At 70.8% G+C, this 56,975-nt stretch carries 50 protein-coding genes and 2 pseudogenes; 29 read left to right on the forward strand and 23 right to left on the reverse strand.

Translation table 11 applies throughout. The features are described from left to right. Positions 1–204: 204 nt before the first annotated feature. Complete coding sequence (locus J4557_RS51355) at positions 205–333, reverse strand: hypothetical protein (RefSeq protein ID WP_279576410.1); 129 nt, start codon at positions 331–333, stop codon at positions 205–207. A gap of 170 nt (positions 334–503) precedes the next feature. On the opposite strand from J4557_RS51355, the pseudogene J4557_RS52010 reads away from it, so the two are divergent. Next, positions 504–779, forward strand: a pseudogene (locus tag J4557_RS52010) (tyrosine-type recombinase/integrase); the annotation flags it as partial. A gap of 54 nt (positions 780–833) precedes the next feature. Here J4557_RS52010 and J4557_RS52015 read toward each other — a convergent pair. Genes J4557_RS52015 through J4557_RS43865 form a run of 3 tightly spaced genes read right to left on the reverse strand, consistent with a single transcriptional unit; the run spans position 834 to position 2,219 of the window. Beyond that, positions 834–1,388, reverse strand: coding sequence for a hypothetical protein (locus J4557_RS52015; protein WP_307800551.1), 555 nt, complete (start codon positions 1,386–1,388; stop codon positions 834–836). Between the two features lie 54 nt (positions 1,389–1,442). After that, entirely contained in the window at positions 1,443–1,664 is a 222-nt protein-coding gene (locus J4557_RS52020) for a hypothetical protein (RefSeq protein WP_307800552.1), read from the reverse strand. Between the two features lie 18 nt (positions 1,665–1,682). After that, entirely contained in the window at positions 1,683–2,219 is a 537-nt protein-coding gene (locus tag J4557_RS43865) for a hypothetical protein (RefSeq protein WP_208272941.1), read from the reverse strand. Between the two features lie 396 nt (positions 2,220–2,615). Between J4557_RS43865 and J4557_RS43870 the strand changes: the two genes are divergently transcribed. Continuing rightward, entirely contained in the window at positions 2,616–2,834 is a 219-nt protein-coding gene (locus J4557_RS43870) for a DUF397 domain-containing protein (RefSeq protein WP_208272943.1), read from the forward strand. 184 nt (positions 2,835–3,018) lie between these two features. Here J4557_RS43870 and J4557_RS43875 read toward each other — a convergent pair whose 3' ends face one another. Beyond that, positions 3,019–3,483 (reverse strand): MarR family winged helix-turn-helix transcriptional regulator, encoded by a 465-nt coding sequence (locus J4557_RS43875; protein ID WP_243777321.1) that lies wholly within the window; start codon positions 3,481–3,483, stop codon positions 3,019–3,021. Between the two features lie 102 nt (positions 3,484–3,585). On the opposite strand from J4557_RS43875, the gene J4557_RS43880 reads away from it, so the two are divergent. After that, entirely contained in the window at positions 3,586–4,533 is a 948-nt protein-coding gene (locus tag J4557_RS43880; protein ID WP_208272945.1) for a quinone oxidoreductase family protein, read from the forward strand. A gap of 322 nt (positions 4,534–4,855) precedes the next feature. Here J4557_RS43880 and J4557_RS43890 read toward each other — a convergent pair whose 3' ends face one another. From J4557_RS43890 to J4557_RS43905, 4 genes are all read right to left on the reverse strand, one after another. Continuing rightward, a complete protein-coding gene (locus J4557_RS43890; RefSeq protein ID WP_208272947.1) occupies positions 4,856–7,684 on the reverse strand; it encodes a helix-turn-helix transcriptional regulator in 2,829 nt (942 codons plus the stop codon). A 108-nt stretch (positions 7,685–7,792) separates the two neighbouring features. Further along, complete coding sequence (locus tag J4557_RS43895; RefSeq protein ID WP_208272948.1) at positions 7,793–9,178, reverse strand: dihydrolipoyl dehydrogenase family protein; 1,386 nt, start codon at positions 9,176–9,178, stop codon at positions 7,793–7,795. Positions 9,179–9,220: 42 nt separating this feature from the next. After that, positions 9,221–10,189, reverse strand: coding sequence for an alpha/beta hydrolase (locus tag J4557_RS43900; protein ID WP_208272951.1), 969 nt, complete (start codon positions 10,187–10,189; stop codon positions 9,221–9,223). A 48-nt stretch (positions 10,190–10,237) separates the two neighbouring features. Next, positions 10,238–10,966: an alpha/beta fold hydrolase gene (locus tag J4557_RS43905; protein ID WP_243777322.1), complete on the reverse strand. Its 729-nt coding sequence runs from the start codon at positions 10,964–10,966 to the stop codon at positions 10,238–10,240. Between the two features lie 314 nt (positions 10,967–11,280). Between J4557_RS43905 and J4557_RS43910 the strand changes: the two genes are divergently transcribed. After that, on the forward strand, positions 11,281–12,267 hold the full coding sequence (locus J4557_RS43910; protein ID WP_208272953.1) for a zinc-dependent alcohol dehydrogenase family protein: 987 nt from the start codon (positions 11,281–11,283) through the stop codon (positions 12,265–12,267). A gap of 60 nt (positions 12,268–12,327) precedes the next feature. Here the strand turns inward: J4557_RS43910 and J4557_RS43915 are convergent, their stop codons facing one another. After that, positions 12,328–12,765 carry a nuclear transport factor 2 family protein gene (locus tag J4557_RS43915; RefSeq protein ID WP_208272955.1) on the reverse strand — a complete coding sequence of 146 codons (438 nt, stop codon included), beginning with the start codon at positions 12,763–12,765 and terminating at the stop codon, positions 12,328–12,330. Positions 12,766–13,198: 433 nt separating this feature from the next. Continuing rightward, positions 13,199–13,882 (reverse strand): LysR family substrate-binding domain-containing protein, encoded by a 684-nt coding sequence (locus J4557_RS43920; protein WP_307800553.1) that lies wholly within the window; start codon positions 13,880–13,882, stop codon positions 13,199–13,201. A gap of 55 nt (positions 13,883–13,937) precedes the next feature. On the opposite strand from J4557_RS43920, the gene J4557_RS43925 reads away from it, so the two are divergent. Then, entirely contained in the window at positions 13,938–14,321 is a 384-nt protein-coding gene (locus J4557_RS43925; RefSeq protein ID WP_208272957.1) for a DUF5997 family protein, read from the forward strand. 261 nt (positions 14,322–14,582) lie between these two features. Here the strand turns inward: J4557_RS43925 and J4557_RS43930 are convergent, their stop codons facing one another. Together J4557_RS43930 and J4557_RS43935 are read right to left on the reverse strand one after the other, a co-directional pair. Continuing rightward, positions 14,583–15,158, reverse strand: a complete 576-nt coding sequence (locus tag J4557_RS43930) for a nuclear transport factor 2 family protein (RefSeq protein ID WP_307800554.1) — start codon at positions 15,156–15,158, stop codon at positions 14,583–14,585. A 296-nt stretch (positions 15,159–15,454) separates the two neighbouring features. Further along, positions 15,455–15,901 carry a hypothetical protein gene (locus J4557_RS43935; protein ID WP_208272959.1) on the reverse strand — a complete coding sequence of 149 codons (447 nt, stop codon included), beginning with the start codon at positions 15,899–15,901 and terminating at the stop codon, positions 15,455–15,457. Between the two features lie 324 nt (positions 15,902–16,225). Between J4557_RS43935 and J4557_RS43940 the strand changes: the two genes are divergently transcribed. Next, positions 16,226–16,468 (forward strand): hypothetical protein, encoded by a 243-nt coding sequence (locus J4557_RS43940; RefSeq protein WP_208272961.1) that lies wholly within the window; start codon positions 16,226–16,228, stop codon positions 16,466–16,468. Positions 16,469–16,856: 388 nt separating this feature from the next. Here J4557_RS43940 and J4557_RS43945 read toward each other — a convergent pair whose 3' ends face one another. Then, positions 16,857–17,426 carry a TetR/AcrR family transcriptional regulator gene (locus J4557_RS43945; protein WP_208272963.1) on the reverse strand — a complete coding sequence of 190 codons (570 nt, stop codon included), beginning with the start codon at positions 17,424–17,426 and terminating at the stop codon, positions 16,857–16,859. Positions 17,427–17,531: 105 nt separating this feature from the next. Here J4557_RS43945 and J4557_RS43950 point away from each other — a divergent pair, with 105 nt between their 5' ends. Next, the gene (locus J4557_RS43950; protein ID WP_208272965.1) at positions 17,532–18,146 is read left to right on the forward strand and encodes a dihydrofolate reductase family protein; all 615 of its coding nucleotides are present in this window, start codon (positions 17,532–17,534) and stop codon (positions 18,144–18,146) included. Positions 18,147–18,839: 693 nt separating this feature from the next. After that, positions 18,840–19,856 carry a serine/threonine-protein kinase gene (locus J4557_RS43955; protein ID WP_208272967.1) on the forward strand — a complete coding sequence of 339 codons (1,017 nt, stop codon included), beginning with the start codon at positions 18,840–18,842 and terminating at the stop codon, positions 19,854–19,856. A gap of 183 nt (positions 19,857–20,039) precedes the next feature. Here J4557_RS43955 and J4557_RS43960 read toward each other — a convergent pair whose 3' ends face one another. Then, the gene (locus J4557_RS43960; RefSeq protein WP_208272969.1) at positions 20,040–20,768 is read right to left on the reverse strand and encodes a hypothetical protein; all 729 of its coding nucleotides are present in this window, start codon (positions 20,766–20,768) and stop codon (positions 20,040–20,042) included. A 169-nt stretch (positions 20,769–20,937) separates the two neighbouring features. Between J4557_RS43960 and J4557_RS50420 the strand changes: the two genes are divergently transcribed. Both J4557_RS50420 and J4557_RS43970 read left to right on the forward strand, forming a co-directional pair. Next, the gene (locus J4557_RS50420; protein WP_208272971.1) at positions 20,938–22,119 is read left to right on the forward strand and encodes a sensor histidine kinase; all 1,182 of its coding nucleotides are present in this window, start codon (positions 20,938–20,940) and stop codon (positions 22,117–22,119) included. An 8-nt stretch (positions 22,120–22,127) separates the two neighbouring features. Then, positions 22,128–22,787, forward strand: a pseudogene (locus J4557_RS43970) (response regulator). Between the two features lie 135 nt (positions 22,788–22,922). On the opposite strand, the gene J4557_RS43975 reads toward J4557_RS43970, so the two are convergent. Further along, a complete protein-coding gene (locus J4557_RS43975) occupies positions 22,923–23,636 on the reverse strand; it encodes an endonuclease/exonuclease/phosphatase family protein (RefSeq protein ID WP_307800555.1) in 714 nt (237 codons plus the stop codon). A gap of 274 nt (positions 23,637–23,910) precedes the next feature. After that, positions 23,911–24,390 (reverse strand): MarR family winged helix-turn-helix transcriptional regulator, encoded by a 480-nt coding sequence (locus J4557_RS43980; protein WP_208272973.1) that lies wholly within the window; start codon positions 24,388–24,390, stop codon positions 23,911–23,913. Positions 24,391–24,472: 82 nt separating this feature from the next. Between J4557_RS43980 and J4557_RS43985 the strand changes: the two genes are divergently transcribed. The 4 genes from J4557_RS43985 (at position 24,473) to J4557_RS51360 (ending at position 31,003) form a co-directional block, all read left to right on the forward strand. Continuing rightward, positions 24,473–25,360, forward strand: coding sequence for an alpha/beta fold hydrolase (locus J4557_RS43985; RefSeq protein ID WP_208272975.1), 888 nt, complete (start codon positions 24,473–24,475; stop codon positions 25,358–25,360). Between the two features lie 298 nt (positions 25,361–25,658). Continuing rightward, positions 25,659–28,556 (forward strand): helix-turn-helix transcriptional regulator, encoded by a 2,898-nt coding sequence (locus J4557_RS43990; protein ID WP_208272977.1) that lies wholly within the window; start codon positions 25,659–25,661, stop codon positions 28,554–28,556. 135 nt (positions 28,557–28,691) lie between these two features. Then, the gene (locus J4557_RS43995; protein WP_208272979.1) at positions 28,692–28,901 is read left to right on the forward strand and encodes a hypothetical protein; all 210 of its coding nucleotides are present in this window, start codon (positions 28,692–28,694) and stop codon (positions 28,899–28,901) included. A 164-nt stretch (positions 28,902–29,065) separates the two neighbouring features. Further along, positions 29,066–31,003: an Ig-like domain repeat protein gene (locus J4557_RS51360; protein ID WP_279576412.1), complete on the forward strand. Its 1,938-nt coding sequence runs from the start codon at positions 29,066–29,068 to the stop codon at positions 31,001–31,003. Between the two features lie 170 nt (positions 31,004–31,173). Here the strand turns inward: J4557_RS51360 and J4557_RS44005 are convergent, their stop codons facing one another. Next, positions 31,174–32,091: an NADP-dependent oxidoreductase gene (locus J4557_RS44005; protein WP_208272981.1), complete on the reverse strand. Its 918-nt coding sequence runs from the start codon at positions 32,089–32,091 to the stop codon at positions 31,174–31,176. 1,423 nt (positions 32,092–33,514) lie between these two features. Between J4557_RS44005 and J4557_RS44010 the strand changes: the two genes are divergently transcribed. From J4557_RS44010 to J4557_RS44020, 3 genes are all read left to right on the forward strand, one after another. Then, positions 33,515–34,444, forward strand: coding sequence for an alpha/beta fold hydrolase (locus tag J4557_RS44010; RefSeq protein ID WP_208272983.1), 930 nt, complete (start codon positions 33,515–33,517; stop codon positions 34,442–34,444). A 63-nt stretch (positions 34,445–34,507) separates the two neighbouring features. Continuing rightward, positions 34,508–41,917, forward strand: coding sequence for an SDR family NAD(P)-dependent oxidoreductase (locus J4557_RS44015; protein WP_307800556.1), 7,410 nt, complete (start codon positions 34,508–34,510; stop codon positions 41,915–41,917). A gap of 127 nt (positions 41,918–42,044) precedes the next feature. Next, on the forward strand, positions 42,045–43,349 hold the full coding sequence (locus J4557_RS44020) for a glycosyltransferase (RefSeq protein ID WP_208272991.1): 1,305 nt from the start codon (positions 42,045–42,047) through the stop codon (positions 43,347–43,349). A 285-nt stretch (positions 43,350–43,634) separates the two neighbouring features. Here the strand turns inward: J4557_RS44020 and J4557_RS44025 are convergent, their stop codons facing one another. From J4557_RS44025 to J4557_RS44035, 3 genes are all read right to left on the reverse strand, one after another. After that, a complete protein-coding gene (locus J4557_RS44025; protein ID WP_208272992.1) occupies positions 43,635–44,414 on the reverse strand; it encodes a polysaccharide deacetylase family protein in 780 nt (259 codons plus the stop codon). Continuing rightward, on the reverse strand, positions 44,411–45,565 hold the full coding sequence (locus J4557_RS44030; RefSeq protein WP_208272993.1) for an MGDG synthase family glycosyltransferase: 1,155 nt from the start codon (positions 45,563–45,565) through the stop codon (positions 44,411–44,413). Before J4557_RS44030 ends, J4557_RS44025 begins: the two co-directional genes overlap by 4 nt. Before the next feature lie 108 nt (positions 45,566–45,673). Continuing rightward, positions 45,674–46,087 carry a hypothetical protein gene (locus J4557_RS44035; RefSeq protein WP_208272994.1) on the reverse strand — a complete coding sequence of 138 codons (414 nt, stop codon included), beginning with the start codon at positions 46,085–46,087 and terminating at the stop codon, positions 45,674–45,676. 952 nt (positions 46,088–47,039) lie between these two features. Here J4557_RS44035 and J4557_RS44040 point away from each other — a divergent pair. From J4557_RS44040 to J4557_RS52380, 3 genes are read left to right on the forward strand one after another with little or no spacing between them, the layout of a single operon-like run. Then, on the forward strand, positions 47,040–49,238 hold the full coding sequence (locus tag J4557_RS44040; protein ID WP_208272995.1) for a phosphocholine-specific phospholipase C: 2,199 nt from the start codon (positions 47,040–47,042) through the stop codon (positions 49,236–49,238). Between the two features lie 22 nt (positions 49,239–49,260). Further along, on the forward strand, positions 49,261–49,416 hold the full coding sequence (locus tag J4557_RS44045; RefSeq protein ID WP_208272996.1) for a hypothetical protein: 156 nt from the start codon (positions 49,261–49,263) through the stop codon (positions 49,414–49,416). Next, on the forward strand, positions 49,407–49,817 hold the full coding sequence (locus tag J4557_RS52380; protein ID WP_208272997.1) for an NUDIX domain-containing protein: 411 nt from the start codon (positions 49,407–49,409) through the stop codon (positions 49,815–49,817). Before J4557_RS44045 ends, J4557_RS52380 begins: the two co-directional genes overlap by 10 nt. 105 nt (positions 49,818–49,922) lie before the next feature. Here J4557_RS52380 and J4557_RS44055 read toward each other — a convergent pair whose 3' ends face one another. Continuing rightward, complete coding sequence (locus J4557_RS44055) at positions 49,923–50,288, reverse strand: DsrE family protein (protein WP_208272999.1); 366 nt, start codon at positions 50,286–50,288, stop codon at positions 49,923–49,925. Between the two features lie 103 nt (positions 50,289–50,391). Between J4557_RS44055 and J4557_RS44060 the strand changes: the two genes are divergently transcribed. The 9 genes from J4557_RS44060 to J4557_RS51365 all read left to right on the forward strand — a co-directional run bounded on the left by J4557_RS44060 (position 50,392) and on the right by J4557_RS51365 (position 56,554). After that, positions 50,392–51,084: a winged helix-turn-helix transcriptional regulator gene (locus J4557_RS44060; RefSeq protein ID WP_208273001.1), complete on the forward strand. Its 693-nt coding sequence runs from the start codon at positions 50,392–50,394 to the stop codon at positions 51,082–51,084. 1,155 nt (positions 51,085–52,239) lie between these two features. Next, a complete protein-coding gene (locus J4557_RS44065; RefSeq protein ID WP_243777331.1) occupies positions 52,240–52,869 on the forward strand; it encodes a ScbR family autoregulator-binding transcription factor in 630 nt (209 codons plus the stop codon). Between the two features lie 71 nt (positions 52,870–52,940). After that, positions 52,941–53,369: a nuclear transport factor 2 family protein gene (locus J4557_RS44070; RefSeq protein WP_208273003.1), complete on the forward strand. Its 429-nt coding sequence runs from the start codon at positions 52,941–52,943 to the stop codon at positions 53,367–53,369. 852 nt (positions 53,370–54,221) lie between these two features. Next, a complete protein-coding gene (locus tag J4557_RS44075) occupies positions 54,222–54,401 on the forward strand; it encodes a hypothetical protein (protein ID WP_208273004.1) in 180 nt (59 codons plus the stop codon). A gap of 353 nt (positions 54,402–54,754) precedes the next feature. Continuing rightward, positions 54,755–54,997: a hypothetical protein gene (locus J4557_RS44080; protein WP_208273005.1), complete on the forward strand. Its 243-nt coding sequence runs from the start codon at positions 54,755–54,757 to the stop codon at positions 54,995–54,997. Between the two features lie 61 nt (positions 54,998–55,058). Next, positions 55,059–55,361: a hypothetical protein gene (locus J4557_RS44085; RefSeq protein WP_208273006.1), complete on the forward strand. Its 303-nt coding sequence runs from the start codon at positions 55,059–55,061 to the stop codon at positions 55,359–55,361. Positions 55,362–55,366: 5 nt separating this feature from the next. Further along, positions 55,367–55,657 (forward strand): integrase core domain-containing protein, encoded by a 291-nt coding sequence (locus tag J4557_RS44090; RefSeq protein ID WP_208273007.1) that lies wholly within the window; start codon positions 55,367–55,369, stop codon positions 55,655–55,657. A 426-nt stretch (positions 55,658–56,083) separates the two neighbouring features. Beyond that, positions 56,084–56,413, forward strand: a complete 330-nt coding sequence (locus tag J4557_RS52385) for a DUF6355 family natural product biosynthesis protein (protein WP_372442589.1) — start codon at positions 56,084–56,086, stop codon at positions 56,411–56,413. A gap of 15 nt (positions 56,414–56,428) precedes the next feature. After that, positions 56,429–56,554, forward strand: coding sequence for a hypothetical protein (locus J4557_RS51365; RefSeq protein ID WP_279576413.1), 126 nt, complete (start codon positions 56,429–56,431; stop codon positions 56,552–56,554). Positions 56,555–56,681: 127 nt separating this feature from the next. On the opposite strand, the gene J4557_RS44095 is transcribed toward J4557_RS51365, so the two are convergent. Then, positions 56,682–56,972 carry a hypothetical protein gene (locus J4557_RS44095; RefSeq protein ID WP_208273008.1) on the reverse strand — a complete coding sequence of 97 codons (291 nt, stop codon included), beginning with the start codon at positions 56,970–56,972 and terminating at the stop codon, positions 56,682–56,684. Positions 56,973–56,975 lie beyond the last annotated feature (3 nt).

A 56,975-nucleotide genomic window follows, 5' to 3' on the forward strand; every position in this document is an offset into this window, starting at 1 on the left:
GCATGAGGGCCTCCTGCGGTGTCGGCGTAGATGTCGCAATCCACACCGAACCCGGAGGCCCTCCCTCATTCCAAGATCATCCGACCGTGTCCCCGCGTTCACAACCTCCATAGACAGAACACCTAGCCCGCGGCGGACGCCCCACCGTCCGTCAACACCGACGCCACCTCGAATACACCTGACAAGACCCTTCTCAAACACGCACTAAGGGGCGTCCTTCCAGGTCGCCACGGCGGCGATGCGCTCCTCCTTTTCCCCGACCCTGCGGAGATTCCCGGTCTCCCGGATGGTGAAGTACGTGCTGCCGAGGATCTGCCCGGCCCGCAACTGCAACAGGCTGATGGTGGTCTGCGAATCGGACCGTCCCTGCCTGAGCTGCTGCTGACCGCGCCGGACTCGGTCGAGTATGCGCGACAGGTTCGCCATCTACGTGTGGCGGGCGGTGACACCAAGACCGAGAGGTCGCGCCGGACGGTGAAATCCCTGGACGGGCGACGGAGGCTCTGCGTAAGCACCATGCGCGGCAGGCCTCGCAACGGCTCAAAGCGGGGGAGGCGTGGCAGGACGACGGCCTGGTGCTCTCCTCGACAAGCGGCCGACCGCTGGATGTCGCCAACGTGCGGAGGGCGTTCCGGCTCATCACCAAGAAGGCGGGGACGGGGGAGACCTGGTCACCGCGGGAACTGCGTCACTCGTTCGTCTCGGCCACGAGTGACGGCGGGCTGCGCATCGAGGCGATCGCCGATCTGTGCGGGCACTTCTCGCCGGCGGTCAGCGGGGAGGTCTACCGGCAGCCTCCCATCGGCCGGTCCAGGCCTCGGCGACCGGGGCCGCTAAGCCACGCCGCTGGCCCAGTGGCAGTTCGCGCGGTTGTCGCCCCAGTACTCGCAGACCTTGACGAACACGGATTTCCCGTCGGCGAAGTAGTTGGTCGCCCAAGAACGGCATTGGCCGTCGTGGGATGGATCCTGGAAGTAATAGCCGACGACGGCCTCGGGCTCGAACGGATCGTTCCCTTCGAGGTACGCCTCGATTCCCCGGCCGTCGGTCAGGTTGTCGCACACAGTGATCTTCTCGTACGAGGGGTATCCCGCAAGATCCGCATCGAAGAACACCGCGCCGCTGTGCGTTTCCGTGTACAGCCAGCCGACGTTCTCCGGGTCCGCGGCGGCCGCCGGCGATGCCGCTCCGAGAATCAGTCCCGCCGCGGCCGCCGACAGGCACAATGGGCGCGCGAATCGCGATACAGATCGCATGCGGAGATCTCCGATCCGGTCACTTCGGCCACGACCGACGTGACCGGATCGCATGCTATTGAACAAGATCGACATGTGTCCACGGCCGCCAGGCAAGGGCACTGGCCGGAACTGGAAGACCACGGTCACCACGTGGTGAGTTTGCCCGGCCCTGTGGAGCCACACCTTGAAGAGGTGGCCGAGGTCCTACCGGGAAGTCTTTTCGGCGAGCGCCTCGTAGTCCTCGGTGATGCCGTTGCCGTACTTCCTGTCCGCCGTCCACCTTCGGGTCAGGCGCAATCGAGGCCACCGCACCGGCGACGTCCCTGGCCTCACCCGCCGGCGCGCAAGGTTGCCGCGGGTGGACGACTGCGTGCGGGCGCCACCCAGATCGGCCAGTGAATCGGGACGGCGCTCCGCGGCGACCACCTGTGGAATCGTCCGCCCTCAGTCGATCATGAACCAGTTGCCGTGCCGGTACGACAGCGTCACACCGCCGAGGTCGTGTTCGGTGAACCTCGCGGTGGAGACCACGGCACGCGTCGGGATGTGCACGTCTCCGTTGGCCCGCCTCGTCACCCTCGTCTTGTTGATGGTGGCGCTCCGCAGTGCGCTCAACTGCGTGTCGGAGAACATGGTCCGCATGATGGCGAAGGTGGTCTGGCATTTCCCGAAGCCCTCGGCCTCGGCCTTCTTTGCCGCCGGCCCGGCAATGGCGCACACGGTCTTCAGGTCGCCTCGGCTCAGCGCGTGCAGAACGGTCACGTAACGCGCGATCGCGGCCTCGGTGGTCTTGGGCACCGTGGTCGAGGAGGGCAACGGAGCTGACGGGCTGGGCGCCGAGGGTGTGGAACTCGCGACCGGCGGGCCGGCCTTCGGGTCGGACGTGGCGTCGGTCTTCGCCTTGTCCTGGCACGCGGACGCGGCGAGGGAGGCGGCGAGGGCCAGCACGCTGGCGCCGAGACGTATGGCGGGTCTGCTCACGACGATCCTTTGCGGCCGGTTTTCGGGCAGACCAAAGGTAGCCGGATTTCCGTGCCGGTTATCGGGCTTCGGCCGATTCCCCTGACCTCCTCGCTCAGGCCGCTCAGACCGAGCAGCGTTTGGCTCCATCCGCTCGCCGACGGGTCGGCAGCAATCCCATGCACCGGCCTGCTCGGTGCCGGTCTCAGCGGCACCGGTCTCAGCGGGTCGAGCGAGGCGGCGCCAGTGCCTCCCGCCCCATGATGATTCGGGAGCATCACGGGGCGGCCCCCGAAGCACAGCCATCCGATGCACCGCAACGTGCCTCCATTTTAGGTCTTGCCATTAATCCTTTTTGGAGAACGCCGAAATGGTGCATTTGGAATATGGTCAGTTGTCCGGGTTATCGGGTCGTCCATGAGAGACATAGAAGGACCGCTTGATCTCGCCGATGCCGTGTGGCGCAAGGGTCTTCGAAGCAACTCTTCCGGCAACTGTGTTGAGGTCACTTTCCTGCGGTCGCATGTCTGGATAAGGGACAGCCGAGCGCCACTGGGCCCAGTGATGGTTTTGTCTCCCCGCGGTTGGGCGAGGTTCGCCGGCGCAGTGAAGTGCGGCGCACACGATCCGGCCTGAAAAGGCTGGCCGTCTCGTCGTGGAGGACCCGAGCCGGGGGCGCCGCACAGTCAATTGGGGCGCGCGGTGTGTGGGCGGCTTATCCCCGGCCTCGTGCCCGGCAGTGGCCGAGCAGGGACCGGCCCTCGTGACCTCCGACGGTCAGTAGCGACGAGGCTTCATGCACCTCGAAAAGCTGCGTGCTTCAAGTGGCGGGCTTGGTCTCGGGCCGCGGGGTCTGCTCGATCAAGATGGCCGTCGCGCGTTCGAGCAGTTCGCAGAAGGCGGCGTGTTCGGCGGATGTGAACGCGTCGGTGAGCGCACGCTCCAGCACGATCACCTCCTGGTAGGCGCGGTCCAGCAGCTCGCGGCCCATCCCGGTAGGGGTGGCGATCATCACCTTGGCGTGCACCGGGGACGGCTCGCGGGTGATGAGGTTCTTGTTCTGCAGGCCCGTGAGCACGGTGGCCATGGTCTGCTGGGTGACGCCGCACGCACGGGCGAGCTGGGCGCCGGACATGCCGCCTTCACGGGCGAGCGTCAGCAGCACCGTGTACTGCGTCATGGTGAGCCCGTGCCCGCGCAGCACCGCCTCGTGGTGCCCCATCAGTGCCTGCTCGGTGCGCCTGATCCGGGTGCACAGATACTCCTCGACCGGGATCTCCGCCATCACTCCCACCACCTTCGCAGGATGCTGAGTTGACTCAGCATCCTGATACTGATTACGGTCCTTGAGTGTCAGGATACTGAGACGACTCAGGAGATTGTCATCATGCAGGCTGTCGTGCTCGACACCGACGACCAGTTCCACCTCACCGACATCGACGAGCCCACCCCCGGCCCCGGCCAGGTGGCCATCCGGGTCGCCTACGCCGGGATCCAGTACGGCGACGTGCTGGTCCGCAACGGCCACTTCCCCGTGCCACGCCCGTTCGTCCCCGGCTTCGAGGCCGCCGGGCACATCGTCGCGGTCGGCGACGGCATCGACCCGGCCCGCATCGGCACACCGGTCACCGCGCTGACCAGCGCCGGCGCCTACGCCGAAGTCGTCATCGCACCCGCCGTGCTCACCCTTGAGGCCACCGGCCTGGACCCGCGGGTCGCCGCGGGCTTCGGCTGGGTCACCCCCACCGCCTTCGACCTGATCAACACCGTGACCCGCGTCCGGCCCGGTGACAGCGTGCTCATCCACGCCGCCGCAGGCGGCGTCGGCACCCTGGCCGCCCAGTTCGCCAAGGCCGCCGGAGCCGCCACCATCGTCGGCGTCGTCGGCAACCACGACCAGGCCGGCTACGCCGCACCGTTCGGCTACGACCGGGTGCTGGTCCGCGAGCAGTTCCCCGACGCACTCGCCGACGACCACTTCGACGTGATCCTCGACCCCATCGGCGGCCCCACCCGGCACGCCAACCTGGAACGCCTCGCCCCCCACGGCCGGCTGGCCGTCTACGGCAACATCGCCACCTTCGAACCGGTCGAAGTCTCCGCCAACGACCTGCTCATGAACGGCAAGTCCCTCCTGACCTACAACAGCAACCTGCTCAGCGAAACCCACCCCGAACGCCTCGCCGCCAGCGCCCAGCAGGCACTCAAGCTCCTGACCGACGGCCAGGTCCGTATCGACATCACCGCCCAATACGAGCCGGCCGAGCTCGACACCGCCATTCAGCGACTCGCCGATGGCGCGACCCGCGGCAAGAGCATCCTCCAGATCGCCTGACCACGACCCGCAGGCACGCCGGCCTGGAAGGCCGCCTCCCACCGACCCGGAGGCGACCTTCCAGCACAACACCACGCGTCGACGAACGAGCCCCGCCTACTACAAGAGACCGTTGCCTATCGAGCGCGACCAGGCTGGGATCGGTCACATACTCGGCCCAAGGCCAGTTTGGGGATCTGCTCCCTGAAGTAGTCGTCCAGCTCGTTCACCAGCTTTGTGGCCACGGTGTACTTGACGCGGAAGCCTTTCATCGCTGCTTCGGTGCCCAGGGTGATCAGCGGTGTGATTCGCCGGTCCCGCTGTCGCCGACCGGCCGGCACGCTCAGCCCGCCGGTCCGGCGGCGGCGTCGGCGGCGAGCACGGTCGCGAGCTCGGTCCGCGAGGCGATGCCGCGCTTCGCGAAGACCTTGCGCAGGTGATACTCGACCGTGCGCGGGCTCATGAACAGCCTGCCGCCGATCTCGGGATTGGTCAGGCCCGTGCTGGCGAGACGTGCGATCTGCAGCTCTCGCGGGGTCAGGTCGCCGTCGGCCTCGGCGCTTCTCCTGCGCGCGGTCTCGCCCGTCGCCCGCAGCTCCCGTGCGGCGCGCTCGGCGAACGCCTCCATGCCCATCGCGGTGAACATCCCATGCGCGTCGCGCAGGTGGTCGCGCGCTTCGAGCCGGCGCCGCTCGCGGCGAAGCCATTCGCCGTACAGCAGGTGGGCGCGGGCCGTCTCCGAGCGCAGCCGGGTGCGGCCGAGCCGGTCGATCGCCTCGCCGTAGAGGGCCTCCGCCTCGTCGCCGTGGCCGACGAGCGCTCGTGAGCGGGCCGCGATTCCCCGCGCCCAGTCCGTCTCGCTCGCCTCTGCGGTCTCCATCAGCTGCCCGAGTGCCCTTGCGGCGAGTCGCGCGTCTCCGCAACGGACGGCCGCCTCGACCAGTTCGGTCGGCGCCCACTGGGGCGCGACGCCCGGTGCCGGAGGGGCCGCGCCGGCCTGCCGGGCGGCGTCCCGAGCCTTCTCGTACCGCCCCAGACCGTTGTAGAGCACGGCGCTCGTCCACTGAACCACGCTCAGACCCACGCCCTCGCCCCGCGACGTCGCCTCGCTGACGGCCGCCGCCCTCAGCTCCTCGACCTCCGCTTCGCGGCCTCGCCACGCGGCGAGAGCGAGAGCACCGTAGTTCGTGATCTGCATCCCGGTCGCCGCGGTGAGGGTGTCCACCTCCACGCTGAGCGTCGTCGCCTCGGCCAGGTCACCTTCGAAGAGGCGCATCATGATGCGCGAGCTCAGGGCGAGAGGCAGCACCGCGAGGGCGCCGGTCTCCCGTGCCAGACGGACGTGGCGGTCGGTCAGCGACCGGCCCGCCTCGTCGTCCCACCGGGCCATGGCCGTGATGAACGCGAGCCACAGCCAGCGCAGTTCTTCCTCCGCGGAGACGTCCTCGCTCAGGAAGGCGTGCAGCGCCCGCCTCATCGCCGGGGCCGCCGCCGTCGCGTTCTCGGTGAACAGCACGGCCAAGGCGTCCAGGAGGAGATCGGCGGCCCGGCAGGGCGCCGGCGGACGCGGCGCGGCACGGGCCGCCGCGGCGATCTCCAGCAGGCCGCTGCCCTGCGCCAGGCGGCCGGCGAACATCACGGCGGACAGGGCCTGGAGGTAGGTGTCACGCGCCAGCGGCAGGTCCAGCGGCTCCAGTTGCTTGGCGGCATCGAGGAGCAGGGGCGGAGCCAGGCTGCCGTGGTGCGCGGAGAACTCGATCTCAGCGTGCAGCAGGGTCGCCCGGGCGCGCTGCCGCTCGTCGAGCGGCCCCGCCTGGGCCGCGGCCAGCAGCCTTCGGGCGGCTTCGGCCGCGCCGGCCTCCTGCTGGGCGTGGGCGGCGGTCAGGGCGCGCTCGGCGCGGCGCGCGGGATCGGGGGTGAGCGTGACGGCGCGCTGCATGAAGGCCGCCGCCGCGGCCAGGCCGCCGCGCGCCTGCGCATGCCCGGCCGAGCGTTCGAGTTCCGCGGCGATCTCCTCGTCGGGCTCGGCGGTCGTGTGCGCACGATGCCAGGCACGGCGTTCCGGATGGGCGCGGGCGTCGGTAGCGTCCGCCAGCGCCGCGTGCGCGCCCAGCCGTTCCTCCGCCGTCGCGGCCCGGTAGACCGCCGAGCGCACCAGCGGATGCCGGAAGCGGATCAGGGTGCCGAACTGGATCAGATGGTCCGCGGCGGCGGCGGCCCCGGTGCCGTCGGTGATGCCCATCCCGGAGGCCGCCCGCCAGACCAGTGCCGCGTCGCCGAGCGGCTCGGCGGCGGCCAGCAGCAGCAGCCGCCGCGTGGCCGAGGGCAACCGCTCCAGCTGCCGCTGGTAACCGTCCTCGATGCGGTGGGAGAGCGTTCGCGTCCCGGGGAGCCCGAAGCCGCCCGCCAGTTCCGCGGGGGTCGAGCCGAGCGGCAGCTCCAGTAGGGCCAGCGGGTTGCCGCGGGCCTCGGCGATGATCTGGTCGCGCACCCTCTCGTCCAGCGGACCCGGTATCGCCCGCCGCAGCAGCTCCCGCGCGTCACGGTCGCCCAGGCCCCGCAGCTCCATCTCCGGAAGCCCCCACCCGCCGGGGGACTCCACGTCGTGCTCCGCGCCCTCCTCCGCGTCGCGGACCGCGAACACGCAGGCCACCGACTCTGTGCCCAGGCGGCGCGCCACGAACGCCAGGAGCTGCGCGGAAGCCTTGTCCAGCCACTGGACATCGTCGACCACGCACACGAGCGGACGACTCTCCGCCGTCGCGGCGAACAGGCCGAGCACGGCCAGGCCCAGCAGGAAGCGGTCCGGCGGCGGCCCGCTGCGCAGGCCGAACGCCGTGCTCAGCGCATCGCGCTGCGGCTCCGGCAGCCTGCCGAGCAGGTCCAGCATCGGCGCGCACAACTGGTGCACGGCCGCGAAGGCGAGTTCCATCTCCGACTGGACCCCCGCGGCGCGCACCACGCGGCAGCCGTCGGCCCGCCGCTCCAGGTGCTCCAGCAGCGCCGACTTGCCCGTCCCCGGCTCCCCACGGATCATCAGCGACCGGCTCTCCCCGGCGCGCACGGCGTCCACCAGCCGATCGAGCGCCTCGCACTCCGCACGCCGCCCCAGCAGCCCGGACCGCTGCGGCCATGCGGAAGGACGCGGGCCGGTCGGATCGGTCGACGACATCCCACCTCCGTCCGCAGGGGGTCGCTGACGCCACTCTACGGTTACGAACGGTGGTCTGCCCAGGTCGGGGCGGGTGTGCCCGGAATGCGGGTGGAGGCGAGCCCGCCGTCAGTCGTCAGCCGGGCCCGCGAAGAGCATGGCGAGCCCTTCGGACATGGTTGGGTGGGTGATCATCATGTCCCGGAGGGCGGTGCAGGGCAGGCCGGCGAGCATCGCGGTCTGCACGGTGGTGATGACCTCGCCGGTCTCCGGCCCGAGCAGCGTCGCGCCCAGGATGCGGTTCGTGTCCGCGTGGACGACGGCCTTCCACAGCCCCCGCGTCTCCCCGGTCGTGCGCGCGCGGGGAATGGCCGACACGGGCAGGCGGGCGATCTTCACGGGGTGGCCGAGCCGCCGGGCCTCCTCCTCGGTGAGGCCCACGTGGGCGAGGTCCAGGCTGAGGAACGTCGTGCGTGGCACCAGCCGGCCCTTGGAGGACCTGGAGCCGCCCCCCAGGTTCTCCTTGAGGATCCGGTAGTCGTCGAGGGAGGCGTGGGTGAACTGCGGGCTTCCGGCCACGTCGCCCGCCGCCCAGGTGTGCGGCGCGGTCGTGGCCAGGTGCTCGTCGACGTCGACGAACCCGGCGGCGGTGACCGCAACGCCCGCCCGCGGCAGATCGAGCTCCTCCGTGACCGGCTGCCGTCCCACGGCGACCAGCACGTCGTCACCGGCCAGTTCCAGGCCGTCCTCCAGCACCACGGTCACCTCCCCGCCGGCGTCACGGCCGACGCGCGCGACCTCGCGCTCGAGCAGGACGGTGACCCCGTGGCCGGACAGCAGGTCCCGCACCGCCGCCGCGATCTCGGCGTCCTCACGCGGCAGCAGCCGGGAATGCCGGCTCACCACGGTGACCCGGCTGCCGAACGCGGCGAACATGTCGGCGAACTCCAGGCCGATGGGCCCGTCACCCAGCACGATCAGCCGGCCGGGGATCGACTCCAACCGCAGCAGGCTCTCGCTCGTCAGCGCCCCGGCCGCGTCCAGTCCCGGGATGGCGGGGAGGCGCGGCCGCGTGCCGGTGTTGATGACCGTGTCGGCGCCGCGCAGCACCCGCCTGCCGCCGTCGCTCAGCCGGACGTCGACCGTGCGCTCGGCGACGAACCGCGCTTGCCCGATCACCAGGTCCATGCCCGAGTCGAGGAACTGCTTGTGGTTGAGCGCGACCATCCCGTCGACGACATCGCTCTTGTGCGCCCGCAGCAGGTCGACGTCGGCCTCCGCACCGTCCACGATGAGCCCGAGTTCGCGGCCGCGGTCCAGCGTCCTGCGGGCGCGGGCGCTCGCGACGAGGGCCTTGGTCGGGATGCACGCGACATTGATGCACGTGCCCCCGATCATGCCCCGCTCCACCATCGCCACCCGGGCGCCGCTCCGCGCCCGGTCCATGGCGAGCGTCTTGCCGGCCTTGCCGCCGCCCACGACGAGAAGGTCGAAGTCCTCTGTCGGCGGTGCCATCCGTTCCTCCCTCATGGCTCGGTCCGGGCTCCCGCGCCCGTATCAGCCGTCGGAGTCCAGCGCCGCGCGGAGCACCGCGACGGCCTGGGCGACGGCCGCACGGGCGGCATTGGTCCCGCTGAGCGGGTTGAGCATCATGAAGTCGTGGGTGATGCCGTCATAGCGGACCGCGGTCACCGGGACGCCCGCGGCGCGGAGTTTCGCGGCGTACGCCTCGCCCTCGTCGCGCAGCACGTCCGCCTCGTCCACGATCACGAAGGCGGGGGGAAGGCCCGCCAGCTGGTCCGGGCTCGCCCGCAGGGGCGAGACGGTGATGGCCGCGCGGCGCGAGGCGTCGGGCAGGTAGGCGTCCCAGAACCACTCCATGGCCTTCGCCGTGAGGAAGTAGCCGGTCGCGAACCGGGCGTAGGAGCCGGTGTCCATGCGCGCGTCGGTGACCGGGTAGTACAGGGACTGGTGGACGAACCGGACGTCGCCGCGCTCCTTGGCCAGCAGGGTCAGCGCCGCCGCCATGTTCCCGCCCACGGAGTCGCCGGCGACGGCCAGGCGGTCGGGGTCGAGACCGTGCTCACGGCCGTGCCGGACGATCCACTGGGCGGTCGCGTACCCCTGCTCGACGGCGACGGGGTAGCGGGCTTCCGGCGAGCGCGTGTACTCGACGAACACCACGGCGGCCCCCGCCCCCACCGCGAGTTCGCGGACGAGCCGGTCGTGCGTGTCCGCGTTGCCGAGGACCCACCCGCCGCCGTGCATGTACAGCACGGCCGGCAGCGGCCCCGCGGCGTCCCGCGGGCGCACGACGCGCACCTTCACGTCGCCGGCGTCGACAGGGACGGTGATCCATTCCGACTCGGCGGGGAGCTTCTCGATCGGTTCCGCCTGGAGGTCGTCGAGGACCTTGCGGGCCTTCTCCACCCCCAGTTCGTACAGGAAGGGCGGGTGCGCGGTGGCGTCGGAGAGCCGCTGCGAGGCGGGCTCCAGAACGATGCCGGCGGTGGACTGGTCGGTCATGATGGGACCCCTTGCTGGTTCGAAGGACCGGTGGCGCGTCCACCGCGGTCACGGCGTGGAGGCGGCGGCCTCCCGGACGAGGTCGGCGACGGCGGCGGCCTCCGGGATGCCGACGGAGTGCGAGCCCTCGGGCAACTCCACGGTCCGCCGGGATCCCGCCCGCTCCGCCATGAAGCGCTGGGCCGCAGCGGGGATGTTCTTGTCCTTGCCGCCGATCAGGAACCACGACGGGATCGTCTTCCAGGCCGGCTCGCCCGAGGGCTCGGCCAGCGCGGACTCGACGATCGGGCGCTGCGTCACGGCCATCACCGCGGCCTCGCGGGCCGGGGAGTCGGCGGCGAACTGCGCGTGGTAACGGTCCTGCCGGATGTACAGGTCCGTCCCGCCGTCGGGGAGCTTCACGGGTGCGAGCGTCTCCCCGAGGGTGCTTCCCTCGTAGCGGTTCGCGAGGTCGGCGGCGCTCTCCCCCCTGTCGGGGGCGAAGGCGCCGATGTAGACCAGCGCTTTCACGTTGCCGTTCCCGGCGGCCCCGTTGGTGATGACGATGCCGCCGTACGAGTGGCCGACGCAGATGACGTCGCCGTCGATCCCGGCGAGGACGCCGCGCAGGTAGTCGGCGTCGAACGCGACCCCGCGCAGCGGGTTCGCGACGGCGATCACGGGGTGGCCGTCGTCGAGCAGTGCGGCGATGACGCCGTTCCAGCTCGACGACTCGGCGAACGCCCCGTGCACGAGCACGATCGTGGGCTTGGCGGCGGAATCCATCGTGATGCTCATGGTCTGGTCCTCTCGGTTCGACACGGCATGCGGCCAGTCTGTTCTCGGCGTCCCGCCACTCGCATCCGTCGGTCCCCGGCGAGAATGCCCAGTGCCCGACGACCTGCGTCGCCGGGGGTACCCGAAACCCCCGCGCCGTCCAGCGTCCGGTCCCGGCGCGGAGGCAGGTCGCGGAGCGCGCCGATCATCGCCGGGACCGGCGCGTCGCCGGGCACGCCGGCTGATTTCCTGGGCACGCCGCCGGGGACGTCACGGATGCGAGCGGGCGCTCACAGCACCGACACTCGTGGCAACGGGAGAAAGGGAGATATGCCATGCGTGCTGTCGTGCTGGAAGAGTTCGGTGGTCACCTGGATCTGCGCGAGGTGCCCCACCCCGTGCCGGGGACGGGACAGGTGCTGGTCCGGATTCGCGCGAGCGGCGTCAACCCGCTCGACACCAAGATCCGAGCGGGCCGGGCGGATCATGCGCGCAGCCGGCTGCCGGCGGTTCTGGGCCTGGACCTGGCCGGCGTGGTCGTGGAGGCGGGACCGGAGGTGACCGGCTTCCGGCCAGGTGACGAGGTGTACGGGCTGACCGGCGGAGTGGGCGATCTGCAGGGATCGCTGGCGCAGTTCGCCGCCGTCGACGCCCGCCTGCTGGCCCCCAAGCCGGCCTCCTTGGAGATGCGCGAGGCGGCGGCGCTGCCCCTCGCCGTGATCACGGCGTGGGAGGGGCTGGTCGACCGAGCCGAGGTGCGGGCGGGCCAGCGCGTCCTGGTGCACGGCGGCGCCGGCGGGGTGGGCGGTGTCGCGGTCCAACTCGCGGTTTCCCGCGGCGCAGAGGTCTACGCGACCGCGTCGGCCGCCAAGGCGCCCCTCGTCCGGGACCTCGGCGCGACGCCGATCGACTACGCCACGACGTCCGTCGAGGAGTACGTGGCCGAACATACCGGCGGCGCCGGCTTCGACGTGGTGTTCGACACCGTCGGGGGCGCGGTCCTGGACGCCTCGTTCAAGGCCGTGCGCACCTATACCGGGCACGTGGTCAGTGCCCTGGGATGGGGGACGCACAGCCTCGCACCCCTGTCGTTCCGCGGCGCCAGCTACTCGGGCGTGTTCACCCTGCTGCCGATGTTGACAGGAGCCGGACGCGAGCACCACGGCCAGATCCTCCGGGAGGCCGCCGCACTCGCGGACGCCGGCGGACTCCGTCCCCTGCTCGACCCGCAGCGCTTCAGCCTCGAGACGGTGGCCGAAGCACACGCCGCCGTGGAGAACGGCACGGCCTTGGGAAAGGTGGTCATCGACATCGACCACTGAGCGGCACGCAGCCGACCGCCCGGCGCGGCCGGCGGCGACCGCGTGAAGCGATGCCGCGCCCTACGGCGAGGTCAGGGTGGCCATCACGCGATCCGGTTCCCAGTGGGCGCGGAACGAGGTGATCAGGCCGTCGCCATCGACGGTGTAGACGGTCAGGCAGTCGATCGTCATGGTGGTCCCGCCGTCCAGCGTCGCGGTGATGGTGACGACGTTGGCGCAGGCGGGGCCGTTGGCGAACGAGTCGCTCACCCGGAAGTGGAACTTCCGCACCCGGGCGATGTTCTCGTCCCAGAACCGCTCGATCCCGTCCGGCCCCCGGTGCCCCCTGCCCTCGGGATCGAGCATCGAGGGGCCGACGGGGTCCTCGATGACGGCGTCCGGGCCGAACAGTGCGAGCCACTCCTGCTTGCGCCCGCCCGCGGCCGCGCTCATCGCCGCGCGTACCGCCCGGCGCGCGGGGTGGTCGCCATCCGGCGCGTCCCAGGTGACTGCGGTCATGGCAGAAACTGTAACGTGTTCTCATTTCTGGTCAACGGTCTCCACCGACCCGTCAGGCGGCTGTCGGGCCACGCCGTGTCGTCCTGGCGGCGGTGCTCGGTCGGGGACGGTGAAGCGCACCCGTGCGCTGCCGAGTCGGCGCTCCAGCACGTTGTGTTGCGCTGGCACCACGGCCTGATCGCGGGGGAGACCCCGAGCCGGGGCTACCTGCGAGTTGTTGGTGCTCGGCGTCGAGGTGGCCGCCTGCGGGGTCAGCTCCCTGCGTTCCGACGCCGAGGCGCTGCTGGAGCGCCCGCATGTACGTGCTGGCGGTCATCGAGCATCGCATTCGCCGCGCGCCCCGAGTGAGTCGCTCGCCGCGGCGTCAACTGGCGGAGGGCCATCTCATATTGGCGTGGAACGGCGGGGGTGCTGTCGGTGAGCGCGGCTCGCGTCACCTCCGGCGGCGCTTCTGGCGGCGGGGCTTGGAGGGGGAGCGCTGTGGCGGTGGCTTCTTAGCCGCGGGTTGTTGGCGGGGATTGCGGCCACGGGAGCTGTTGGGGGTGCGGCCGCGGACGATGCCGATCAGTTCCTCCATGAGGTCGGTCGTCTCGACTTCGAGCCAGGCCAGGCCGATCTGGGACTGAGGAGCGTCGGTGACGGTTCGGTAGGTGAGGTCTCTGCGGTGGTGGAGGCGGGCCAGGGACTGCGGGAGCAGCAGGACGCCGGCTCCCGACGCCACCAGCTCGATCGCGCCGGCGGTGCTCTCAGGACGGGTGAAGGCAGGTTGCCCGGGGCGGTCGTCCCAGGTCAAGACATCGTCGAGCGGCTCGAACACGTCCTCGTCGGCGAGATCGGCGAGCTCCACCTCCTCCGCTGCGGCCACCGCGTGATCCTTGGGCACCACGACCACGGTCGTCTCCAGGTACAGCGGGATCACATGGAGGGCCTCGCGGTCGACGGGCAGGCGGACGAACGCCGCGTCCACGCCACCGTTCCGCAGCAGGGGGACGACCTCGGTCGCCGGCATCTGCAGCAGGCGAAGCGGCACCTCGCGGACCCGCTCGGCCCACACCCCGGCCCATTTCCCGGGCGTCACCCCCGGCACGTAGGCCAGCCGGAACTCTCCATCGGTCACTCCGCCACCCTAGTCATGTCCAGGCAGTGCCCTCCCGCTGGCTACCCTTGAGGTCATGGGCACGTCCAAAGCAAAGACCTCGCAGACCATGAAGTCCGCGACCGCGGCCAAGAAGCTGGGGATCCTGCTGTCGGCAGCACCCGCCGAGTTCCAGGAAGGTCCTGTCTCCCGGGACGAATTGAACGCCCTCCAGGCCGACCCGCCCTCATGGCTGGCGAACCTGCGCCGTGAGGGCCCCCACCCCCGCCAGGTCGTCGCCGCCAAGCTCCGTGTCTCCGTCTCAGGGCTGGCCCGCGCCGGCATCACGGGCCCCCTCACCACGGCCGAGATCGAGAACCTGAAGGCCGAGCGGCCCGACTGGCTGGAACGCGAGCAAGCCGTCCAAGCCGAGGTCCGCAAGGAGGAACTCCGCCTCAAGCAGCAGCGCGCCAAGGCCTGACTCAGGTGATGCCCCCGGCCGCCTGCGCCGCGGCCCCGCTGCTCGCGATGTAGGTCGCGTGTGTCAGGCGCGCTGCATGGACGTGCTTCTCAGCAAGCGCAGCGCCCCAAGGCCGCGCACACCTCATGCAGGCGGTCGTATTCGGGCGGACGGCCGTGCCAGCACTGGCGCCGTCCGCGACAACCTCAGCCGGTCATTACCTCGTCCACGGCGCGTTGGGGACGGGCGGCGGCACGCATCGAGCCTGACTCTTGGTGCAGATCAGGTTCCCGGCCGCGAGGGCGAGGGCGCCCAGCGGTCTGCCAGCAGCCTGAAGCTGGGCACGTCATCGAGCGATATCGAGTATTCGTAGGTCCGTTCATAGCCGATGCCGCTGATGCGCCACCCGCCGTCCGCGCAGCGCCGATACGTCTCCTCGTAGAAGGCGGATCCGCGGATCAGCACCCGGAACGCCTTGGCGATGACGGTGTCCTCGAGGCACCAGGTGCCCTCGGCCGTGTCGCCGTCGACCCGGATCTCGGGTTGGCCCGCGAAGTGCACCGTGGTGATCTCGGGGCCGAGGTTGTCTCGCATGTAGCCGACGATGGCGTCGCGGCCTTCCAGGCGCAGCGGCTCGCCGACCGCGCGGGTCCCGTAGGCGCCCAGGGCGTCCTCGGTGAGGGTGTCGGCGAACCCGTCCCAGTCCTTCAGGTCCAGGCAGCGCAGGTAGCGGTACTTCACCTGACGGATCTCTTCCAGGGCGTTCAGGTCCATGCGACGTAGCCTGCTCGACACCGCCGCCATTGACAAGAACACGTTCTGATTTCCGAGGCGTCCCTCCCGCTCGGCGTTCGGCACGTCGGCCAGGTAGCCGTCCCGGACTGGATCAGCGTGGCCAGCGGCCGGTCCACGAACACCGGTTCGTACTTCGCCTCGGTGCCCACAGCCCGCCGCCGCGGACGAGCGGCCAGCATCGCTTGGTGCCGCTCCTGCCGCACGGCCCAACCTCCGCCACCAATTCGGCGATCATTGCCGGCGACAGACCGGTGATCCGGCGAGGTCCTTGCAACCACTGCACGAGCCACCGACCGGACCATTCGACCATGATCAACCATCAAAGAACCCGGCCGCCACCACAACCATGCCCGAGGTCGTTAGTACCAGTAGATCCACACGTCACCGTAGGCCTTGGACCGTACGCTCATGTAGGCCTGCATATACCCGGTGTTCTTTGCTTTCCAGGGACTGCACGTCTTGTTCTTCGGCCCCCAGTACTTCTTGCTCCAGATGGTCTTCTGGTAGCCGTGGGCTCCGGTGCGCACGAGATAGATGCTGAAGCCCTTCTTCGTTCCCGAGCCCCAGAAGTTGAAGCAGATCCGCACGTGGGCGTTCTTCACCCGGACGTCGCCCGTCGCCCGGCCCGGCCATTTGGCTCCGCCGTTGAGCCGCCATGGACCGGAGGCCCCTCCCTTCGCCGCTGCGCTCGGGGCGCTCGCGGCCGCCGCAGGCCGTGCGGTCTCGGCGTCCGCGGCCGACAGCGCGGCACCACCGGCGAGAACTGCGGCTACCGCGGACATGACTGTCATCGAGCGTTTCATCATGATCACCTTTGACTCTCGGAGGCTCCTCGCCGAGCGAGCCTGAGTCCGAACAGGGGGATCGTTTCAACTGATCGCGAGAGGCTTTCTGAACGATCCCCTATCCGGCACTCAGTCAACTCCATACGGTCCGATTCTTCGCTGAGAGTCAATCAATGTCATTGACGTGGAGCGCATGAATCATTGACCTCCAGTGCAAGGACGCAGATGTCGATGCAAAGGGAATCGCGGTGGGCGCGTTCTTGTAGATCTCGCCGTCGGCCATGGTGTGCCGGGTAACAGCGTGTCGTACCTGGGCTACCTGCGCACCCGCTGGGGCCTGGCGCTGTGAAGAAGAGCGGCAGACTCAAGGGCCAGCAGCCCAAACTGCCCGAGCCAGTGCGGTGGTCGATCCGCCGCCGCTACGCCGCCGGCGAGGTGTCGCTGGACGACCTGGCCACCGAGTACAGCGTCGGCCGCCCCTACATCCACCGCATCATTCACGGCCCGCCGACCGATCCACGCTGGACTGTCAACCAGCTACGAAGCTGGTCCGTGATCCCTTTCTGGCGTAGTCCGGCCGTCCCTTAGGGAGAGGGCGGGAACAGATCACCAGCCGCCCCGGGGACAGCGGCCCCGGGGCGACCGCGATCGGTGTGCGCGGCTGAACGGCGGAGGGAACAAGCCGGCGCCCGGGACGCTGTCGAGGGCCTGGCAAGGCGGCGAGCGCGGCGGCCAGGCGGGCGAGTTCGGTGCCGTTCAGCGCGCGCCCGTCCACGGCCTGGTGCTCGTTGCCGACGCGGTCACACGCTGGTCTTCGCGGGCATCTTCGTGCTCGTCATGCCGTCGATGGCGCCGCCGCTCACGACGCTCGGGAGGCTGGTTCCGTCCGCGTCTGGCGGCAGCGTTTGTCGATGAGTTCTGGCAACACCCCGAGGTTTGCGGTGGGACGGCGGGCCGCCGTCCGGTGGCCTCGGCCTCAGCGGAGGAGGCGGTTCACCATCTGCTCGATGAGGTCGTCGACCGAGTAGGGCTCCAGGAGGGCGGGGGCGGTGAGGTCGTCCACGATCAGTCCGGACATGGCGAAGTAGAGCAGGGCGACGCCGGTGCGGTCGCCGGGCAGTCCGGCGTTGACGTGGTAGTCGACGACTTCCCGGTTCTCCTCGGTGAGGAAGCCGCTGAGCTCGGCGTTCAGGTCGGCGCGGCGGGTGGCCTCCAGGCGCAGTTCCAGCATGGCGAGGTTGCCGGCGCGGTCGTTGCGCATCCGGGTCAGCAGCTGGCGCATGAGCTCTGCGACCAATTCGTGCGACGGCGCCTGCTTCATGGTCTCGGCAAGCACCTCGGGGTCGGGGGTGAGGCGCTCGCGGGTGCGGCGCATCACCTGGGCCAGCAGTTCGTCCCGGTTGGCGAAGTAGTTGGAGGCGGTGCCGGTGGGCACGCCCGCCTGCTTGTCGATCGCGCGCAGCGTCAGGCCGCGCGAGCCCTCCCTGGCCAGGACGTCGATGGCGGCGTCAAGGAGCGCGGTGCGCCGAGCCGGGTTCTGCCGCATGGAAACCTCCACGGAGCAGCGGTTGACACCACTGCAATTGAAGTACTAAGTTCAAACCACTGCAAGCACAGTACTACGTTTGCCGTCACCAGGAGAGGCATCTTCATGCGAAAGCTCGTGTACTACATCGCCACCACCCTCGACGGCTTCATCGCCGGCCCGGACGGCGCCGACCCCACGGGCCCGGACGGCTTCTGGCCCACCCCCGCCGACTACATCGAGCACCTCGTCGCCAACTACCCCGAGACCCTTCCCGGACCGGCCCGCACGGCGCTGTCGGTCACCGCCGAGGGCACCCACTTCGACACCGTCGTGGAAGGACGCCGCTGCTACGAGATCGGGCTGAAGGCCGGGCTCACCAACGCATATCCGCATCTGCGGCACCTGGTCTTCTCCCGGACCCTCAACGAGAGCCCGGACTCCGCCGTCGAACTCGTCTCCACCGATCCCGTCGCGAAGGTGAGGGAGCTCAAGCGCGAGGACGGCAAGGACATCTGGCTGGTCGGCGGCGGTGAACTCGCCGGCGCTCTGTACGGCGAGATCGACCGGCTCATCCTCAAGGTGGGACCGCTGACCATCGGCACCGGGATCCCCCTGTTCTCCCGCACGGCCGCATTCGACCCGCGGACCTGGGAACTGACCGACCACACCGTGCTCGCCAGCGGTGCCGCGTTCCTCACCTACGACCGGCCCGCCAACCTCAGCGACACCGGCAAGTGAGGTCATAACCGCCGCCAGTTCGTGCAGGCCTCGTGGGTGAGCGCGACGTCGCCGCGCGCCAGGCCGCGCAGATACTCCGGGACGCGGGGGGGCGTCGATTCAGACCAGCCCGCGCAACGGGATCGGCATGGAGATCAGGGCGACCAAGAGCCGGTGGTCGAGCTTGCGGCGTTCGTGGGTCCACCAGTGCTGTTGCCCGGCCAGCCAAGGCGGCGAAGGCGGGGTCGTCCCGCGGGACGGAGGGATGAGTCCGGCCCGCGCAGGTCGACGACCGGACCGCTGTTGCCGGTGGCGGTCTTGCGGGCGACGTTCTCGGGGGTAGGCGATCAGGTCGGCGGGGGATGAGGCCGAAGATGTCGCAGAGCGCGGCCAGCACCGGCAGCGACACTCCTTCGGGTCCCCGTGATGCGGCGGGCGGCGACCTGCCGGCCGTGCCATGCATTGAGCCTGGGGCAGGGCCCCGGCATGCGAGTGGCCTGGCCCCGTGCCCGCGCTGGGCGATCAGCCAGGCCCCCCTGAAAGCGTGGCGGGGGAGGGGAAGCGGTCTGGTGTGACAGAGCGGTCGTTCTGGGCGCTCTATCAAGTGGAGGTGCGCGGACAGGAACGCGTGGTTGGCCCGCTTGGGCAGGGCCGTCGCATGTGGCGCTGAGGTCTGGAGTGATGGGACGACACGGACGCGCGGCAGAGGGCTCGGTGCTGCTGGCCGGCCGGTATGAGTTGATCGAGCCGGTCGGCCGGGGCGGCATGGCCGAGGTGTGGTGCGCCAAGGATGTGTCGCTGGGCCGCCTGGTCGCGGTCAAGTTGCTGGATCGCGTTCCATTCGCCGACCCGCACCAGGACCCGCTCCGCGACGATGTGGCAGGCGCGCCCGGTGAACGGATCTTGAGGGAGGCCTGTTACGCCGCCCGGCTGGTGCACCCCAACGTTGCGCAGATCTATGACGCGGCCGCCGACGGCGACCGCATTTTTCTGATCATGGAACTGGTCCCCGGCCGAAACCTGTCCGCGGTCTTGAAGCGGCAAGGTCCGTTGGCGCCCTCGCAGGTCGCAGACCTGGGTGCACAGGCCGCCCGAGCGCTGGCCGCCGCCCACGCCGCCGGTGTCGTCCACGGGGACGTCAAGCCGGCGAACCTGCTGCTGACCGATGACGGCGTTCTCAAGCTCACCGGTTTCGGCATTGCCCGTCGTCCGGGCCCCGCCGCCTCCGGACAACCAGCGCGGGCGGTGCTGGGCACCGCCGCTTACCTGGCTCCTGAACTCGCTTCGGGACACCCACCGAGTCGGGCCGGCGACCTTTACGCACTGGGATGCGTGCTGTACGAACTGTCCACCGGGCAGCGACCTTTTGAGGCCGACACCGCTACTGCACTGTTCCACCGACACCTGCACGAATCCCCGACCCCGCCCAGCCGGCTGCAACCCTGGATATCAACCGAGTTGGAGCAGGCGATACTGCGCCTGCTGGCCAAGCAGCCCGAGACCCGGCCCATTGATGCCACCCGTGTGGCCGATGCGCTTGAGATCATCGCCCTGTCCAATTCGACGAGTCTGACGGCGAACGAGCCGACTGACAGCACTCAGGGATCGCCCGCCCAAGTTCCCACCCGTGCCCGGCGCGCCCGTCACCGCGCCAAGACACATGCTCGTCCGTCCCTCGCCTCACTTCACCGATGGCTTGGATGGGGCACCGGCCGTGCCTCATCGCCTTGATCCGTGTTCTGTCACAAGGTCGTTGCGCCCGACGCCTTGGTGTGCGAACCCGAGCGAACGCAGGCCGCCCTCGCGTGTCGGCGGCAGGAGGTCGAGGGCGGCTGTGGTGTGAGACGACTGCGGTGTGAGCGACGGGGCGCGGGTATCTCTCGTACGCCGCAACATCCCGCTCCCTGGGGCGGGTCATCCTAGTGATGAGACGAATCCCAGGGCCGTTATCGCCAGGGCGGCGATGCCGAACCGGGCCATCGACCCGCGGGTGGGGCGGGGGCCGTCGCGGAGGGTCGCGAGTCCGAGCGGGATGAGCGCGATGCACAGTGCCGTCGTGCCCGCGATCGACAGGGGCGTGGTGCCTTTCAGGACCCCGAGGGGCAGGAGTGCCATGAGCGCCAGTGCGAGGCAGCGCACGGGGCCGAGTACGCCGGAGCGCCAGGCTCCGATCGCCAGCACGAGCCAGCCGAGCATGATCGCGAATGAGGTGTACTGGAAGATGTGGAACGCCTGGTAGGAGTCGGCGACGGCGGTGGTGGCCGCTCGCCGCCCCTGGGCGTCGACGAGTTGGAAGGCCAGATGGTCCGCTCCGGCGTGGAAGGTGCGGGCGAACAGACCCAGCAGGGTGAGCCCACCGCCGAAGGCCGCCAAGGTCGGATGGGTGGCGCCGATGCGGGTGACCAGGGCGCTGACGGCCGGGCACAGCGCCACGGTTCCGGCGGCGAAGCAACTGTAGGACGCCGTCATCAGCGTCGGGTGCCGGTCGTAGGCGGCCAGCTGGTCGGGGAAGAAGAAGTGGAACCTCGCCCGCAGGAGCACCCCGGCCAGCAGCAAGACGGGCCCGAGCACCAGCGAGGTCCCGGCGAGCCACCGGCCCGGGAACGGGGGAGCGAGGTGCGTCGGGGGTCGTGTTGAAGACATGCCCCACAGGCTGCCCGCGCGGCACGCTTCGGCGGATCGGCCCGGGACCGACATTCCTGGTTCAGCCTGGTGCGGGCACCATTGGGCGCCAGGGTGGCACGATCCTCCCCGAGGATGATCCATTGTGGTCTGATGTGGTGGGGTGACCTGCACCGATAACGTGCGTCCCGTGGACGAAGCCGACTTCTCGGCCCGCCAGGCGCAGCTGCTGCGCCGGGGCCGGCTGCGCGCCCTGGACGTGCCGCTGGCGGTCGTCGTGGTCGCGGTGGACGTGGTCGTCGCCGGGAACATGCTCAAGGACCGGCCGGACTTCACCCTGTCCTTCCCGGCGTCCTGCATGGTCGCGGTCGCGCTGGGCTCGATCGTCGCGGTGCGGCGGCGCCGGCCCCGGCGCGCGTTGGCGGCAGCGGCGGCCGTGTCGTGCGCCGCGGCCGTGACCGGTGTGCTGTGGGATCCGTTCGCGGCGACCGCGCTCGTGCTGTGCACCGTCGCGTCCATCGAGCCGGCGCGGTGGTCGGCCCGCGCGCTGGGCGGGTGCGTGGCCGCCGCGACCGGCGCCGCGGTGATCGCGCAGATGGTCCATCCCCGGTACGGCGTGGTGGCGGCCGCCGGCTGGACGGCCGCGGCCTGGCTGCTGTCAGCCGGCGGCTGGCTGACCGGTCACCTGCTGCGGCGCCGCAGGTGGCACGCGGCCCGCCTGGCCGAGCAGCGGGCGCGCCGGATCCTGGCCGATGAGCGGCTGCGGATCGCCCGCGAGCTGCACGACGTGGTCACGCACGGCATGGGGCTGATCGCCGTCAAGGCGGGGGTCGCCAACCACATCGCCGAGGCGCGCCCCGAGGAGGCCCGCCAGGCGCTGCGGGTCATCGAGACGACCAGCCGCGACGCCCTGGCCGAGATGCGGCGTCTGCTCGACATGCTGCGCCGGGACTCCGCGCCGGGCACCGACCTCACCCAGCCCGGCATCGGCGGACTGCAGGACCTGGCCGAGCACGTCCGGGCCGCCGGAGTCGAGGTCGAACTCACCGTCTCCGGCGAATACGATCTCCCCGAAGCACTCCAGCTCACCGTCTACCGGATCGTCCAGGAGGCTTTCACCAACGCGGTCAAGCACGCCGCGCCCGCCCGCTGCCGGGCCACGGTGGACATCGCGGCCCGCCAGGTGAACATCCAGGTCCTCGACGACGGCGCGAGCCGCCCGGCCTCAAAGCCGGGCACCGGCGGACACGGACTGGTCGGCATGCGCGAACGCGTCGCGATGTACGGAGGAACCTTTACCGCCGGTCCCCGCCCCGAGGGCGGCTTCGCGGTCACCGCCACCCTCCCGTGCCCCCGCGGCGGCGGCCGGTGACCGAGGCGATCCGCGTCCTGGTCGCCGACGACCAGGTCCTGCTGCGCGGCAGCTTCCGCGCCCTCATCGAGACCACCCCCGACCTGACCGTGGTCGGCGAGGCCGCCAACGGCGCCGAAGCCGTCGAACTCGCCCGCACCCTGCGGCCCGACGTCGTCCTGATGGACGTGCGGATGCCCCACCTGGACGGCATCGAAGCCACCCGCCAGATCCACCAGGACACCCGCACCACCCACGTCCGAGTGCTCATGCTCACCATGTTCGACCTGGACGCCCACGTCTTCGCGGCCCTGCGCGCCGGAGCGGCCGGCTTCCTGCTCAAGGACACCCCACCGGGCGACCTCCTCAACGCCGTCCGCGTCGTCGCCGCCGGCGAAGCCCTTCTGGCCCCCACCGTGACGCGCCGCCTCATCGCCGAGTTCGCCCGCCGACCCTAGCCCGAACGCCCGCTCCCGCGCGTCCTGGACGGCGTCACCGACCGGGAACGCCAGGTCCTCACCCTGGTCGCCTCCGGCCTGTCCAACACCGAGATCGCCGACCACCTGCACCTGAGCCTGGCCACCGTGAAGACCTACATCGGCCGCCTGCTCACCAAACTCCACGCCCGCGACCGCGCCCAACTGGTGATCATCGCCTACGAATCCGGCCTCGTCACCCCCGCCCCCTAGGAGAAGCAGGTCGTAAGAAAAGGAATTGGCGGTGGCTGCGGCGGGCTGTGGCCTGATGATGGCGGCGTTAGCGCGACCGCTGCACGCGTCGATCAAGTTCGTGGCGGCGTCCGGCCGCGCGCGTTGCCGCCGAGCTCACAGCGTGATGTTCGCGCGGAGGAGATTGTGGTCCGAGAGGCCGCCGACGTCCTCGACGGCCGCGCTGCTGTTTCTCCCGCCCCGCACGACCACGTGGTCGATCCACTGTGGCTCCGAGCTTGAGGTTCGCGGCCGTGTCGGCAGGGCTTCCGGCGGGAGATCCACGACGTCGTAACCGGGGCCCAGAGCCGACGCCACGGTGGCACGGTCGGTGTTGAAGTCGCCCAGAAGCACCGCCGCCTGTCCCGGTGGAGCGGCGGTCAGCTCGGCCAGGCGTGCCAGCTGGCGCGTGCGTCGCTGATCACCGCTCAGGTGGGTCGCGACGACGAGCGTCCCGGCGGTCTCGACGGACAGCGCTCCCTTGCCCGGATCGTCCTCGAAGGAGTCGGCGGCGACCTTGCGGCTCTGTCCGTCCACCAGAAGCACGAGGTACTCCTCGGGGGCGCGCAGCGGACGGATGGCGTGGCGTGGTGCCGGGACGCGCGGATACCGCAACGTATGGACGGTTCGCTCGGGCAGTGCGAGGCGGATGCTGGCCAGTTGGTCACCGCTGACCTCCTGAAGCGCGATGACCTGCTCGGTCCGCGTCACCAACCGCGCCGTAACGGCGGCGATCCGCTCCGATTCGTCCGGCCAGCGCGCCAGGACATCCTCACTCCAGTTCTCGGCATGGACACGGTGCAGGACGTTCCAGGTAGCCACAGTGATCACGGGGCGTGATGGTAGCCACTTATCGGTCGGCGTGTGGCTCCGCGGCTGGGTCTGCTCGTCACCGAGTCGGTGGGGTCGGACCGGAGGGCCATGAGGGACGTCACCGCCGGCCGGCCCCACGCCGGAGGCGGCAACGGGAACGTCTTCGAGAGCGGCAGCTCCGCCGACCGCGGCCCGCTTTCGGTACCTGCGCGTGGCCGCGAGCCTGCATCCCTTGCGTGCGCGTCCGCAGGGCAACGCCGTTGCCGTCGCGTCCGTCCGTCCGCCACCTGGCTCAGGCCGGCTCTCCCATATCGCGGGCGATCCACGCCGGCGTGTCGAAGCGCACCGGCTGCGCGCCCACGAGCGCCGTGAGGTGTCTTTCGATGCCCTCCAGCTCGGCGGCGCCGATTCGCTGCGCCCACTGCTCGCGGAGCTCCTCGAAGACCGCCTCGCCCTGGCGCAGCACGTCGAACCCGAGTTCGGTCACCTGAAGGCGCTTGCGGCGGGCGTCGCGCGGGTCGGTGTCGCGTTCGACGTACCCGCGCTCCTGCAGGACGGTGATGGTCCTGGCGGCCGACTGCTTGGTGATCGACAGGCGGCGGGCCAGCTCCGAGGCGCTGTCGGCGCCGGCGGCGATGGCCCGTATGGCGAAGTCGTGGACGGGACGCACGTCCTCGTAGCCGCGATCGGCCAGCTCGGCGGTGGCGGCGTCCACGAGCGTGCGGAAGCCCCCGAGCAGCAGGAGCGCGAGATCTGCGCCTGAGCGAGACATGCGAGCAGGATATGACCTCGACAAAAGACAGCCGGACTGACTATATTGGACAGTCAGGCTGTCGAAATGAGGAGAGAGAGACATGGCCACCGCACCAGCGGGACTCGCCGTCCCCGAGATCACCCACCACCGCGCCCACGTCAACGGAACGACCCTGCATTACGCCGCCGCCGGGACGACCGGGTCTCCGGTCCTGCTGGTCCACGGGTTCCCCGAGACGTGGAGGGCCTTCCGCAAGCTCATGCCCCTGCTCGCCGCCGGCCACCGGGTCTTCGCCGTGGACCTGCGCGGCTTCGGTGACTCCGACACCGCGCCGGGTGGCCACGACAGCGAGGCCGCGGCCGAGGACCTGCACCAGCTGATCGCGCACCTCGGCCTCGGCCCCGTCCACCTGACCGGGCAGGACATCAGCGGGGCGACCGTCTTCCGGCTGGCCGTCACCCACCCGGAGGACGTGCTCAGCCTCACCGCCATCGAGACGGGCCTGCCCGGCTTCGGCTGGGAGATGCTGGCCGACGTCGCCCGCAGCGGCGCCTGGCACATCGGGGTCCTCGCCGCGCCCGGCATTCCCGAGATGCTCCTGGCCGGCCGTGAGCGCGAGTTCCTCGGGCAGTACGCGTTCCCCTCCATGACCGCCGCCGCGGGCGCGGTCACCGATGCCGACATCGACGACTTCGCCCGCACCTACGCACGCCCGGACGGCTGGCGCGGCGCGGCCGGCGTCTACCGGTCGCTCCTTCGTGAGGGGCCCGAGCTCAAGGCCCTCGCCGAGTCTCCCGGGCTGAACGTGCCCGTTCTCGCGGTCGGGGCCGGCGGCGGCCCGTTCACGGCCCAGAGCTTGTCGCAGGCCGCGTCAGCGGAGATCAGGTCCGTCCAGCTCGACGGCGTCGGCCACTACGCGGCGATGGAGGCTCCCGAGGAACTGGCGAAGGCCGTCCTCGACTTCGTCGACGACATCGACGCCGCCTAGGCCCCGAGTGCTCACTGGATGGGATGAGGCCGCGGTTCACCGGTTCTGACTGGGTGCTGCTCGCGGCGACTGGTGCGGCCGGACGCGGTGCTGCGTAACGGGGCCCGCGGTCTCCGTCCGCGCCGGGCGGCGGTGTTCCAGGGTTTGGGCGGTCATGCGGACAAGGTCGGCTCGGATGCCGAATGCGGGTCTCTGGCAGGTGTCGCATTGGTCGGAGATACTCGTCCTGCCGGATCTCACCCGGCTGCTGTTGCCCGCTGTATGCGGCTGACACCGAGGGTCTGGGCGGGAGGGAGGCATGGGCGATGACCGGGGACGGCGTGATGGCGTGCGGGTGGACGGACCGTCCGCGGAAGGTGCGTCCGTAGACGGCGCGGCCACGGGCGACCTGCTGGAGCGTGCGGCCGAGCTGGCGGGGTTATCGCAGGCTCTGGCGGCGGCGTGCCGGGGTGCGGGGTCGTTGGTCGTGGTGGAGGGGCCGGCCGGGATCGGCAAGTCGCGACTGCTGTCGGCGGCCGGTGAAGTGGCCGACGGCCTCGGCATGACCGTGTGCAGGGCGCGGGGGATCGAACTGGAGCGCGGCGCCCCGTTCGGCGTCGCGTCGGAGCTGTTCGCCCCGGCGTTGATCGCCGCGTCGGGTGAGGAGCGGAGCCGGCTGCTGGCCGGTCACGCCGCGCTGGCCACTTCGCTGTTCGATCCGGCCGCGCCGGGCCAGGCGGACCCGTCCGCGCTCGTCCGCGGGCTGTACTGGCTGACCGGGAACCTCGCGTCCGGGGCCCGGACCGGCGATGCGGGTGCGAAGGGCCTGCTGATCGAGGTCGACGACGCGCAGTGGGCCGACCAGTCCTCGCTGGGCTTCCTGGCGTTTCTGGCGGCCCGACTCGGCGAGTTGCCGGTCGTTCTGGCGGTGGCGGTGCGCGGCGGGGAAGAGCCGACCGACCGTGCGGTGCTGGACTGGCTGCGGGATCGGCCGGGCCGGGTGCTCAAACCGCGCCCGCTCAGTGCCGGCGCGGTGGACCGGATGGTGGCAGCCGGACTGCCTGGTGCGGAGCCGGAGTTCACCCATGCGTGTGCCGAGGTGAGCGGCGGAAACCCGTTCCTGGCATGGGAACTGGTGCGGGCCTTGGGTGACGACGGGATCCCCCCGGTGGCGGGGTCGGTCTCCCGGGTGCGGCGTCTGGTCCCCGACTCGGTTCTGCACTCGGTCTTGGTGCGTCTGGCCCGCCTGGGCGAGCCGGCCAGGCGGCTGGCCGAGTCCGTCGCGGTGCTGGCCGACGGGACTCCGCTGCGCCGCGCCCGGCTGCTCGCGGGGCTGGACCCGCTCACCGCGGAGGCGGCGGCGGACATGCTGGCCGAGGCCCACATCCTCGGCCCCGGGGAACCGCTGCGCTTCGCGCACCCGCTGATCGCCAACGCCGTCTACGCCGATCTGGCGGCCTACGCCCGGGCCCGCGCGCACCGCCGGGCCGCCGACATCCTCGAAGCGGACGCCGCGCCGGTCGGGGCCGTCGCGGCCCATCTGCTGCTGACCCGCCCCGACGGTGACCGGCGGACCGTGTCGATCCTGCGGAGCGCGGCCGGTCAGGCGATGGGGCGGGGCGATCCGGATGCCGCCGCCCACCTGCTGGCCCGCGCGCTCGAGGAGCCCCCGGAGCCGGCCGGGCGGGCGGCTCTGCTGCTCGACCTCGCCGACGCCGAGATGCAGTGCGGTCAGCCCGCCGCCGCTGAGCACATCGATGAGGCCCTGGCGCTGCTGGGCGAGTCCGCGGACCGTACCCGGGGCCTCACCGCCCTGGGCAGGCTGCGCTTCACGCTCGGCGAGCACCGGGCGGGAGCCGAGGCGATGGACCAGGCCCTGTCCCGGCTCGCCCCCGATGACCCCGCGATGGCACCGCTGCTGGCCGACTACCTGACGCTCACCACGTTCCGGGCGCCACTGCACCCGCTGGCCGAGCAGCGGCTGCGGCCGGTCGTCGCGGCGGCCCGGCAGGGCCGGCCGCCCGAACATCCCGCTCTGCTCGCCCATCTGGTGTTGCGGCTGGCCTTCGCCGCCGAACCCGCGTCACGGCTGCGCCCGCTCGCCGAGCGCGCCACCGCCGCTGATCCGCTGATCGACCCCGCCACGCACGGGATCCTGATGGGGATGGTCGTCCAGGCGCTCTGCTGCGTCGACGAGCTCGACTCTGCCGAAAGGCTCTGTGACGCGGCGCTGGCGGCCGCAGGCCGGTGCGGCTCGCTGCTCGGCTACTCCATGGCCTGCTACAGCCGGGCCATCGGCCGCTACCATCGCGGCGACCTCGTCGACGCCCTCGCCGACCTCGACCAAGCGATGGTCGCCAGCCGCGAGGGGTGGACCGCCGGCGACCCGTGGAACGCAGCGCTGCAGGTCCATGCCCAGCTCGAACGCGGCGACCTCGCCGCTGCCCGCGACGCCCTCGCGCTGACCGCCGCCGAACCGGACTCGATGGACCAGGCCATCACGCTGTCCGCCCGCGCCCGGCTCGCCCTCGCCGACGGCCGGCCGGCCGAGGCCCTGGCCGACGCGCGGGAAGCCGGGCGGGTCCTCTCCTCCGGCTTCGGCATCGACCACCCCGGCTTCGTCCCCTGGCGGCGGGTCGCCGTCCTGGCCGCCGACGCCGCCGGGCGACCGGAGCAGGCTCACGCGCTGGCATCGGAGATGGTCGAGCGCGCACGCTGGACGGGCACGGCGCGAGCGCTCGGCCTGGCCCTGCGCACACAGGCCGCGATCAGCCCGGGCGAGCAACGGCTGCCGCTGCTCGCCGAGGCCGTCGACGTCCTGCGGCAGAGTCCCTCCGCCTTGCAGCGTGCGCACGCCCTGGTGGAACTCGGCGCCGCTCATCGCCGCGCCGGCCGGCGGTCCGCCGCCCAGCCTCCGTTGCGCGAGGGCCTCCAGCTCTCCGACGGCATGGGCGCCGTCCCGCTGGTCCAGCGGGCCCGCCAGGAACTGCTCGCCACCGGCGCCAGGCCGCGGCGCGCGGCCCACACCGGCCCCGACGCGCTCACCCCCACCGAGCGGAGGGTGGCCGAGCTGGCGGCCGAGAACATGACCAACTCCCAGATCGCCCAGGCGCTGTTCGTCACCACGAAGACCATCCAGACCCACCTGGGGCACGCCTACCGGAAACTCGGCATCGACTCGCGCCGCGACCTGCCCGCCGCCCTGGCCCGCCGGTGACCGGCCCGGCCGCCGGGGCGGCACCCCGAGGATCCGGCCCGCCTTCCGCCGCGCCGAATTCTCGGGGTGCCGCCCGCAAAAGATCAGCATGTGCCGACCGGCGCGACCCGGGCCGGGGGAGCGGACCCTCGGTTCATGCCCGGTTCCGCGCACGCCCGCTTGACGATCGAATTCGACCTGTCGGCAGACCCCATCGCCGGAGTCGTCCACGACGGAAGCGCAGGCACGGGCCGGGCCTTCACCGGATGGATGGCGCTGACCGGGCTGATCGAGGACACCCTCGACGCCGCCCGCCGGGACGGCCCGCCCCGTCCCCAGGCGGAGCCCGGCCGCGATCCCCGGTAGCCGGGCGCACTGGCTGCGGCGGCCTGACCAGGGCTGCACAGTGCGGCCGGACCGCACCATGACGGCGGGCGGTCACGCCGCGACCCGCACGCAGATCAGTTGACCGCCGCCGTTGAGTACGTGCCGAACGACGCGTGCCATAAAAGGGAGAAGGACCACTCGCGATGTCTGACACGAACACCACCACCGACCCTGCACTGGCGCGGCACGGACGGAAGAGACGAACCGGGGTGGCGGCGCGGGCCGTCGCCGCCGGCCTGATCGTCATCCCGCTCGCGGCCGTCCGCCCGGCGTCCGCGACGACCCTGAACACGGCCGACTTCGTCTTCGCCGCCGGATACCAGACCTGGACCGTGCCGGACGGGGTGCACAGCGTCACGATGGACGTGATCGGCGGCGCCGGCGCAGACGGGAACAACGCCTCGTCCTGCGGCTCCAGCAGCTCCGGCGCCGCCAGCGAGGTGAAGGCGGACGTCCCGGTCACGCCCGGGCAGACGCTGTCGATGTGGGTCGGTGGTGGCGGGCACCTCAGCGGCCCCGGCGGAACGGGCACACCGGACGGGCTGTTCGCCGGCGGTCACGGTGGCGGCGCCGGCTTCGGGGCGTCCGGTGGCGGCGGTGGCGGCGGAGCGGCCAGCGTCGTATGGACCGGGACCGGACACAACGACGACGACATCCTCGTGGTCGGCGGTGGCGGCGGCGGTGGCGGCGGCAAGGGCGGTATCGACGCCCAGTGCGGCGGCCGCGGCGGCTTCGGCGGCAACCCCGCAGGCGACGGCCTGACCGCACGGGCCAGTCTCGGCGAGGGCGGCGCCGGCGGGTCCGCCGACCAGTTCGATTCGCAGCTCCATCACAGCGGCCTGCCCGGCCGGACCCCACCCGCTCCCGGTGGTGTCGCGGAGATCGGCGGGGGCGGTGGCGGTGGCGGAGCCGGCATCGACCGGTGCTCGCGGGACTCGACCGGAGTCAACGACTGCTACGGCATCGGCGGCGGCGGTGGGAACGGCGGCGACGACGCCGCCGGGAACGGCGGCGGCGGGGGCGCGGGCGGCACGTCCTACCTCACCAGCACGGCCACCAGCCCGTTCTACTCCTTCGCCGGCGAGCACGGCGACAACGGCCAGATCACCCTGACCTGGCGCACGCCGTCCACCACGACCCTCAGCGCGGGAGCCGCGACCGCCGGACAACCGGTCACCCTGCACGCCCTCGTCGACCCGAGCGACGGCGGCGGGACCGTCGCGTTCGCCGGTGACGGATCCGCGATTCCCGGCTGCGGGGCGGTCTCGTTCACCTCCGGCGGAGGCACGACCTGGCAGGCCAACTGCGTCACGTCCGACCTCACCGCCGGGACGCACCAGATCACCGCCACCTATTCCGGCGACGACTCCTACGCGGGCAGCTCCGACCACATCTCCCTGACCGTGGCCGCGCCCGTCACCGCGCCGGGCGCGCCGACCGGCGTCACCGCGGTCGCCGGCAACGCGCAGGCCACGGTGAGCTTCACCGCGCCGGCCGGCGACGGGGGAAGCCCGGTCACCTCCTACAAGGTCACCGCGACCGACCACACCGACGCCGCGCGCGGCGGCCAGACCGCCACCGGCAGCGCAAGCCCGATCGGCGTGACCGGGCTGACCAACGGCGACTCCTACACGTTCACCGTGACCGCCACCAACTCCGCTGGGACCGGACCCGCGTCCGCCCCCTCCAACGCGGTCACCCCGTCCGCGCCGGGCGCACCGTCCGCCGATCTCGCCGTGACCGTCCACGGACCCGCGGCGGCGGGGGACGGCTCGACGTTCACCGAGACCATCACCGTCCACAACGCCGGACCCGGCACCGCGACCGGCATCGCGACCGGGCTCAACGTGCCCTGGGGCGTCACCGTCACCAGCGCACCGGAAGGATCCCGGATCGGCCCGGTGGTGTACTGGTGGGATTCGTCCCTGGCGGCCAACGCGACGGTCACCCACACCCTCACGTTCCGCGTCGACACCTGGCCGCACTACACCGCGGCCATCGGGGTCGCCACCGCGTCATCGAAGGTCGCCGACCCCCACCCGGCCGACAACGTCGCCCTCACCACCGTCAAGCTCGGATGACGCATATCCGGCGGTTCGACGTTCGGGAGTGCCGGTCGGAGAGCCGTCACCGTGACGGCTTTTCCGACCGGCCGCAAGGCCGCATCACCCGTCGGCAGCAGCGGCCACGCCTCGACTGCCTGAACGTTTCTCTCGTCGACTCCTGCCCGCTCCCGTCCGTTCCAGGAGGCTCAGGGGCGCACGCGAATGACGGTCTTGCCCTTGCGCCGCTCGGTCGGGTTGAGCACAGGGACGGCGTCGTCGAGGGTCGCGACGGTGCCGATGTGCGTGCGAAGGCGCCCGTCCCGCACCCGGTCGACGATCTCCACCAGCTGACTCGGAACGGACTCGACGACGAAGTCGACCGCGAGACCGTCGACGGGGCGGGTCCCAACGGGACCGACCACCGACACCAGCGTCCCGCCGGGCCGGATGATGCCCGCCGAGCGCCTCTGGACGTCGCCACCGATGACATCGAAGACCAGGTCGACCCCTCCGACGTCTTCGAGGTCCCCCTCGTCGAGGGCGAGGAACTCGTTCGCGCCGAAGTCGAGCGCCGCCTGGCGGTCCGCCGCCCGCCCGGTACCGATGACGTAAGCGCCGAACTCCCGGGCGAGCTGCGTCACCATCGATCCGACCGCGCCGGCGGCGCCGTGCGCGAGGACGCTCTGCCCCGCCCGAAGGCGACCATGCTGGAACAGGCCCTGCCATGCGGTCAGGCCGGAGATCGGCAGGCTCGCACCCACCGTGAAGTCGACGGCCCCGGGCAGCGGCGCCAGGTTGCGTGCCTCCACGGCCGCGTACTCGGCCAGGGTTCCATCGCGGTGCCAGTCCGTGATCCCGAACACCCGCTGGCCCAGCGAGAGTCCCGTCGTGCCGTAGCCGAGGGAGGCGACCACTCCGGCGAACTCGTGTCCGATGATCGCCTGGGCCCGGTCGTGACCGGAGCGATCGACCCACGTCGAGGGCCACTCCCACTCTGCCGGGACGAAACCCGACGCATGGACTTCAACGACGACGTCGTTGATCGCCGGCGCCGGCTCGGGCCGCTCCGCCAGCTTGATTCCGGCCGCTTCCGCGGCCTGGTCGGTCACGACGATCGCCTTCATTCCTACCTCCGAATACCTCGTGCTCACTGGCTCTATGCGCAGGTCCGTGACTGTGTGTTCCCCACTCCGGTGGAACTCGACGCGTTTTGAGAAGTCCTTGTGGCTGGTAGGCCCGGGTACGGGCGGGCCGGAGCCGACCGCTCGGCGCCCTGGGCCATCTGGGTGACAAAGCGTTACCGTCTCTTCATGGGCGATAGGTTCGACCGGCTTGTCGAGCGGCTCCTGGACGCAATAGAGCGGTGGATCTACCGCAAGGAGATGCACCGACCGCCCAGGTCGCCGAGCGCGGGCTATCCGCGCTATCACGACTCGACCTGTCTTCACGAACATGGCGTGAAGAAGCAGCGGGGGATGGATTCGGGTGTCCCGAACTGGATTTGCCGTGACTGTGGTCGCATTGTCGGACGCGGCGTGCACTGGAGCCCTTGATCCCGATCCGGCTCCCGGCCCTGGCGGCAACCTCAGCGCCTGTGTCCGAGCCCAGGGCGGCAGGATCACCGAGGAGAACCGCTGTCCCTCGCCCGTGACCGGGTCGGGCGCTTGGCGCTGACGCGCGGGGCCTCACCTCGATCGCCCCGCCGAGGTGAGGACCTTGCGCAGCAGGTTCGGGCCGTCGCGTCGGAGGTCTTGTTGGACCAGGTCGGTGGCCCTGGTCGATGCCGGTACGCGCTTGGCCGCGGCGCCGCAGCGGCAGCCCGGAAGGGCCCTGGCGCCTCGCGCGGGGTGAAGCCGCTGCCGCCTCGGCCACCCGCGGGCTGAGCGAGGAGAACTGCCTCCCCGCCGAACACGCCGTCCGCCGCACGCTTGAAGTCGTGAACGCCTACCGAGCCGTTTGTTGAACGCGTGGACCAGGATGCACTACGCTCACTCACCGTAGTTGAACGATTGCACATTGTCCATCTTGGGCTGGATGTGAAGATCCGGAGTGGTGCATGCGGTCCCCCTTCCTGGCCTCCGTGACGATCGGCGCGCGATCGGCGTGACTCTCTTCGCCGGTGCGGGTGCGGGCCATGGCTTCGGCAAGGCGGCCAATGCCCCACGGGCCGTGGCAGGCGACCGCACTCGAGTCTCGGCGCTCTCGTCGGTCAACGCCATAGACGAGCATGTCATCGGTGCCGGAAGTGCGGTGTGCGATGGCTGCGACGCCTGCAACGGCGCACCGGCCGAATTCTGTGGCAGCGCCCATACGGGCGACGAAAGCGGGTCGCTCCCGCCCGGTTCGGGGCCGCTCGGTCCCGGGCTGACGTAGGGCATAAGAGCCTGCGTGCTGTTATGAGTCGATCGCCTTAATTGTCGGCGCGGAGTGCATGGAGTTCGGTCGGCCGAGATACGCGATGTCTCCCTATGCGTCGCTCTCTTGCGGACCAGTGTGCCCCCCCGGGTGGGTGAAAAATGGACACTTGAAGCATCGATGGGACCTTTGATGGACGTTTTCGCTGTTCCCGATGACGAGATTCGAACGTTCGTCGTCGATGGACTCCAATTCAGCTGCCGCATCCTGTGGAATGACGACGCCCCGAAGACGGCTCCCGTGGTGTACACGCACGACGTGTTCGCGCGCATGCATGATCGCGGTCTGTCCATCTCGATGAAGGATGTCGCCACCCTCGTCCAGGTGAGCCTGCCCGGCTCAGGCGACGCGGACGATGTTCCGGCCGACGCACCGCCCGACTTCTTTCTCCGCGCGCTGCTGAAGGTGATGGACGAGGTGCCGCTTTCGCGCGTCAATCTCGTCGGCGGGTCCGCCACGGGTCCGCTGGCGTATCAGTTCGCTCAGCGGTACCCGGAGCGGGTGCGACGGCTGGTACTCGTCGGCGCCGTCGCGTCGGCGGCCGAACTGCGCCGCCTGCATGCGGACACGGCCCCGGCCTGGTTGGAGAAGGAAACGGCTGACATCGGCCAGGCCGAGGTCGATGCGGTCCTGCGGCTGCTGGTGGACCCCACGCCCGGCAGCCCGGTGGCCGGGCGGGACGTGGTGCGAGACCGGCTGACCGCGATGTTCGGCCGGATGACGCGCGACGAGCTCACGCGTCTCGCTCGCCGCTGGCGGGCCCTCGCTGCTCTTCCTGACACGCCCGGCGGTGCTTACGAAGGACCCGTCCTGCTCTTCACCGGCGAGTTCGACGTGCTGACCCCTCCCCGGGCATGTCGCGAGTTCGCGGCCACGTTCAGCGACGCGGCCTTCGCGACGATCCGGCAGGCCGATCACATGGCGCATCTGGAACGCATCGACGAGGTCGCCGACCTCGTGTGCCGGTTCATCACCGACCAGGCACTTGAAGACCTGCCGTACCTGGCCTCGTTCGAGCGCTTTCGTGAATCTCGCGCTGCCGGCGACCTGTCGGCTGTATGACGTCTCCGGCCGACCGCTGTCCGGGGCTTGGCCCAAGAGCCCAAGGTCTCTTCGTAAGGAGTTGTGTTGATCACTGATCTCGCAGGGACGTCGAATTCGTCGGCCCCGGGCGGCCCCGTAGCCGTTATTGGGATCGGATGTCGTTTCCCCGGGGGGATACGGTCGCTCGACGATCTGTGGGAGGCGCTCGTCGGGCAGCGTGATCTGGTCGGCGAGGTCCCAGCGGATCGCTTCGACGCCGCTCAGTGGGTGAGCGAGGGGAGAAAGCATGCGCGGAAGTCGTACTCCGGGGCCGGTGCGTTCCTGGAAGACGTGCACTCGTTCGACGCCGCCTTCTTCGAGATCTCGCCGAAGGAGGCCGCTCAGGTGGACCCCCAGCAAAGGCTGCTGCTCGAATGTGCGGTCGAGGCGTTCGACGATGCCGGGATCGATCCTGCCGTCCTGCGGGGCAGTGACACCGCGGTCATAGCCGGCGCGGCCATGCACGACTACGAGGTTCTGCAGGCGCGCAGGGTGCAGCCCGCGCCCTACTCGATGAGCGGTATAGCGATGTGCAATCTCGCCAACCGCGTCTCCTACTTCTTCGATCTGCACGGGCCTTCGCACACCGTGGACACCGCTTGTTCGTCGTCGCTGCTGGCGGTGCATCAGGCCTGTCAGTTGCTGAACTCGGGCCGCAGTCCGGTGGCGCTGGCCGGCGGCGTGAACGTTCTGGTCTCCCCGTACCCCTACCTGGGCTTCTCGCAGGCGTCCATGTTGTCGCCGACGGGCAGGTGCCGCCCGTTCTCGGCCCGCGCTGACGGGTTCGTGCGTGCGGAGGGCGCCGCGGTGGTGCTGCTCAAGCCGTTGCGAGAGGCGGAGCGTGACGGGGATCGGGTGCTGGGCGTCATCCTGGCGAGCGAGGCCAACGCGGACGGCCGCACCATGGGCTTGACCCTGCCCAGTACCCGGGCGCAGGCCGCGTTGCTGGAACGGGTGTACGCGCGGGCGGGCGTGGCACCCGCGGAAGTGGCGTACGTCGAGGCGCACGGCACCGGCACTCAGGCCGGGGATCCCGTCGAGTGCCGGGCCCTGGGACAGGTGCTGGGGCAGCGGCGGGACGGCGCGCCGCTACCGATCGGGTCGCTCAAGTCCAACATGGGGCATCTGGAGTCCGCCGCGGGAGTGGCGGGGCTGTGCAAGGCGATCACCGTGTTGCGGGAAGGCCGGATCCCGGCGAACCTGCACGCCGATCCCCTCAGCGACGAGATCGACTTCACCGGCCTGGGGCTGGAACCGGTCACCGCGCTGCGGCCGTTGTCCACGGACGACCGTCGCGTCGTCGGCGTCAGCTCCTTCGGCTTCGGCGGCGCCAACGTCCATGTCGTGATGGCCCCGCCGCCCCCGTCCAACGCGGTGACGCAGGACGCGGATCTGAGAGCCGCGGTGAACGTGCGGGCGGAAGCACGGGAGGCCGGAGCGGGACCGGCCGGCGCCGTGCCGAGGCGGCTTCCCGTCCTCGTCTCGGCCCGTACCCGCCAGGCGCTCGACGAGGCGGCGGAGCAGTGGGCCGTGCGGCTGGAGAAGGCGGACGAGGAGGAGTTCTACGACATCTCCTACACCTCGTGCCGCCGCCGCGCCCAGCACGAACGCCGCATGGTGGTGCTGGCCGACGGCCCGAAGGAGGCGGCCGCAGGGCTGCGGTCGTTCACCGAGCGACACACCTTCCCGCGCGCCGCGTCGGCAGAGGCCGTCCGACACGGCCGGGTGGCCTTCGTGTTCGGCGGCAACGCCTCGCAATGGGTCGGCATGGGCGGCGAACTCCTGGCCATCGACCCGCTCTTCGAAGCCGAGGTCCGGGCGGCCGACAAGGTGTTGTCCGGTCTCCTCGGCTGGTCGGTGTGCGAGGAACTGGCCGAGCCCGCCGATCCCGCACGGTGGGCCAGGACCGAGGTGGCCCAGCCGCTGCTCTTCGCGGTGCAGGCGGGACTGGTGGCGGCCCTGGCCGGACGAGGAGTGCGGCCGTCGGCCGTCGCCGGGCACAGCGTGGGCGAGGTGGCCGCCGCCTACTGCGCGGGCGCCCTGGACCTCGCGGCGGCGTGCCGGGTGATCGCCGAGCGCAGCCGGGCGCAGGCGCCCACGGCGGGCATGGGCCGCATGGCGGCGGCGGGGCTGAGCCCGGAACAGGCCGCGCGGTGGATCACGGAGCAGGGACACGGCGACCGCATCTGCATCGCGGGAGTCAACGCCGCTCGGGACGTGACCCTGGCAGGGGACCCGCAGGCACTGGCGGCCTTCGGCGAGACGCTGGAAGACCGTGGCCTGTTCTTCCGCGACCTGGGCCTGGACTACGCCTTCCACAGTCCGGCGATGGACGCGTTGCACGAGCCGCTCCGTTCGTCCTTGCACGGTCTGGCTCCGGCCGCGTGCGTGATCCCTCTGGTGTCCACCGTCACCGGGGACGTGGTCGAGGGCGCGATGCTCGACGCCGACTACTGGTGGCGCAACGTCCGCGAGCCGGTCCGTTTCGCCGATGCCGTCCACACACTGCTCGGCGCGCACGAGTGCGACGTGCTGGTGGAGATAGGTCCGCATCCGGTGCTCGCCCCCTACCTGCGCCGCATCTCCTCGCGCCGACCGGATCCCGTGGCGATCGTGTCGACGATGAGGCGCGACGACAGCGGCGTGGAGGCCCTGGACACCGCGCACGCGCAGATGCTGGCGGCCGGCGCCCGGATCGCCTGGGACGCGATCTTTCCCGGGCCGGGCCGTGCCGTTCCCCTCCCGTCCTATCCCTGGCAGCGCGAACGTCACTGGATCGGCACCCCGGACTGGTGGAGCGAGGCACCGGATGCCCGGCCGACCGGGCACCAGCTGCTGGGCACGCGGCAGGTCGCTCCCACTCCGTCCTGGAGCCAGGAGCTCGACGTCGGCCGGCTGGGATGGCCGGTCGACCACCACATCGGAGAGAACGCCGTGCTGCCGGCCGCGGCCTTCGCGGACATGGGGCTGTCGGCCGGACGCGAGGTGCTCGATGGTCCGGTCGAGATCCTCGGGTTCGGCATCGAACGCGCCCTGGTCCTGCGCCCTGACGATGCGCAGGTCCGCCTCCGCCTGCACACCGCGCTGTCGCAGGACGGCACGATCACCATGGTCAGCAAGGACGGTGACGTCGGCGACTGGGTCGAGCACGCTCGCGGGCGGGTCCGGCGCCTGCTGCGCGCCGCTCCGCCGGCGCTGGAGGTTCCGGCGCCGGAGGCGCTCTGCCCGCAAGCGGCCGAGCGGTTCTACCCGGCCATCGCCCGCACCGGCCTGCGACACGGTCCCGCGTTCCAGAGCGTGACGTCGCTCCAGGCCGCCCCCGGTGCCGTCGTGGCCGCGTACAGTGCCCGGATCGACTACGGCGAAGCCCACGTGGCCCATCCCGCCGTCCTGGACGCGGCGATACAGCTGTACTACGCGCTGTGGCCCGAGCTGGCGCAGGAACGGAAGTTGTACCTGCCGGTTCGCATCGAGAAGATCCGTTGCTGGCGTCCCATGCCCCGCGCCGGGTTCCTGCACGCGCGCGCCATACGGGCCGACGCGCTGGAGACGGTGTGGGACGTGTCGGTCACCGGCCAGGACGGTGAGGTCGCCCTGGAACTCCTCGGCTGCCGGACCCGCCGCTACGACGGTGCCCGTCCCGCCGAGCCCGCCCGGCTGACCGAGGACCTGTGGGCCGCGCCCCTGCCCGGGGTGCTCCCATCGGCGGCCCCGAGCCCGCTGCCCGCTCCCCGTGACGTCCTCGCCGCATGTCCGCCCGAACCGGCGGCGGACCACGGCCAAGCCCGACTGCACGAGCGGCTGCTGGACCTGACCGCGCACTTCACCGCGCAAGCGGTCGCCGGCCTGCTGCCGGGGCAGGACGTGTTCACCCTGGACGACCTGTTCGCGGCCGGGGTCGCCGCGGAGCACACCATGCTGGTGCAGACCCTGATCCGCACGGCCGCCGAACGTGACGTCCTGACCTGCCCTGCTCCTGGACGATGGCGCGTCGCCACCGAGCCACGGGCCGCGGAACTGTTCCGCGAGGCGCTGGACGATCTGACAGGCCAGAGCGCCGCCCTGCACATCTGGGGCGTCAGCGGCCGCAACCTGGCGGCGGTGCTGCGCGGCGAGCAAGACGCAAGGGAACTGCTGTGCGGCATGCCGGATCAACTGGCCGCGCGCTTCTCCGAAAGCTTCCCATTGCTGCGCTCGCAGCGGCGACTGGCCGGACGGCTGCTGCAAACGATGCTCGCCGACTGGCCTTCCGGACGGCCGTTGCGGGTGCTGGAGGTGGGGGCAGGCACCGGTACGGTCACCGCCTCCCTGCTCGCGCATCTGCCGCCTCGGCTCACCCGCTACACCTTCACCGACGTCACCACGGCGTGCTTCCCGCAGGCGCAGGGCCGCTTCGCGGGCTTCGACTTCGTCGACTACCGCACCCTGGATCTGGACGCCGACCCCACCGGGCAGGGCTTCACCCCCGGCTCCTTCGACCTGGTCATCGCCGGTCACACGCTGAGCGCCCGCCGCGACCCGGCGTCCGCCCTGCGCCGGGTGGCCGACCTCCTGAACGACGGCGGGCACCTGCTCGCTCTGGAGTTCCACGCGCCGCTGGTGCCGCCGCTGTTCGAGGTGCTGGGTTCCCGGCCGCTGCTGGGCGGTGAGCAGTGGGAGTCCCTCCTGGACGAGTGCGGCTTCACCGGAACGGTGCAGACGAGTGACCTCGACGACTCCGCACGCGCTGCGCACTCGGTCATCCTCACCGCACGGCGCCCTCGCCACCGGCCGGTGCAACCACCCTCCCTCCCGGACGCCGACGCCTCGGGACGCTGGCTGGTCACCGAACTGGACAACGGCGGCTCCTTGGCGACCGAGCTGAGCCGCCTGGTCGGGGCCGAGGCCGTAACCGCCTACGACGATCCCACCAACTGGGCGAAACACCTGTCCGAGGGCCCGCTCGGAGTCGTCCTCGTGGCAGGCGCCGCCGGCCCGAGCGCCGGACAGGGCGTCGAGCAGACGGTGCGGCACCTCGCGGTGCTGCGTGCACTCGCCACAGCGGCCCGCGACACCACGGGCCTCAACCTCTGGATCGTCACCGAAGGCACACCGAACCTGCCGCTCGCCGCGTCCGGGACCGGTCTCTGGGGCGCCGCGCGGACGCTGGGCAACGAACAGCCCCATCTGAAGGTCCGCCGGATCGCCCTGGAAGGCCCCGACCCGCGTGTCCTGGCCGAACGGCTGGCGCAGGAGCTGGCAGCCGGATCGGACGAGGACGAAGTGCTGCTCACCTGCGAGGGCCGCTTCGTGACACGAGTGCGTCCGCGACCCGAAGCGTCCGACCCGTCCTCAGACCGGCCCTACACGCTGACCCTGCACAGCACCGGTCTGCAACACCGCCTGGCCTGGCGGGAGACGCCGGTGCGCGAGCCGGGCGAGGGCGAGGTCACCGTCCGTGTCGAAGCAGCCGGGCTGAACTACCGCGACGTTCTGGTCGCCACCGGTCTCGTCCCGGCCCCCGATCCGGCCCGGCCGCTGGGGCTGGAATGCGCCGGCGTGGTCACCGCCGTCGGCGCGGGCGTAACCGCCCTGGCCCCCGGTGACCGGGTGGCGATCGTGGCGACCGGGTGCCTCGCCTCGCACGTGACCGTCCGAGCCGACCAGACGATCCCGATCCCCGCTGATCTGGGCTTCGCCGAAGCCGCCACCATGCCGACGGTCTACCTCACCGTCCATCACGGTCTCGGCCACCTGGCCCGGCTAGCTCCAGGGGAGACGCTCCTGGTCCACGGGGCCGCCGGCGGCGTGGGGCTGGCGGCCCTGCAGTACGCACGCCAGATCGGCGCCCGCGTCATCGGCACCGCGGGGACCCCGGCCAAACGCGATCTGCTGCACCTGCTCGGGGTCGAGCACGTACTGGACTCGCGGAGCCTGGACTTCGTCGAACAGGTCAAGGAACTCACCGGCGGACACGGCGTCGACGTCGTGCTGAACTCGCTGGCCGGCGAAGCCCTGATCCGGGGCCTGGAACTGGTCAAGCCGTACGGCAGGTTCGTCGAGCTGGGCAAGCAGGACATCCTCGCCGACCGGTCCCTTCCGCTCGGGGCGTTCGCCGCGAACCTGGCGTTCTTCAGTGTCGACGTTTCCGCCCTCTTCACCGCCCCCACGCACCTGACCACCACGCACCTGGAGGCCATCACCGAGGCGATACGCACCGGCCGGTACCGGCCCCTGCCCCACCGGACCTTCCCCGCGCACCGGATCGAGGAGGCTTTCGACTGCCTGCAGCACTCCCGGCACATCGGCAAGGCCGTGATCACCTTCGATGAACCCGTCCGCCTTCCCCGTCCTGCGACCCCCTCCCTGGACCCCGACGCCACCTACCTGATCGTGGGCGGCCTGGGCGGGTTCGGCGCGGCGACCGCCCGCAACCTGGCCGCCCGCGGAGCCCGCCACGTGACCCTGATCAGCCGCCGCGGCCCGAGCACGGACGAAGCGCGCACCCTGCTGGAAGAGCTGCACGCGCTGGACACGACAGTGCTGGCTCTCGCCGCCGACGCCGCCGACCCGGAAGCCATGCGCGAGGTCTTCGCCCGGATCGACTCCTGTGGCCGCCGCCTGGGCGGGGTCGTGCATGCGGCCATGGTCCTCGACGACGCCCCGCTCACCGACCTGACCGACGAACGAGTCCGGACCGTCCTGACGCCCAAGACGACCGCCGCTCGCCTGCTGGACCAGCTGACCAGGGAGCGCCGACTGGACTTCTTCGTCGTCTACAGCTCGGTGGCGGCGCTGGCCGGGAACATCAGGCAGGCCGCCTACGTCGCCGCCAACCTGGAACTCGAAGCGCTCGTCCGTGACCGCCGCCGCGCCGGGCTGCCCGGCCTCGCCGTGCAGTGGGGCGCCATCAGCGACGCCGGATACGTGCACCGCGCAGGCCGGGCCGATGAGATGCACCGCCTCGGCCTCGGCCACCTGACCGCGCACGACGCCGTCGCCGCACTGAACCAGCTGCTCGGCGACGCCGAAGCCGACGTCGTCGCAGTCGGTCACATCGAGGGGGACCTGCTGCGCCGGGTGCTGCCGCGCCTGGACGCGCCGCGCACCGCCACGATGCTCCCGTCTTCGACACAGCGCGACGACGATGACCGCGTCCGTCTCCGGGACGCCCTGGCGACCGCGACCGCCGAAGAAGCGGCGGCCATCATGCAGGACACACTGACCGGCCTGCTCGCAAGGGTTCTGCAGACCACCCCGGAACACATCGACCGGTCCCGCCGCCTCGACCAACTCGGCGCGGACTCACTGCTGACCGTCGAATTCGCCGCCGCGATCCGGCAGGTCTTCGACTCCGAAGTCTCCGCAATGGAGATCCTCAGTTCGGGCACCCTGCCCGCCATCGCCCACCGCCTCCTCAACCGGCTCGGCTACGACCGCCCGGCGGGCGGCGAGCAAGAGCGGCCGACGTGACCGTGACCAAAAGGTCGTGCGGCAGAGCTCGCGTATCCGCCACCCGACGAAGAGAGCGTCCAAGATGAGTGCGTCGACCGGCCCCGTTCTTTTCTCGTGCATATCGCAGGCGGGTCAACTCAACCCCATGCTCGCGATCGCGACCGAACTGTCCCGGCGTGCCGTACCTGACCTGTGGTTCGCCTCATATGACGACGCGCGCTCCGAGATAGAGGCGGCATCGACGGCGAGTCAGATCAATTTTCTCTCCCTCGACCCGAGAAACCCGACCGGCATCGAGTGGGATCAGGATGACCTGGAGAGGATGCAGGGGAGTGCTCCGCTGAGCACGGACGGGATAATGACGCTTCTGAAGAAGATAATGAGTTCTCCCCAGTGGAGAATCAGTGCATATCGAAATATGTTGGACGTCATCGACCGTATTCGTCCGAGGCTCATGGTCATCGATATTCTGAACCCGTCCTCGATGGACGCGGCGATGACCCGGGGGGTGCCGTTCGTCATAACGGTGCCGTCACTGCCGAGCACTGCTCTCCGGGTGCCCTCGACATACCCTCACCCCATGACCGGTCTGCCCCTGAAAATGAACGTATCCCAGCATATTTCGAATGTCCTCTTCAAGTGCCGGTTGAACGCTGCGATCCTTACGCGCACCTCCGCGATCTCGTTCGTCAGGAAGAGCAGATCCCTGGGCATCAAGAACCCGTCGGCCAATCGCCACGTCTATACCGACTCGGCGAAGATGGTGCTCACCTCCTCGGTCTTCGGCCTGGAGTACGCTTTCCCCGTCTCTTCTCGAGTTCGTCCAATCGGTGCGTTCCTGCCGTCGGAGTCAGAAGACCGCGGGGTCGAAGCCCCTGATCTGTCGCAGTGGCTCGATGACAACACGTCGGTGGTCTACTTGGGATTCGGAACGCTCATGCGCCTGTCGCAGGCTCAGATAGCGGCCCTGCTGGACGCCATTCGACGTCTTGGCCCAGAGCATGGTTTTCTGTGGAAACTGTCGAAGCCGCAACAAGACCTGCTTGCGTCCACGTCCCTGCCCGACAACCTGCGTGTCGAAAGTTGGATCCCCTCGCAGACCGGCGTCCTTGCCCACCCTCATGTACGGGCGTTCGTGACCCATGGCGGCGCCAACGGGTTCCACGAGTCGATCTACCACGGGAAGCCGGTGCTCGTCATGCCGGCCTGGTTGGACTGCCATGCCATCGCCCAGCGCGCCATCGACAGCGGCGTAGGACTGGCCATCGACCGCCCGGCCGCGGTGACCGGCGACGAAGCGGCCACCAAGCTTGCGCGCATCCTCACCGAGGTCTCTTTCCGGGAGCAAGCTGAACACTGGGGACAACGCTTGCGAGAAGCCGGTGGCGTGACCCGTGCCGCGGACCTGATACTCGAACTAGATGCAGAACTCGGCTCCGCGCGTTCATAAACGGCCCGATCGCCTGGAGCGCAAGCCTGCCGGCTCCCCACAATTCGGAGGCGGTGCTCTGCGACGAACAAGATCGTGATCGGCTGCGAAGGCCGCTGCGGCGTCAGTCGCCCTTGGTTCGTGTCGATGGAGCGAACTGCCCGACAAGGCCGCCTCTCACACGGATGAGCACGGATGCCAGCGGGCGGCCACCAGCGACTCGAATTAAAAGCCCGAAACTGTCGAATCAGCCCGTGCCGTCGCGGCGCTCCTCACGTCGGCGTTGGAAGCCGCTCCGTGAGAAGCTCAACGACCACCCCGTCCTGGGGCTGCGCCGGGCGGGGCGGCAGGCGGAGGGCCTTGCCGCGGCGCGTTCTGCCCGTGGTCGCGTAGGGGACCGACCGACAGGCCGCGGTCGCGTATCCCCTCCAGGAGCGGCGGCAGCGCGTCGAGCGTGTTCCTCCACGAGTCGGGTGCTGATGTGCAGTCGGAGTCGTGGAGGAGCACGGTTCCTCCACCGTCGAGGTCGCGCATGAGGGTCGCGAGGATGGAGGCGGGGGTCGCCGCGCGCGTCCAGTCCCGGCCCCAGTTCGTCCAGAGCACGGGCGTGAGATCCAGGCGGCGGGCCGCCCGCAAGGCCGAGGAGCTCAGCACACCGTAGGGGGGCCGGTACCATCGCGGCACCGTCCCGGTGACCTGGACGATCGACTCCATCGCCCGGGCCATGTCGTCGTACGTCGCGGAGGGCCCACGCAGCAGCATGCAGCGGTGCTCCCATCCGTGGACGGCGATCTCGTGTCCGGACTCGGCGAGTTCGCGGCCCAGGTCCGGGGCGTCCTTGAGCATCCGGCCGAGGAGGAAGAAGGTGGCCGTCACCTCGTACTCCCGCAAGGCGGCCAGGAACGCCGGCGTCGAGCGCGGGTCCGGACCGTCGTCGAACGTGAGCGCCACATGGCCGGGCTCGCCGACGCCGGCCAGCCCCGGGAACAGCTGCCGGCGCAGCGGCCCGATCGACGTGATGGCCGGCGCGGCATGCGCGGTGGCGAGGACACCTGCCGCCGTCAGGGCGAGACGCGTCGCGCTCATTGGGACGCCTCCACCATCTCGGAGAGCTCCATGGACGCGGGCCGGCCGGTGGCCGCGGAGTCTCGTCCGGTCGCCAGGGCGGCGACGATCGCCGCCGGGTCGGCGGCTCCGGAGGACCCCATGGCGCGGGGTGCCGTCAGCGCCGCGAACAACGCCTCGGGCAGCTCGTCGGGTCTGCGTGCCCACGGCGCCCACCCGGCCTCCTCCAAAGCGGCGGCGTTGGTCCTGCCGTGTCCCGGAAGGCAGCGGTAGCTGATGACGGGCAGGCCGGACGCCAGCGCCTCGAGGGAACTGAGGCCGCCGGCGTTCTGAACCACGAGGTCACAGGCGCGCATCAACGCCGGCATGTCCTCGACCCAGCCGAGCGTGACGCCGACGCCGGAGCGGGCGAGCGCCTCTCGCAGCGCGGTGTTGCGCCCGCACACGACGACCGGCGTGGCCAGCCGGGACGCGGCCACGTCCCGTACGGTGGCCGCCACGTCCCCGGATCCCCACGCCCCCGCGACCACCAGGGCCAGGCGGTCGTCGTCCGGCAGGCCGAAGTGCAGCCGTGCCAGCCGCCGTTCGAGGACGGACGACGCGGGCCGAAACCCGGGTCGTACGGCGGGCGCGCACACCCGGACGTCGGCCGCGCCGAGCCGTCGCGCCTGCGCCGCCGCCGTCGGGTGCAGCGCCAGGTGGGCGTCGGCCCTCTCGGCGATCCACAGGGGGTGCACGGACATGTCGGTGAGGTAGGTGACGACCGGGACTCGGAGCGCGCCGCGCCGCCGCAGCCGGCCCAACGCCTGGCTCGCGAGGGGGTAGGTCGACACGACGACGTCGGAGCCCGCCGCCGAACGGGCGAGGCGACGGGCGGCCAGCCCGCTCAGGGCACGTACCGCCGCCGCGAGTCTCCGGTGCTGGTCCAGCGCGATGAGCAACCGCTCCCAGCTCTCCGGGGCGGCCCGCAGTTGCAGCGCGTACGTCTGCCGCAGGAGGCGGCCGAGCGAGGCTGGGAGGAGGTCGAGAAAGTCGTGGCGGTCGACGGTGAATCCGGCTTCGCCGAGCCGGCGGGCCAGCTCGCTCGCCGCGCCGTCGTGCCCGGCGCCGACGCTCGCCGACACGATCGTGACGTGCCGTCTCGTGCCGGGGTGGATCAAGGAGGGGGTCACGACCTGGTGCCTTCTATCTCGACGCGATGGAACTCGGCCGTCGCCGGCCGGATGGGGGATCAGTGAAGGGATCGCTCGCCGCCGCGCGTTACACGTCGGCGGCGACCGTCACGAGCGGCGGCCGCGCCGGATGCGCAGGCGTCCGCACGAGGTGCCGCGGTGCTCGACGCCGACGGTGCTGAACCGCCCGTACGCGATGGCCAGCCAGCAGAACCCGCCGACCGCGATCACCTCGGCGCGCTGCTTCCGGCCGGACCATCGGCCGCCGGTGAACAGCACCACCGGGAGGGTCGAATCGGCCGGCAGCCGGCCCCAGGCGATGGCGCACGGGCGTCCGCAGGAGACGCCGCGCCGGGCGCCCCGCAGCATCACCGGCGCCACCGATGACCGCACGACGACGTCGACCAGCGTCTCCGCCTCGTACATCTCCAGCGCGGGCCGCTCCGTAGCGGCCTGACCGAGCCGAATCGCCCACGGGGTGCCGGTCAGGCACTGCTCGACGGGCGCCGCGCTGGTGGCCATGGGGTGATCTCCTCCCGTGCCCGCTCGTCGGGCACGGGATCAGCGTCGTCGTTCCGGGAGCGAAGAACAGTAACGCGGGCATCCGACTTCGGGTGGCACTAGGTTCACCATCGGATCCCGCCTGCCCTTACCGCTTTCGCATCGCCAAGGCCATCCACACCCCGCAACTCTGCGCGGCGAACTGGAACGCTGCCTGTCCGCCGCCGGCTGCACCTGACCTGCCCCCGCGCCGCGGCAGCGGCGCGGCCGGGTCGGCGGGTGCCGCATGGATTTCGTCGCCGCGGCTGCAGTTGCCGACACGGCGGCGAAATCCCGTAGGGAGGCTCTCGGGGTAATGGCGCAGCCGCGCTAGAGGGTCAGCACCCGCACCGGTGCCGCTCACCGGACGCGCAGGCGACACGGAACTCGACTGGGCCGCACCGCAGATCAGGGCGGGTGCGGTCGCCGAGTTCACGCCAGCGGGGGCGCCGCAGGGGTCCGGGGGAACATGGCCTGAGCTGCGGTCGGCGGGCGCTCACTCCTCGAACAGCAGCATTCCCGCAGCGGAGGAGGGAGCGGCGAGCACAGCGCCCAGCGCCCCTCCCAGAAAGGCCGCGACACAGAGATCCGCAGGTGTGGACGTTGCCCTGACGTCGGCACCTGGGGAGGTCACCTAGGGGGCGGGCAGCCCCGGCACGGCCGGTGCCCGACTCATCCCGCGCCGTCCCGCCGATCCTCGACCGAAACCGCTGGGCCGGAGCACGCACTCGGCAAGCGCTTGGCGCACCGTCCAGGGTCGGGAGGGGACCGCGAGGCGCGAGCGCCGGTCTTGGGGCGCGCGGTCCCCGGGAGGTCACGGGAAGGCGGGGAACGCCTCTTCGCCTGTTCGCCCGCCGTCCACTCCGAACGATCTTGGGCTCCTTACCATCGGTCCTGATCACGCCCCCGGCCCTGACGTGGGAGGACCCGCACGATGGACGACATGGAGAACCTCGGTGAGAAGCTGCCCGAGACCGAGCCCGACGGTTCCCTGACCGGCGCGGACCGAGGGATCCCCGCGGGCCTCCCGGCGGAGTTGTTCCGCTCGGGGCTCAGCCGCCGGCGTGTGCTGCAGGCGGCCATGGCCGCCGCCGCCACCGCCGCCGCGGGCGGCGTCGCCGCGGCCCCCGCCGCCGCCGCGCCCAAGCGCGCCGCCGCGGCGCTGCCGGCCGGGTTCACGGGCACGATCGCGGACCTGAAGCACGTGGTGATCCTGATGCAGGAGAACCGCTCCTTCGACCACTACTTCGGGACCCTCCCAGGCGTCCGCGGATTCGGTGACAAGCAGGCGTTGCGGTTCCCGAACGGCCAGAGCGTGTTCTACCAGCCGGCGCCGTCCCGTCCGGAGGGCTACCTGCTCCCGTTCCGCTTCGAGACCGGCAAGTACAACGCGCAGAACGCGGGCGGCCTGCCGCACGGCTGGACCGACGGGCACAAGGCGTGGGCGCAGGGCGGCAACAACGGCTGGACGGGCAGCAAGGGCCTGCAGACGATGGGCTACTTCACGGGCGAGGACATCCCGTGGCAGCACGCCCTGGCGTCGCAGTACACCGTCTGCGACCACAACCACTGCTCGGCCGCCACGAGCACCAGCCCGAACCGCATCTACATGTGGTCGGGGACCATCGACCCCACCGGGGCGAAAGGCGGCCCTGCCACCACCAACAGTGGCGACTACCGCTACGGCTACCTCTGGAAGACCTACCCCGAGGTGCTCCAGCAGGCCGGGGTGAGCTGGCAGATCTACACCAACAACGACGTCTCCAGCAACTGGCTGGGGGACTACGAGGACAACACCGTCCGGTCGTTCAAGGCGTTCGACCCCGCGCAGGCGGGCGGCGACACCTCGCCCGGCGGGCTGCTCGCCCGCGGCAACGTGCTGACGACCCACGCGCAGCCGCAGGGCCCGAATTCCAGTGCGAACGTCGACTACGTCCTCAAGGACTTCATCGCGGCCTGCAAGCCCGGCGCCGACCAGCCCCTGCCGGAGGTCTCCTGGATCGTCTCGCCGTACCTGTGGTCGGAGCACCCGGCCGGCGCGCCCGACTACGGCGCGATCTACACCGACCGCGTCATCCAGGCGCTCGCGGAGAACCCCGAGTTGTGGAAGTCGACGCTGCTGATCCTCACCTTCGACGAGAACGACGGCTACTTCGACCACGTCCAGGCGCCGCTGCCGGAGCCGGGGACCCCCGGCGAGTTCGTGGGCGCCGACCCCATCGGGCCCGGCGCGCGCGTCCCGATGGTCCTGGTGTCGCCGTGGACCCGCGGCGGCTGGGTCTCCTCGGAGGTGTTCGACCACACCTCGCTGATCCAGTTCCTGGAGCACTGGACGACCACCCTCGGCAAGCCGGCGATCTGCGAGAACATCAGCGAGTGGCGGCGCACGGTCTGCGGTGACCTCACCTCGGCGATCGACTTCGGCAGCGTCGACCTCACCCGGCCCGACCTGCCCGACGTCGACGTGCTCGCCGCGGCCGCCGAGGCGGACCGGGCGCTGCCGTCGGTCGCCCAGGCCGTCCCTGCCGCCGGGCAGCAGTCGATGCCGGTCCCGCCCCCGGGAAGCCTGCGCGTCCGGCCGGTCCCCTACCGGCAGCACGCGACGGTCACCGTCGACCGGGCGAGCGGCGTGGTGGAGGCGACGCTCAGCAACGGCGGCTCCCAGGGGGTGAGCATGCAGGTGTTCCCCGACGCCCACCTGGCCTTCGCCGCGACGCCGTTCACGGTCACCAGGCACGCGAAGAGGACCTACACGTGGAACACGTCCGGGACCGGCGGTGAGTACGCGTTCTCGATCTATGGGCCCGACAGGTTCGTCCGGTCGTTCAAGGGCGCCGTCGTCGGTGCCGGTCAGAACGCCGGGGCCGTGCCCCGGGTCGAGGCGAGCCTGGTCGCGAAGCACGGACACGGCAAGAGCTCGCTGCGGCTGAAGCTCGCCAACGAGGGACGCAAGGGGGTGCGCTTCACCCTGACGGCCAACGACTTCAAGGGAGGGACGCGCACCGTGCACGTCGACGGTCACCGCTCCGCCCACGTCGACTGGCCGACGAACGCCGACGGCTACTACGACGTCGTCGTCACCGCGGACACCGCCGACGGCTTCACCTATCGTTACGCCGGCCGGATCAGCTGACCGGCCCGACCGCCGGGCCGACGTGCTCATCGCCTTCGAGATGGACGCCGACGTGCGGCCGGCGAACCCGACCGGCCGCACTGGCAAGGCCGGCCGCAACCTCGGCAGGTGGGGCGAGAACGGAGCCGCCGACGCGGTCGTGGTCGCCGGGACCGGCGCCGGCGGCGCGTGCTGCTGACCCGCTGCCCCGACACCGGGCAGCGGGCGGTCCCCGGTGGGACGGTCGAGCCCGGCGAGACCTCGCCGGGCTCGATGGTCCGCGAACTCCTCGAGGAGACCGGCGCCCAACCTCGGCCGCGTCGACCCGGTGGTCCTGGCGCACCTGCAAGTAGACGACTTGGAGGGCCTGGACCTGGCACTGGCCGCCGACCACGGCGGCGAGCAGCAACCGGCGCACCGGCCGCTGCCGGTCCGGGCGCTGGACCACCTCGCCAGCGCGGAGGCCGAGCCCCCGGCGCCGTCGACGCCCACTCGGGAGCCGTGGATGCCCGAGCCGTTGGGCTGGCGGTGGCGTCGTGCACGTTGCCGTGGCCGGGGTTCGTTCAGGCCGAACCACTCGGAAAAAGTCCTAGCCCCTGATGTCGCTAGAGCCTTCCCCGTCCGGGCCGCAGGTGCGGGACATTGCGCAGATTTCAGGTGGGCCGGGTTCCGCGTGGGAGGACGTGCTTCCTCCGCATCGCCCGGTCAGTAGCTGAAGGTGGTGGCGCCCTCGTCGCCGATCCATTCCCACATCGGGACCGTGCCGCCGAGCTCGGCGCCCGTGATCAGGTCCTTCTCGTCGAGCTTGCGGGAGTTGAAGCAGATCGGGCAGACCAGGAACCGGCCGCCGGCGGCGGTGTAGCGGGCGACCAGGTCCGCGAGCGGCGGGCAGCCGTCGCAGGCGACGCCCGTCGCCACGCCCTCCAGGGCCAGCCGGGCGGCCTCCTTGGTGAGGAACATCAGGGTCGGGCGCCCCTGCTCGGCGGCGCCGACGGCGACCAGGAACGCCACGGTGACGCGCTCCGGGTCCTCCATTCCCGTGATGAGGCTGATGACGGCTTTTCCGGGCATGACCTCGCTCCTTCGATCGTCCTGCCGACGATCCTTCGGGACGGCCGGGGCCCGAACCAGTACATTTTCTGTAGTGCAGAACGCCTGCGGACGGAGGCGGGTCGTGAAGCGTTACGGTCAGTACTGCCCGGTCGCCCGGGCGGCCGAGGTCCTCGCGGAGCGCTGGACGCTGCTCGTCATCCGCGAGCTGCTGTGGGGACAGGACCGGTTCAACGCCATCGCGCGAGGCGTGCCCCGGATGTCCCCGACGCTGCTGGCCACCCGGCTGCGCCAGCTCCAGCGGGCCGGACTCGTCCAGCACCGCACGGTCGACGGCGAGGCCCGCTACCGGCTCACCGCCGCGGGCGAGGAGCTGCGCCCGGTCCTGGAGCTGATGGGCGCATGGGGCGTCCGCTGGATGCAGGACGTCCGGCCGGAGGAGTACGACCCGGCGCTGCTGATGCTCGACATCGGCCGCGGGTCCGACCCGGACCGGATGCCCGAGCGCCCGGCCACGATCCAGCTGCACTTCGCGGACGCCCCGGCCGGACAGGAGTACTGGTGGCTGGTGCTGTCCCGCTCCCAGGGCGCCGACGTCTGCGACACCGACCCCGGCCGTCCGGTGACCGTCTGGCTGGACACCGACGTGCCCACCCTCACCCGGATCTGGATGGGGGACCTGACCTGGTCGGCCGCCCTCGAGACCGAGTCCCTCCGCCTCACCGGCGACCGCCCGTCCTGCCGCGCCCTGCCCGCCTGGCTGCACGTCGGCGCGTTCGCCGCCGTCCCTCGCGCCTCCTCGCCGCTGCCCCGCTGACGCCGACCAGCAACGCCCAAGCGCACAGCAGTCTCGCGGCCAGAATGGGACGGCTCTCAGCGCTTGCCTCGGCCCGATATCCGCCCGGCCTTTCCCGAGTCCTACGGCGACCCCTTACACCGGACCACCTACCGAGGCCCGGGAGGCGCACCGGATGGGATGGGGTGTCCTTGGCGGGCTCCGGGGCCTGGCCGAAGCCAGGAAAGCCGTCCGCGACGCAGCATGGCCGGCTTCTCCTCGCAGCCTTCGAAGGGATCGGCTCGTCCCGCATGGCCGAGGAGGTGCGCCAGGCGCTGCGTTGCTGGGGTTCGAGCGGTGCAGCCAGTCCTAGCGGGCTGCGCGCCTGCGGCGCGGGCAACGCCTCGTGGATGTGCTCGTAGTAGGTCAGCAGGTGGTTGGCCGCGCGGCGGCGCAGGATCAGCGCGGGCGCCATGGACACCTCGGCCGGTGGGCCGGCCGCCTCGGGCGGCTGCCAGGTGGCCGAGTACACCGCCGGGGAGCGCATCGCCTTGGCCGCCCACTGCTGCAGGACCTGCTCCAATTCCTCGCCGAAAACCCAGGGGTGCCCGGCCTCCAGGTCTTGGCGGAGCGCCTCGATGCGCTGGTGTTCCAGCCCGTGCGCGCGGTTGAGGAAGAAACGGTCCTCCAGCTGTGGTGTTGCCTCCGGTGACACGCTCACCCGCAGGCGGGAGGTCTGCGGGTCGAATTCGATCTGGCGGCGCCGGTGAGATGGTGCCGCTGGATCGGGTCACCGTCGGCGGGCTGCCAGCTGAACAGGCCAACTGCCACCACCAGTTCGACGACCTCATCGTTCTGGCTGAGCTGCCGTTGCGCAGCGGCCAGTTCTTCATAGAGTTCGCGGCGTGGGCGAGCGTTGCGCTCCCGCTCGGCCCAGGACCGCCAGTCGGGCAGCCACTTCTGGAACCTTGCGGTGATCCTGAGCCCGCCGGGGCATCGGCGGACGCGTGGCTGTGCAGGGGAACGGGAAGCTGGGGGCGTGCTCGTTGCGCCGGGCCGGTCTCCTGCTCCGGCGTTGTCCGCAGCCGTGGTTCCCCGTCGGGATCGAGCAGGTCGCCGGTCACCAGCCAGTGCAGGAACTCCGTCCAGGAATTGAAAAGAAACCGGGCGCCCGGTATGTTTTTGCGCGTGGCACGGATGGATGGCTCTGAACAGCCGAAACAGCTGAGAGCTCAGCGGACACGCCAGGCGGTGCTGGCCGCCGCCGCGGAGTCGTTCGCCCAACTGGGCTATCCGGCGACCACCACCGCCGACATCGCCGCACGCGCCGGAGTGACCAAGGGGGCGATGTACTTCCACTTCCCCACCAAGGAGGGGCTGGCGGTAACCATCGTCGAAGACTTCTACCGACGGTGGCCCCCGTTGGTAGAGCGGATTCGCGCGGAGTCGGCCACCGCCCTCGACGCGATCGCAGCAGTGCTGCAGGCGGTCGCCGAACAGTTCCGCAATGAGGTGTCGGTGCGGGCGGCGGTGAGGCTTCAGGCTGAGCGTGCTCTGGTCGACACCGACCTGCCGGCGCCCTACCAGGAATGGATCACGGTCCTCTCCGACCTGTTCAGCTGCGCCGCACAGGCCGGCGAACTCCGCGAAGGAGCAGACCCCGCGGCCCTGGCGCGCGTCACCGTCGGCGCCTTCTTCGGCATCCAGCAGGTATCCGAGGCCACTACCGGCCGGGCCGACCTGACCGCCCGCCTGACCGAATTCTGGGAACTGCTGCGGCTCGCGATCCAGATCCCGCCACCCCACACCCCTGACCCGGCCGTCTAGGTCGGACTGATCACCGCGCGATCCCGGCAGACGTCGATCGCAGCGCCGCGCAAGTTCACGGAAGGAACACGATGACGACTGCGAACCCGAAAATTGAGGCGATCGGCAAGTTCTTCGCCGCCTACGCCGCCTACGACCTCGACGCGATGCGTGAGGTCCTGACCGACGACATCGAGTGGACCATCCCAGGGCACCACCCCCTGGCGGGCACCAAGCACGGCGTCGAAGAGGTCGCCGCCTTCTTCACCCAGCTCAGCAAGGGTGGCTTCCAGGCCGAACCACTGTTCCTGGAGGCCAACCAGGAATATGTCGTCGACATCCACCGCGGCTGGACCACCGAAGGGATCGGCAAGGTCGACACCATGTGGGCCCTGGTCTGGCACTTCAACGCAGACGGCAAGGTCGACCGCGTGTTCAATCTTTCCGGCGACCAACACCAGATGGATACCTTCGTCTGGAGCAACTATTCCCTGGCGCCCCTCCCGGATCGCTTGGCCTGACACCAAGTCGGGTCGCCATTGGCCCCGCCACCGGTCATCACGCCCGCAGCCGTGCCCCAGGAACTACCCAGTTGATCATTCGGCCGAGGGGCGGAATCGATCGTCTACGCTCCTCGGCCGATCCAATCGAACCCTTACCCGACCTGCCGGAACAGGCCAACGATCCAATCGGATCCGATCCCGGCTTCCGCCCCCCTTTTCGCCCCCAGGAGGGACCTCCGCGACTCGCCGGGCGCCCGTCCGGCCGATCCATGACGGACACCGGACAGTTGAGATGGACCGCCTCGATCTACGGCACTCCACCGACAAGCAGACCGACGTCGCAGCCCGAACCCCGGTCCAAGGGACTCGTGCCCGTGCCCAAGCGGTGCGTGGCCGAGCAGACCTCCGGCACGTCCATGCTGCACCGGCGGCCGCTCGCGACTACGAGAAGCTGCCCGCCAGCAGCGACTCCCCATCTGTACTGAGCGGCCACCGACCGGATGACGCGCCGGCTGCCCGGGGTGTCGGTCTCCTGGAGGCCACCACGCCGACCATCGGCTGGCCGAATTGGAGCTGACCGGACGATAATCCTGGGAATCGCCGCATGCGGATGGGCGGCACCGCAGGCAGTGCCGCCCACCCGCGCCATGTACGCCTGACGGGAGAGACGGAGTGAGGGCGGAAGACTTGACGGTCGGGCAGTGGTGGATCGTGGCGCTGGCCACTTCCGCATTGCTCGTCGCAGCGTTCTACTTCTGCTTCAGGCATAGGACGGCCACGCTCTACTCAGCGATCGCTCCTGCCCTCGGAGCGGTCTCCGTCATGGGGCACAGTTTCAAGCGGGGCCATACAGAGCCGGAGGCTCTCGTCATGTACTCCGCCGCCATGCTCGCCCTGGCGCTGCTGTTGGTCGCCATGAGGCCGGACGTGCGGAGGATCGAGAAGAAGCACCGGCTCGGAGAGACGTACGAGGTCCCGAAGTGGAGGACCGGCCTCTACGGACTTCTGGTGACGGCCTTCGCGGTCGTCGTCACGTTCCTGGTGCTCTAGCTGGCCTTGATCTCGCAGGTGGAGGCCGGCGCGGGCACGGGCGGCCGTAGGCCGCCCGCAGTTCACGCAACCGCTCCCGCCCTGCACACAGTGCCCGGCCGAGTTCGGTTGCCCGGAGCGTTTCGATCAGCAGCACCTGGCGCCCTGTCCAACGATCCGCGCGCCGTCCGAAGACAGGACTCTCGACAAGCCCTATCCTCCCATCCCGACTTTGTCTGAACGGTCACTCTCGACCCGCCGCCCGGTGAAAGCCCGAGGCTAGAGCTCCCTTCGGGGAGCCCGATCAAGACCGTCTCAGATTGACTTTGAGATACACCCTGGTACCGCTACGGCATCCGGTGCACACTGCGCGCATGCCTGCCGCCGGCCACCTGGAAGGCCCGGCCGGACTACGCGTCGAAGCTGTCCAGCTCGGCGACGTGGACGTCGTCCACGCGTGCACATATCACCCGGACGTGCGCACCGGACAGGCGTCGTTCCTCAGCACCTGCGATGGACGGCTCGTCGCCCACTACCGCGACATCGGTGAGGGCGCCGAACTCGTCGACCTCACCGACCTACACGGTCCCGGCGAGGCCGCCGAAGGCGCCTGCTAGCCGACGCAACGAGCGCGGGCCGGGGGTGAACCCTCGGAGGAACACAGGACGTCTGATCGGCATGGGCGAAGTGGCGCCCGGTGGTGCGGACCAGTGGTGGTCGATGCAAGGGCTGGTGTCGGCGTGGCTGCTCTGGCTGCGCTTGCGGTATCGGCGTCAGGACAAGCCGCTCCGAGTACGGCCGCTGGCAGCCGGCTTCTGGATGCTGGCCGCCGCCGGGGCGGCAGCGCTGGCGATCTGGCTGACCACGGCATGGCTGCTCGACGTCGCCGACGACGCCCCAGCCGGCACAGAACAGCGAAGATCCGGGTCGACGCCGTCCGCAACGGCCTGGCCGCCGGTGGCGGCGCCGGCGCCGCAGTAGGACTCATGCCGGCATTCCGGCGGCAGCGCCATTCTGAGCTCGCCACCGCGCTGTACACGTTGGAGCGGCTGGCCAACGCCAACCCTGACCACCGGCAGACCATCATGAGCATCATCTGTGCCTACATGCCGAGGATGAACGCGGTGATGGAGCGGTGGGTGCAGACCTGCCGCCGCGAGCTCCTCGACCGAACGTTGATCTGGAACCTGCGGCACCTGCTTCACGCCCTCCGCGAGTTCGAGACCTTCTCCGACGAGCATCGGCCTCACCGGGCATCACCGACGCTCGCCCGTTGAAGCCGCTGCCTCCGCCGATCAACGAACCAGCCTGGATCGCCCACCTGAACGTCCGAAGAACGCAACGTCTGGGCGGGATCCTCAACGCGCCTGAACAGGTCGCTTGACCTGCAGGGACGAGGTTTTCGGCAGGGACATAGCCGGTCATCGAAGCGATGTCGGCGAGTGCGGCCTCGGCGAGGCCTTGTCCACGGTGATCCGGCGTCCCACCACCCGCCATCCGATCTGATTACCTATCGCCACAGTAAGCGTACAGAGCGTTACACTCGCGGTGTCGGTGCAATGCCCGAGAGGCGTCGCAGTTTCAGGCAGGGCAGATCATCTGGTCTCAATCGTCATGGCCCAAATTTCCAAGGAGTGTTCATGAAGCTCTCTCCTCGCCCACTGCGAGCCGCCTTGGCGGCAGCGTCAGGTGCTGCCCTGACCATGACGGCCTTCTCGAGTCCGGCTCGCGCCGAGTTCGTGCGCGGCCCGGAAGCGCGGCAGGCGGGTGCGGACGCCTCTGCCGCTCCTCCCTGCGGGTTCTTCCGCTACAGCGTCCGCGCGTCCGAGTTCGCCGCGTACAACCACTGCGGCCCGACGACGGTGCGGATACACGTCGACGTCAGAGGGGGCGGTAGTGCGAATGACTATCACCTCTGCGTCAGCCCTGGCCCCACTCAGTTGCCGGGCGCAGGTCCGAACTATCTCAACGCGTACTACATCGGCGGCGCCGGCTGCCGGAGCGGAGAGCGCACCGGGCACACCCGCCACTGAGTCTCGATCCACTAGGTGTCGGTGGTGCTCGCCGGCCAAGACCGACGCCGCGCCACCGCTGCTGGCGCCATCTGGGACGAGCTCGCCGCCGTGCTGGACATCAGCCCCGACACCGCCGCACGCCGTTACCGCGCACGGTGACCAGCACGCCCGAGTCGCGTCCACGCTCCGACTGTCACCCACAAGATGGCGCATCAAGATCGCCTCGGGTTCTCGGTCAGGCTACTGGTGGGTTCGCCCTGCCGGAGCGTTGAGAGCGATCAGGCGGTCATTGCCTGGGAGTTGCGCCGAAGACCGTCTCGAAGGGGCGGGGGTGGTGGGTTTCGATCAGGTAGTAGGCGCCGCTGGGGTGCGGGTGCCCGATCGTTGTGTACGCCGTGACTGCGGCGGCTGTCGGGACGGCCAGGTCGCTGAAGGCGTCGCCGAGGACGTAGTAGTGCGGGATGGGGGCGTTGGCGTCGGTGAATGGCAGGCCTGCCTGGGCGCAGGTGCAGGTGCAGGAGATGGCGTACCTGCCGGTGTGCGGGCGCATCCGAGTCTTGGCGTCGATGGGGACCATGTC

Origin of the sequence: Actinomadura nitritigenes, from assembly GCF_017573545.1 — a bacterium.
GTDB classification, from domain to species: Bacteria; Actinomycetota; Actinomycetes; order Streptosporangiales; family Streptosporangiaceae; genus Spirillospora; species Spirillospora nitritigenes.

What these genes read in the sequence shown, in the direction of transcription:
- J4557_RS44070 (WP_208273003.1), top strand. Translation starts at nt 52,941, where the DNA reads ATGACGACTGCGAACCCGAAAATTGAGGCGATCGGCAAGTTCTTCGCC.
- J4557_RS44040 (WP_208272995.1), top strand. Translation starts at nt 47,040, where the DNA reads ATGGACGACATGGAGAACCTCGGTGAGAAGCTGCCCGAGACCGAGCCC.
- J4557_RS44055 (WP_208272999.1), bottom strand. Translation starts at nt 50,288, where the DNA reads ATGCCCGGAAAAGCCGTCATCAGCCTCATCACGGGAATGGAGGACCCG.
- J4557_RS43890 (WP_208272947.1), bottom strand. Translation starts at nt 7,684, where the DNA reads ATGTCGTCGACCGATCCGACCGGCCCGCGTCCTTCCGCATGGCCGCAG.
- J4557_RS43925 (WP_208272957.1), top strand. Translation starts at nt 13,938, where the DNA reads ATGGGCACGTCCAAAGCAAAGACCTCGCAGACCATGAAGTCCGCGACC.
- J4557_RS43950 (WP_208272965.1), top strand. Translation starts at nt 17,532, where the DNA reads ATGCGAAAGCTCGTGTACTACATCGCCACCACCCTCGACGGCTTCATC.
- J4557_RS43880 (WP_208272945.1), top strand. Translation starts at nt 3,586, where the DNA reads ATGCAGGCTGTCGTGCTCGACACCGACGACCAGTTCCACCTCACCGAC.
- J4557_RS43960 (WP_208272969.1), bottom strand. Translation starts at nt 20,768, where the DNA reads ATGTCTTCAACACGACCCCCGACGCACCTCGCTCCCCCGTTCCCGGGC.
- J4557_RS44085 (WP_208273006.1), top strand. Translation starts at nt 55,059, where the DNA reads ATGGGCGAAGTGGCGCCCGGTGGTGCGGACCAGTGGTGGTCGATGCAA.
- J4557_RS43995 (WP_208272979.1), top strand. Translation starts at nt 28,692, where the DNA reads ATGCCCGGTTCCGCGCACGCCCGCTTGACGATCGAATTCGACCTGTCG.
- J4557_RS43875 (WP_243777321.1), bottom strand. Translation starts at nt 3,483, where the DNA reads ATGGCGGAGATCCCGGTCGAGGAGTATCTGTGCACCCGGATCAGGCGC.
- J4557_RS43870 (WP_208272943.1), top strand. Translation starts at nt 2,616, where the DNA reads ATGAGAGACATAGAAGGACCGCTTGATCTCGCCGATGCCGTGTGGCGC.
- J4557_RS44095 (WP_208273008.1), bottom strand. Translation starts at nt 56,972, where the DNA reads ATGGTCCCCATCGACGCCAAGACTCGGATGCGCCCGCACACCGGCAGG.
- J4557_RS43895 (WP_208272948.1), bottom strand. Translation starts at nt 9,178, where the DNA reads ATGGCACCGCCGACAGAGGACTTCGACCTTCTCGTCGTGGGCGGCGGC.
- J4557_RS43945 (WP_208272963.1), bottom strand. Translation starts at nt 17,426, where the DNA reads ATGCGGCAGAACCCGGCTCGGCGCACCGCGCTCCTTGACGCCGCCATC.
- J4557_RS43915 (WP_208272955.1), bottom strand. Translation starts at nt 12,765, where the DNA reads ATGACCGCAGTCACCTGGGACGCGCCGGATGGCGACCACCCCGCGCGC.
- J4557_RS44020 (WP_208272991.1), top strand. Translation starts at nt 42,045, where the DNA reads ATGCTCGCGATCGCGACCGAACTGTCCCGGCGTGCCGTACCTGACCTG.
- J4557_RS44075 (WP_208273004.1), top strand. Translation starts at nt 54,222, where the DNA reads ATGTACTCCGCCGCCATGCTCGCCCTGGCGCTGCTGTTGGTCGCCATG.
- J4557_RS43900 (WP_208272951.1), bottom strand. Translation starts at nt 10,189, where the DNA reads ATGACCGACCAGTCCACCGCCGGCATCGTTCTGGAGCCCGCCTCGCAG.
- J4557_RS43990 (WP_208272977.1), top strand. Translation starts at nt 25,659, where the DNA reads ATGGGCGATGACCGGGGACGGCGTGATGGCGTGCGGGTGGACGGACCG.
- J4557_RS43910 (WP_208272953.1), top strand. Translation starts at nt 11,281, where the DNA reads ATGCGTGCTGTCGTGCTGGAAGAGTTCGGTGGTCACCTGGATCTGCGC.
- J4557_RS44010 (WP_208272983.1), top strand. Translation starts at nt 33,515, where the DNA reads ATGGACGTTTTCGCTGTTCCCGATGACGAGATTCGAACGTTCGTCGTC.
- J4557_RS44080 (WP_208273005.1), top strand. Translation starts at nt 54,755, where the DNA reads ATGCCTGCCGCCGGCCACCTGGAAGGCCCGGCCGGACTACGCGTCGAA.
- J4557_RS44025 (WP_208272992.1), bottom strand. Translation starts at nt 44,414, where the DNA reads ATGAGCGCGACGCGTCTCGCCCTGACGGCGGCAGGTGTCCTCGCCACC.
- J4557_RS44090 (WP_208273007.1), top strand. Translation starts at nt 55,367, where the DNA reads ATGCCGGCATTCCGGCGGCAGCGCCATTCTGAGCTCGCCACCGCGCTG.
- J4557_RS51360 (WP_279576412.1), top strand. Translation starts at nt 29,066, where the DNA reads ATGTCTGACACGAACACCACCACCGACCCTGCACTGGCGCGGCACGGA.
- J4557_RS44005 (WP_208272981.1), bottom strand. Translation starts at nt 32,091, where the DNA reads ATGAAGGCGATCGTCGTGACCGACCAGGCCGCGGAAGCGGCCGGAATC.
- J4557_RS44065 (WP_243777331.1), top strand. Translation starts at nt 52,240, where the DNA reads ATGGATGGCTCTGAACAGCCGAAACAGCTGAGAGCTCAGCGGACACGC.
- J4557_RS43980 (WP_208272973.1), bottom strand. Translation starts at nt 24,390, where the DNA reads ATGTCTCGCTCAGGCGCAGATCTCGCGCTCCTGCTGCTCGGGGGCTTC.
- J4557_RS43985 (WP_208272975.1), top strand. Translation starts at nt 24,473, where the DNA reads ATGGCCACCGCACCAGCGGGACTCGCCGTCCCCGAGATCACCCACCAC.
- J4557_RS43905 (WP_243777322.1), bottom strand. Translation starts at nt 10,966, where the DNA reads ATGAGCATCACGATGGATTCCGCCGCCAAGCCCACGATCGTGCTCGTG.
- J4557_RS52385 (WP_372442589.1), top strand. Translation starts at nt 56,084, where the DNA reads ATGACGGCCTTCTCGAGTCCGGCTCGCGCCGAGTTCGTGCGCGGCCCG.
- J4557_RS44035 (WP_208272994.1), bottom strand. Translation starts at nt 46,087, where the DNA reads ATGGCCACCAGCGCGGCGCCCGTCGAGCAGTGCCTGACCGGCACCCCG.
- J4557_RS43935 (WP_208272959.1), bottom strand. Translation starts at nt 15,901, where the DNA reads ATGATGAAACGCTCGATGACAGTCATGTCCGCGGTAGCCGCAGTTCTC.